The sequence below is a fragment of the Pseudomonas sp. QE6 genome (genome assembly GCF_041379005.1).
Classification (GTDB): Bacteria; Pseudomonadota; Gammaproteobacteria; order Pseudomonadales; family Pseudomonadaceae; genus Pseudomonas.
The window spans coordinates 3054772-3112442 of sequence record NZ_CP166873.1 but is presented as its reverse complement, the minus strand read 5'-3'; the positions used below and the strand labels follow the sequence as shown (position 1 = coordinate 3112442).

General features: G+C 60.9%; 47 protein-coding genes and 1 pseudogene (2 of these 48 only partly in view). 21 read left to right on the top strand and 27 right to left on the bottom strand.

The genetic code is table 11. The features are described from left to right. Nucleotides 1-359: the end of an adenylate/guanylate cyclase domain-containing protein gene (locus ACAW63_RS14455; RefSeq protein WP_371226247.1), read on the top strand. Its footprint begins 1033 nt before the window's first position; the window shows 359 of its 1392 coding nt (coding positions 1034-1392); the start codon falls outside the window, past its left edge; its stop codon occupies nucleotides 357-359. A gap of 660 nt (nucleotides 360-1019) precedes the next feature. Here the strand turns inward: ACAW63_RS14455 and ACAW63_RS14450 are convergent. Then, nucleotides 1020-2321 carry a dicarboxylate/amino acid:cation symporter gene (locus tag ACAW63_RS14450; RefSeq protein WP_371226245.1) on the bottom strand — a complete coding sequence of 434 codons (1302 nt, stop codon included), beginning with the start codon at nucleotides 2319-2321 and terminating at the stop codon, nucleotides 1020-1022. Between the two features lie 370 nt (nucleotides 2322-2691). Here ACAW63_RS14450 and ACAW63_RS14445 point away from each other — a divergent pair, with 370 nt between their 5' ends. Beyond that, nucleotides 2692-3693 (top strand): AraC family transcriptional regulator, encoded by a 1002-nt coding sequence (locus ACAW63_RS14445; protein WP_371226243.1) that lies wholly within the window; start codon nucleotides 2692-2694, stop codon nucleotides 3691-3693. Between the two features lie 109 nt (nucleotides 3694-3802). On the opposite strand, the gene ACAW63_RS14440 is transcribed toward ACAW63_RS14445, so the two are convergent. The 3 genes from ACAW63_RS14440 to ACAW63_RS14430 are packed head-to-tail and all read right to left on the bottom strand — an operon-like array spanning nucleotide 3803 to nucleotide 6487. Further along, the gene (locus tag ACAW63_RS14440) at nucleotides 3803-5146 is read right to left on the bottom strand and encodes an ATP-binding protein (protein ID WP_371226241.1); all 1344 of its coding nucleotides are present in this window, start codon (nucleotides 5144-5146) and stop codon (nucleotides 3803-3805) included. Continuing rightward, nucleotides 5143-5820 carry a response regulator gene (locus ACAW63_RS14435; RefSeq protein WP_275607865.1) on the bottom strand — a complete coding sequence of 226 codons (678 nt, stop codon included), beginning with the start codon at nucleotides 5818-5820 and terminating at the stop codon, nucleotides 5143-5145. The genes ACAW63_RS14440 and ACAW63_RS14435 overlap by 4 nt, the downstream gene beginning before the upstream one ends. 55 nt (nucleotides 5821-5875) lie before the next feature. After that, on the bottom strand, nucleotides 5876-6487 hold the full coding sequence (locus ACAW63_RS14430; protein ID WP_371226239.1) for a hypothetical protein: 612 nt from the start codon (nucleotides 6485-6487) through the stop codon (nucleotides 5876-5878). 202 nt (nucleotides 6488-6689) lie between these two features. On the opposite strand from ACAW63_RS14430, the gene napE reads away from it, so the two are divergent. The 6 genes from napE to ACAW63_RS14400 are packed head-to-tail and all read left to right on the top strand — an operon-like array spanning nucleotide 6690 to nucleotide 11260. After that, on the top strand, nucleotides 6690-6857 hold the full coding sequence (gene napE / locus ACAW63_RS14425) for a periplasmic nitrate reductase, NapE protein (protein WP_371226237.1): 168 nt from the start codon (nucleotides 6690-6692) through the stop codon (nucleotides 6855-6857). 10 nt (nucleotides 6858-6867) lie between these two features. Further along, nucleotides 6868-7344, top strand: a complete 477-nt coding sequence (napF, locus tag ACAW63_RS14420) for a ferredoxin-type protein NapF (protein WP_371226235.1) — start codon at nucleotides 6868-6870, stop codon at nucleotides 7342-7344. Between the two features lie 7 nt (nucleotides 7345-7351). Then, on the top strand, nucleotides 7352-7654 hold the full coding sequence (locus ACAW63_RS14415; RefSeq protein WP_371234676.1) for a chaperone NapD: 303 nt from the start codon (nucleotides 7352-7354) through the stop codon (nucleotides 7652-7654). After that, nucleotides 7651-10155, top strand: a complete 2505-nt coding sequence (gene napA, locus ACAW63_RS14410) for a nitrate reductase catalytic subunit NapA (RefSeq protein ID WP_371226233.1) — start codon at nucleotides 7651-7653, stop codon at nucleotides 10153-10155. Before ACAW63_RS14415 ends, napA begins: the two co-directional genes overlap by 4 nt. 10 nt (nucleotides 10156-10165) lie before the next feature. Continuing rightward, nucleotides 10166-10651, top strand: a complete 486-nt coding sequence (locus ACAW63_RS14405) for a nitrate reductase cytochrome c-type subunit (protein WP_371226231.1) — start codon at nucleotides 10166-10168, stop codon at nucleotides 10649-10651. 9 nt (nucleotides 10652-10660) lie between these two features. Beyond that, nucleotides 10661-11260 carry a cytochrome c3 family protein gene (locus tag ACAW63_RS14400; protein WP_371226229.1) on the top strand — a complete coding sequence of 200 codons (600 nt, stop codon included), beginning with the start codon at nucleotides 10661-10663 and terminating at the stop codon, nucleotides 11258-11260. Nucleotides 11261-11623: 363 nt separating this feature from the next. Here ACAW63_RS14400 and ACAW63_RS14395 read toward each other — a convergent pair whose 3' ends face one another. Both ACAW63_RS14395 and ACAW63_RS14390 read right to left on the bottom strand, forming a co-directional pair. Next, nucleotides 11624-12817 carry a lytic murein transglycosylase gene (locus tag ACAW63_RS14395; RefSeq protein ID WP_371226227.1) on the bottom strand — a complete coding sequence of 398 codons (1194 nt, stop codon included), beginning with the start codon at nucleotides 12815-12817 and terminating at the stop codon, nucleotides 11624-11626. 11 nt (nucleotides 12818-12828) lie between these two features. Beyond that, a complete protein-coding gene (locus tag ACAW63_RS14390) occupies nucleotides 12829-13500 on the bottom strand; it encodes a polysaccharide lyase family 7 protein (RefSeq protein WP_371226225.1) in 672 nt (223 codons plus the stop codon). Nucleotides 13501-13670: 170 nt separating this feature from the next. On the opposite strand from ACAW63_RS14390, the gene ACAW63_RS14385 reads away from it, so the two are divergent. Together ACAW63_RS14385 and ACAW63_RS14380 are read left to right on the top strand one after the other, a co-directional pair. Further along, the gene (locus ACAW63_RS14385; RefSeq protein WP_371226223.1) at nucleotides 13671-14462 is read left to right on the top strand and encodes a dienelactone hydrolase family protein; all 792 of its coding nucleotides are present in this window, start codon (nucleotides 13671-13673) and stop codon (nucleotides 14460-14462) included. A gap of 260 nt (nucleotides 14463-14722) precedes the next feature. Next, a complete protein-coding gene (locus tag ACAW63_RS14380; protein WP_371226220.1) occupies nucleotides 14723-15436 on the top strand; it encodes a 4'-phosphopantetheinyl transferase superfamily protein in 714 nt (237 codons plus the stop codon). 243 nt (nucleotides 15437-15679) lie between these two features. Here ACAW63_RS14380 and modC read toward each other — a convergent pair whose 3' ends face one another. From modC to ACAW63_RS14350, 6 genes are all read right to left on the bottom strand, one after another. Continuing rightward, the gene (gene modC, locus ACAW63_RS14375; protein WP_371226218.1) at nucleotides 15680-16783 is read right to left on the bottom strand and encodes a molybdenum ABC transporter ATP-binding protein; all 1104 of its coding nucleotides are present in this window, start codon (nucleotides 16781-16783) and stop codon (nucleotides 15680-15682) included. A 7-nt stretch (nucleotides 16784-16790) separates the two neighbouring features. Continuing rightward, complete coding sequence (modB, locus tag ACAW63_RS14370) at nucleotides 16791-17471, bottom strand: molybdate ABC transporter permease subunit (protein ID WP_371226216.1); 681 nt, start codon at nucleotides 17469-17471, stop codon at nucleotides 16791-16793. Nucleotides 17472-17495: 24 nt separating this feature from the next. Beyond that, nucleotides 17496-18251 carry a molybdate ABC transporter substrate-binding protein gene (modA, locus tag ACAW63_RS14365; protein ID WP_371226214.1) on the bottom strand — a complete coding sequence of 252 codons (756 nt, stop codon included), beginning with the start codon at nucleotides 18249-18251 and terminating at the stop codon, nucleotides 17496-17498. Between the two features lie 275 nt (nucleotides 18252-18526). Further along, nucleotides 18527-20146, bottom strand: coding sequence for an ATP-binding protein (locus ACAW63_RS14360; RefSeq protein WP_371226212.1), 1620 nt, complete (start codon nucleotides 20144-20146; stop codon nucleotides 18527-18529). Further along, nucleotides 20143-20658: a GNAT family N-acetyltransferase gene (locus ACAW63_RS14355; protein WP_275607880.1), complete on the bottom strand. Its 516-nt coding sequence runs from the start codon at nucleotides 20656-20658 to the stop codon at nucleotides 20143-20145. The genes ACAW63_RS14360 and ACAW63_RS14355 overlap by 4 nt, the downstream gene beginning before the upstream one ends. Before the next feature lie 45 nt (nucleotides 20659-20703). Beyond that, on the bottom strand, nucleotides 20704-21408 hold the full coding sequence (locus ACAW63_RS14350; RefSeq protein ID WP_371226209.1) for a response regulator: 705 nt from the start codon (nucleotides 21406-21408) through the stop codon (nucleotides 20704-20706). A 769-nt stretch (nucleotides 21409-22177) separates the two neighbouring features. Here ACAW63_RS14350 and ACAW63_RS14345 point away from each other — a divergent pair. Together ACAW63_RS14345 and ACAW63_RS14340 are read left to right on the top strand one after the other, a co-directional pair. Then, complete coding sequence (locus ACAW63_RS14345) at nucleotides 22178-25069, top strand: ribonucleoside-diphosphate reductase subunit alpha (protein WP_371226207.1); 2892 nt, start codon at nucleotides 22178-22180, stop codon at nucleotides 25067-25069. A gap of 335 nt (nucleotides 25070-25404) precedes the next feature. Next, nucleotides 25405-26652, top strand: coding sequence for a ribonucleotide-diphosphate reductase subunit beta (locus ACAW63_RS14340; protein WP_371226205.1), 1248 nt, complete (start codon nucleotides 25405-25407; stop codon nucleotides 26650-26652). 193 nt (nucleotides 26653-26845) lie between these two features. Here ACAW63_RS14340 and ACAW63_RS14335 read toward each other — a convergent pair whose 3' ends face one another. After that, nucleotides 26846-28918, bottom strand: a complete 2073-nt coding sequence (locus ACAW63_RS14335; protein WP_371226203.1) for a PQQ-binding-like beta-propeller repeat protein — start codon at nucleotides 28916-28918, stop codon at nucleotides 26846-26848. An 801-nt stretch (nucleotides 28919-29719) separates the two neighbouring features. On the opposite strand from ACAW63_RS14335, the gene ACAW63_RS14330 reads away from it, so the two are divergent. The 3 genes from ACAW63_RS14330 (at nucleotide 29720) to ACAW63_RS14320 (ending at nucleotide 31971) form a co-directional block, all read left to right on the top strand. Continuing rightward, complete coding sequence (locus ACAW63_RS14330) at nucleotides 29720-30040, top strand: transposase (RefSeq protein WP_371226201.1); 321 nt, start codon at nucleotides 29720-29722, stop codon at nucleotides 30038-30040. Next, nucleotides 30037-30372 (top strand): IS66 family insertion sequence element accessory protein TnpB, encoded by a 336-nt coding sequence (gene tnpB / locus ACAW63_RS14325; RefSeq protein ID WP_371226199.1) that lies wholly within the window; start codon nucleotides 30037-30039, stop codon nucleotides 30370-30372. The genes ACAW63_RS14330 and tnpB overlap by 4 nt, the downstream gene beginning before the upstream one ends. A 63-nt stretch (nucleotides 30373-30435) precedes the next feature. Further along, the gene (locus tag ACAW63_RS14320) at nucleotides 30436-31971 is read left to right on the top strand and encodes an IS66 family transposase (protein ID WP_371226197.1); all 1536 of its coding nucleotides are present in this window, start codon (nucleotides 30436-30438) and stop codon (nucleotides 31969-31971) included. Between the two features lie 214 nt (nucleotides 31972-32185). On the opposite strand, the gene ACAW63_RS14315 is transcribed toward ACAW63_RS14320, so the two are convergent. Next, nucleotides 32186-33385: a PucR family transcriptional regulator gene (locus ACAW63_RS14315; protein WP_371234527.1), complete on the bottom strand. Its 1200-nt coding sequence runs from the start codon at nucleotides 33383-33385 to the stop codon at nucleotides 32186-32188. A gap of 315 nt (nucleotides 33386-33700) precedes the next feature. Here ACAW63_RS14315 and ACAW63_RS14310 point away from each other — a divergent pair, with 315 nt between their 5' ends. The 3 genes and pseudogenes from ACAW63_RS14310 to ACAW63_RS14300 form a co-directional block, all read left to right on the top strand. Then, the gene (locus ACAW63_RS14310; protein WP_371234526.1) at nucleotides 33701-34570 is read left to right on the top strand and encodes a phytanoyl-CoA dioxygenase family protein; all 870 of its coding nucleotides are present in this window, start codon (nucleotides 33701-33703) and stop codon (nucleotides 34568-34570) included. Nucleotides 34571-34716: 146 nt separating this feature from the next. Beyond that, nucleotides 34717-36891: a PQQ-dependent dehydrogenase, methanol/ethanol family gene (locus ACAW63_RS14305; RefSeq protein WP_371234524.1), complete on the top strand. Its 2175-nt coding sequence runs from the start codon at nucleotides 34717-34719 to the stop codon at nucleotides 36889-36891. 197 nt (nucleotides 36892-37088) lie between these two features. Beyond that, nucleotides 37089-37339: pseudogene (locus ACAW63_RS14300) on the top strand (IS5/IS1182 family transposase); the annotation flags it as partial. Nucleotides 37340-37909: 570 nt separating this feature from the next. Here the strand turns inward: ACAW63_RS14300 and ACAW63_RS14295 are convergent. From ACAW63_RS14295 to ACAW63_RS14255, 9 genes are all read right to left on the bottom strand, one after another. Then, nucleotides 37910-38758, bottom strand: coding sequence for an NAD(P)-dependent oxidoreductase (locus ACAW63_RS14295; protein WP_371234675.1), 849 nt, complete (start codon nucleotides 38756-38758; stop codon nucleotides 37910-37912). Nucleotides 38759-38938: 180 nt separating this feature from the next. Beyond that, entirely contained in the window at nucleotides 38939-39595 is a 657-nt protein-coding gene (locus ACAW63_RS14290) for a cytochrome c (protein WP_371234522.1), read from the bottom strand. Continuing rightward, nucleotides 39592-41067: a flavin monoamine oxidase family protein gene (locus tag ACAW63_RS14285; RefSeq protein WP_371234520.1), complete on the bottom strand. Its 1476-nt coding sequence runs from the start codon at nucleotides 41065-41067 to the stop codon at nucleotides 39592-39594. The genes ACAW63_RS14290 and ACAW63_RS14285 overlap by 4 nt, the downstream gene beginning before the upstream one ends. A gap of 414 nt (nucleotides 41068-41481) precedes the next feature. Then, a complete protein-coding gene (locus ACAW63_RS14280) occupies nucleotides 41482-42477 on the bottom strand; it encodes an AraC family transcriptional regulator (RefSeq protein WP_371234518.1) in 996 nt (331 codons plus the stop codon). 186 nt (nucleotides 42478-42663) lie between these two features. Continuing rightward, nucleotides 42664-43059, bottom strand: a complete 396-nt coding sequence (locus ACAW63_RS14275; RefSeq protein WP_371234517.1) for a hypothetical protein — start codon at nucleotides 43057-43059, stop codon at nucleotides 42664-42666. Nucleotides 43060-43343: 284 nt separating this feature from the next. Then, nucleotides 43344-44309: a WD40/YVTN/BNR-like repeat-containing protein gene (locus ACAW63_RS14270; RefSeq protein WP_371234515.1), complete on the bottom strand. Its 966-nt coding sequence runs from the start codon at nucleotides 44307-44309 to the stop codon at nucleotides 43344-43346. Between the two features lie 10 nt (nucleotides 44310-44319). Beyond that, a complete protein-coding gene (locus tag ACAW63_RS14265; protein WP_371234514.1) occupies nucleotides 44320-46692 on the bottom strand; it encodes an RND family transporter in 2373 nt (790 codons plus the stop codon). Nucleotides 46693-46745: 53 nt separating this feature from the next. Then, the gene (locus ACAW63_RS14260; RefSeq protein ID WP_371234512.1) at nucleotides 46746-48362 is read right to left on the bottom strand and encodes a DUF1302 domain-containing protein; all 1617 of its coding nucleotides are present in this window, start codon (nucleotides 48360-48362) and stop codon (nucleotides 46746-46748) included. Between the two features lie 79 nt (nucleotides 48363-48441). After that, the gene (locus ACAW63_RS14255) at nucleotides 48442-49860 is read right to left on the bottom strand and encodes a DUF1329 domain-containing protein (RefSeq protein ID WP_371234510.1); all 1419 of its coding nucleotides are present in this window, start codon (nucleotides 49858-49860) and stop codon (nucleotides 48442-48444) included. Nucleotides 49861-50310: 450 nt separating this feature from the next. Here ACAW63_RS14255 and ACAW63_RS14250 point away from each other — a divergent pair, with 450 nt between their 5' ends. From ACAW63_RS14250 to ACAW63_RS14240, 3 genes are all read left to right on the top strand, one after another. Further along, a complete protein-coding gene (locus ACAW63_RS14250) occupies nucleotides 50311-50892 on the top strand; it encodes a TetR/AcrR family transcriptional regulator (RefSeq protein ID WP_371234509.1) in 582 nt (193 codons plus the stop codon). A gap of 830 nt (nucleotides 50893-51722) precedes the next feature. Beyond that, nucleotides 51723-52826 carry an AraC family transcriptional regulator gene (locus ACAW63_RS14245; protein ID WP_371234507.1) on the top strand — a complete coding sequence of 368 codons (1104 nt, stop codon included), beginning with the start codon at nucleotides 51723-51725 and terminating at the stop codon, nucleotides 52824-52826. Between the two features lie 49 nt (nucleotides 52827-52875). Then, nucleotides 52876-53943 (top strand): AraC family transcriptional regulator, encoded by a 1068-nt coding sequence (locus ACAW63_RS14240; protein WP_371234505.1) that lies wholly within the window; start codon nucleotides 52876-52878, stop codon nucleotides 53941-53943. A gap of 185 nt (nucleotides 53944-54128) precedes the next feature. Here the strand turns inward: ACAW63_RS14240 and ACAW63_RS14235 are convergent, their stop codons facing one another. The 4 genes from ACAW63_RS14235 to ACAW63_RS14220 all read right to left on the bottom strand — a co-directional run. After that, on the bottom strand, nucleotides 54129-54791 hold the full coding sequence (locus ACAW63_RS14235; protein WP_371234503.1) for a hypothetical protein: 663 nt from the start codon (nucleotides 54789-54791) through the stop codon (nucleotides 54129-54131). A gap of 35 nt (nucleotides 54792-54826) precedes the next feature. Continuing rightward, on the bottom strand, nucleotides 54827-55483 hold the full coding sequence (locus ACAW63_RS14230; RefSeq protein ID WP_371234502.1) for a cytochrome c: 657 nt from the start codon (nucleotides 55481-55483) through the stop codon (nucleotides 54827-54829). Between the two features lie 9 nt (nucleotides 55484-55492). Then, nucleotides 55493-56971, bottom strand: a complete 1479-nt coding sequence (locus ACAW63_RS14225) for a flavin monoamine oxidase family protein (RefSeq protein WP_371234500.1) — start codon at nucleotides 56969-56971, stop codon at nucleotides 55493-55495. A gap of 164 nt (nucleotides 56972-57135) precedes the next feature. After that, nucleotides 57136-57671 carry the 3' portion of an NAD(P)/FAD-dependent oxidoreductase gene (locus tag ACAW63_RS14220; protein WP_371234498.1) on the bottom strand. It continues 829 nt past the right edge of the window, so the window shows 536 of its 1365 coding nt (coding positions 830-1365); the start codon falls outside the window, past its right edge; the stop codon is at nucleotides 57136-57138.

Below are 57671 nucleotides of genomic sequence, written 5' to 3'. Positions count from 1 at the left end.
ATACGCGCATGGACTACACCATCATCGGCCGCGAAGTGAACCTCGCCAGCCGCCTGGAAAACGCCGCCGAAGCGGGCGAAATCCTCATCAGCCACGAGACCTACTCGCTGGTGAAGGACATCCTGATGTGCCGCGACAAGGGCCAGATCACGGTGAAGGGTTTCAGCAAGCCGGTGCAGATCTACCAGGTGGTCGACTTCCGCCGCGACCTGGGCTCCAACCCCAGCTTCATCGAGCACGAAGTGCCGGGCTTCTCCATGTATCTGGACACCAATAATGTGCAGAACTACGACAAGGAGCGGGTCATCGAAGCGCTGCAGCAGGCCGCCGAGAAGCTCAAGGACAAGATCATTCTTTGATCCATAGGCCCGCGCCCGTAGGAGCGGACTCCGTCCGCGATGCTCTTTCTTTTCGTAGGGCGCATAACGCCTAAGGCGTTATCCGCCGTTTCTAGGTTTAGGTGTTTCTGCGCCGCTTCGGTTTGTGCTGGGACTTTTTGTTTCGCCCTCCCGGGCGAGTCACTTTGCCAAACGACGCAAAGTAACCAAAGGTCTTGCCCCTGCATCCGGCCCCGGCTTCGCCGGGGTTCCCTCCCTGCATCATTGCTCCAGGGGCCCGCCGCGAAGGGCCATCCCTGGCCCATCGCGGCTCTCGCGACATCCATGTCGCTCAACCCCTTCCACAACGATTCCGCTCGGCCTCCTGAAGGGGCGCTCCGGTGCGCGCGGAGATTTCTCTGGAAGTCCTGAAGAGCTGGAACTGCCACCGTAGGAGCGGACCTTGTCCGCGAAATCCATCGCGGCGTAATACGTCCCCACCGGAAAACACCTCAGCATGACGCCAGAACCGGTAGCGAACCGCCCAACACCGATGCGACCGGGAAATCCGTTCGCGCGCAAGCTCGCCCCTACGACGATCACCCGAACCACCCGCCCATAAAAAAGCCCGCTCAAGAGAGCGGGCTGGAAAGGCTCCGGTGCTTCACGTTCACCGGGCCGAATTGCTCGTCGGCACACGCATCAGGAAGGCTGCAGCTCCGTGGAGTTGCCGGGGCCGGCGGCCAGTTCTGCGGACAGGGTCTTCTCATCCAGCTGCTTGCACCACTTGGCGACCACGATAGTCGCCACACCGTTGCCCACCAGGTTGGTCAGGGCGCGGGCTTCGGACATGAAGCGGTCGATACCCAGGATCAGCGCAAGACCCGCGACCGGCAGGTGGCCCACGGCGGACAGGGTCGCGGCCAGCACGATGAAACCCGAACCGGTGACGCCGGCGGCGCCCTTGGAGGCGATCAGCAGCACCACCAGCAGGGTGATCTGGTGACTGATGTCCATCGGCGTGTCGGTAGCCTGGGCGATGAACACCGCCGCCATGGTCAGGTAGATCGAGGTGCCGTCCAGGTTGAACGAGTAGCCGGTGGGAATCACCAGGCCGACGACGCTCTTGTCGGCGCCCAGCTTCTCCATCTTGGCGATCATGCGCGGCAGCGCCGACTCGGAGGACGAGGTGCCCAGCACGATCAGCAGCTCCTCACGGATGTAGGAGATGAAGCGCAGGATGCTGAAGCCATGGTAGCGGGCAATGCCGCCGAGCACGATCAGCACGAAGAGGATGCAGGTGATGTAGAAGCACAGCATCAGTTGGCCGAGCTGCACCAGCGAACCCAGGCCATAGGCGCCGATGGTGAAGGCCATGGCGCCGAAGGCCCCGATCGGGGCGACCTTCATGATCACGTTGATGATGTTGAACATCACGTGGGTGATGCGATCGATGAACTGGAACACCGGCTGGCCGTAATCGCCCAGGCGGTGCAGCGCGTAGCCGAACAGCACCGAGAAGAACAGCACCTGCAGGATGTCGCCATTGGCGAAGGCGCCGACCACGGTGTTCGGGATCACGTTCATGAAGAACTCGATGGTGCTCTGCTTCTCGCCGGACGCCACGTAGGCCGTCAGGGTGGCGTTCTTGCTCATTTCGGCGGTGAGGCTGGCGACGTCGGCGTGCATGCCGGCCCCCGGCTGCACGACGTTGACGACAAACAGGCCGATGAGCAGCGCGATGGTGGAAACGATTTCGAAGTACAGCAGCGCCATGCCGCCCGTCTTGCCCACCGCCTTCATGCTCTGCATGCCGGCGATGCCGGTGACCACGGTACAGAAGATGATCGGCGCGATGGCCATCTTGATCAGCTTGACGAAGCCATCGCCCAGCGGCTTCATCAACTTGGCGGTGTCGGGGTAGAAGTGACCCAGTGCGATACCGATGGCGATGGCGATCAGCACCTGCACGTACAGGCTCTTGTAGAAGGGTTGCTTGGTCATGGCAGCTTTGTCCTCACGGGCGTGCATCCACAGAGGGACGCAAGACCGAACGCGTTATCTCCCTGCATTGGGAGAATTTGTTTTCAGGGCTTGCCCACAGGCAGGCCTTGAACGCTTATGGCAAGTGCTGTGCCAGACCTTTATAAATCAATTTAATCCTTTAATTTCAATAACTTGCACGCAAAGGCAAGGCACATTATCAACCAGAAATGGCGGAAACCCGCCTTCTGGCTGGCGGATTTCCCGCCCTCTGGCGGGTATCCGCCAGGACCTTCGTACCGTAGATTGTAGACCCCGGTCCCGCCGCCCCAACGCAGCCGGGCACACCGCGCGCACGAATGACGCCCGGACGGAACAACAAGGACTTCCCATGCGAGAACGCACCATCGCCAGCCATTTCGTCCGTGCCGCCGTGCAAGGCGCACAGCGCCAGGGGCTGGATACAGCGGCGCTGCTGCGCGATGCCGGCATCGCCCCGGCGGTGCTCGACGAGCCCCGCGCACGCGTCGACCCCGACCAGTTCACACGGCTGCTGCAGCGCCTGTGGGAGGCGCTGGACGACGAGTACATGGGCTTTGGCAGCAGCCCCAGCAAACGCGGCACCTTCGCCATGATGTGCAATGCCATCATCCATTGCCGCACGCTGGAAAAGGCGCTGAGCCGAGGCTCGCTGTTCTATGGCCTGTTTCCCGAGGCCCCGGCGATTCGCCTGGTGCGCGAGGGCGACCGGGCGCGCCTGACCCTGGACGAAAGCCACCTGCGCGACCCCGATCACTTCCTCGCCGAGAGCCTGCTGCTGATCTGGCATCGCCTGGCCAGCTGGCTGATCGGCCAGCGCATCCGCCTGGAAGAAGCCACCTTCAGCTACCCCGCGCCGGAGCACCAGGCCGAGTACGACCTGCTGTTCCCCTGCCCGCGGCGCTTCGCCGCCGACAGCACCAGCCTGCTGCTGCCGGCGCGCTACCTGGACATGCCGCTGCTGCAGGACGAGCGCACCCTCAAGCACTTCCTCAAGGACTCTCCCGCCGACCTGCTCGCCCGCCCCGACGGCGGCGACAGCCTGACCAGCCAGATCCGCCGCCTGCTCGGCCGCGACTGCCGCAACTGGCCGGACCTGGAACAGGTCGCCGCGCAACTGCACATGAGCCCGCAGACCCTGCGCCGACACCTGCGCGAGGAAGGGCCGAATTTCCAGGAGTTGAAGGACCAGTTGCGCCGCGACCTGGCGATCTACTACCTGGGGCGCGACGAGCTCTCGATCCAGGACATCGCCGACCAGCTCGGTTTCTCCGAGCCCTCGGCCTTCCACCGGGCGTTCAAGAAGTGGACGGGGCTGACGCCGGGGGCTTACCGGGCGCAGCGGGGAGAGTGACGCCAGAGAGAGTGCGTTCCGAGCCAGACCATGGAGCCGGGAATGTGCAAGGTGAATCGGCGTACAACCGCAAACGCTTGTACGCCCTACGCCAAACCGACCGACGCCACTACCCCGGCAACCGAATCCTGAAACACGCCCCGCCCAGCCCGGAATCCTCCAGCGCCAGCTCACCGTCATAGCTGTCGATGATGTCCTTCACCACCGCCGTGCCGATGCCCTGGCCGGGGTGCTGGGCGTCCAGGCGCTCGCCGCGCTTCAAGATGCGCTCGCGCTGGCTGGCTGGAACCCCGGGGCCGTCGTCCTCGACGACCAGTTCGACGAAGCGCCCCTGCCTGCTGGCGCTGACCTTCACCTTCGTCAGGCACAGGCGGTAGGCGTTCTCCAGCAGGTTGCCGAGCATTTCCAGCAGCGCCCCCCGCTCCAGCGGCAAGGCGAACCCCGGCGGGATATCGCGTTCGAGCAATACGCGTTTGTCGCGGTAGACCTTGTCCAGCGCGCCGCTGAGCGTATCGAGCAACGGCTCGAGGGCCGCCCGGTGGCGGATCAGGCCGCTCTTGCGCAGGCTGGCGCGCTGCAGCTGGTAGCCGATCTGCTGGCTCATGCGTTCGATCTGGGTCTGCAGCACCTGCACCTGCTCGCGGTTCTGCGGCTGCGCGGCGAGGTTCTCGCTGACGCCCTGCAGCACCGCCAGCGGCGTCTTCAGGCTGTGGGCGAGATCCCCCAGGGAATTGCGGTAGCGCTCGCGCTGGGCGCGTTCGCTGTCGAGCAGGCGGTTCAGCGAGCCGGTCAGGCGCAGCATCTCGTCCGGATGCTCGTCGCTCAGGCGCTCGCGCTCCCCCGCCTCGATCTGATCGAGCTCGGCGCGCAGCCCGCGCATGGAGCGAAAACCCCAGCTCAGGCCGAGCCAGAGCATCCCCAGCAGCACCAGCAGCGCCCCGCCCAGCCACACGTAGAGCTGCTCGCGAAAGCCCCGCACCAGTTCGCGGAAGTCGCTCTCCGGCTGCATGGTAACGATGCTGTAGGCCGCCCGCTTGCCGCCGAGCAGGTCGATTTCCACGTCGTAGACGAAGAATTCCTGGCCGGCGCGATCGCGGATGCGGGTGAACTCGTCGACCAGACCGTCATACTTGGGCGAGTAGTCGATGCTCTCGTCCTGCGCCGAGGTGGAGCGCCAGACCAGCTGGCCGCGCTGGTCGTAGATGTAGCCCAGCAGCTTGGACTCGGGCAGGTTGAAGTCCTCCACCGGCAGGTGGTCCGGCATGCTCAATTGCCCGCCCTCGATGCGCGCAGCCGACACCAGCGTCGCCACATCGGCCGCCAGACGCTGCTGGATGGCATCCTCCAGGGCGATGCTGAACGCCCGCTGCAACGCCGGCAACAGGGCCGCCATGAACAGGATGGCCAGGGTCGCCGCACCGATCATCAGACGCAGGCGCAGCGAACGGATCATTTGCACAACTCGTTGAAGATGTAGCCCTGGCCGCGCACCGTATCGATGGGCTTGAAGCCGGAGGCCGCTTCCAGCTTGCGCCGCACACGGCCGACCAGCACTTCGATCACGTTCGGATCGCGCTCGTCGTCATCCGGGTAGAGCTGCTCGATCAGCCGCTCCTTGGCCACCACCTGCTGGTGATGGCGCATGAGGTATTCGAGGATGCGGTACTCGAAGGCGGTCAGCTGCAGCGATTCGCCACTCACCAGCGCCTGCTTGCGATGGGTGTCGAGCACCAGCGGGCCGGCCTCGATGGTCGACTGGGAGAAACCGCTGGAACGGCGCAGCAGCGCATTCAGGCGCGCCTCCAGCTCCTCGAACTGGAAGGGTTTGACCACGTAGTCGTCGGCGCCGGCGGCCAGGCCTTCGACCTTGTCCTGCCAGTTGCCGCGCGCGGTGAGGATGAGGATCGGGAAGGTCTTGCCCTGGCTGCGGAACTCGCGGATCAGGTCCAGGCCGCTCATCCCCGGCAGGCCCAGGTCGATCATCGCCAGGTCATGGTGGTATTCGTTGGCGCGGTACAGCGCCTCCTCGGCATCGGCGACGGCATCGACCACATGGCCCTGTTCGCCGAGCCGGGTATACAGGTGATGGCGCAGCAGCGCCTCGTCTTCCACCACCAGCAGTTTCATGCACGTGCTCCCTGAATCAGGCAACCGGGCCAGCAGGGCCCGGTTGCAGTATCGGTCAGAACTTGTAGTTGGCCCCCAGGTAAACCTGCGAGCTGCTGTGCAGGTCCAGCGATCCGACCTTGCCGCCACCATGCGGACTCATCTCGGTACTGGCGTTGGTACGCAGGTAACGATAGCCACCTTCGACGGAGGCGTTCCTGCCGATTTCCTGGAGGATACCGGCCTGGGCGCCGACGGCGTAACCGACGTCGCTGTCGCGGCTGTAGCCCTTGGAGTCCTGCTCCAGCTTGACCAGGCCGAGGGTGCCGCCGCCGAACAGCTTGGTGCCGCTGTCATTGATCGGCAGGAAGGCGTCGTAGCTGCCGAGCAGGTTCTGCTGGCGCAGCTTCAGGCCATTGTCGGTGTCGGACACGTTTTCATAGGTGATGTAGTAGCGCCCCTGCTCCATCTGCTGGCCGGCGCGCACGCCCCAGGTGCCGCTGTTATTGATCACGCTGTCGAACTTCGGATTGCCGAGGTTGCGGTTCAGCGCATCGGATTTCTGGATGTTGTTGCTGGTTTCCCCCCAGGTCATGCCGACGAAGGTGTCGGCTGCACTGGCCGCGGTAGCGGCGACGCTGGCACCGAGAATTGCGGTGGCGAGGGCGATTGTCTTCATGGCTTTCATGGGGATTCTCCCGTCAGGACTTCAGTAGTTAGTTGACGGGGAGCAGGTTAAGGGCGGACCACTGAACGCAACCTGTCCGCCTGCTGAACCAGGGCTGAACGAAAAAGCGCTGTAGGAAAAAAGAACAGCGCCTATGCGACTTTGCCCACACACAAAGCAGGGTCTAGTCTGATTCCCAATTGTTGGCGGGAGGCTGACCCCCATGACCGAAAAGACCGGCGCCGATGCGGAGAAAGGCAAGGAAACCCGGCTGTTCCTGTTCCTCGTGATCTGCCTGTTCCCTTTGCTGTCGGTGGCCATCGTCGGTGGCTACGGCTTCATCGTGTGGATGTTCCAACTGGTGGCGGGGCCGCCCGGCCCACCGTCCTAGGAACGCCGTCGTGCTCGCCCGCCGCGCCCTGCTGCGACGCCTGGGCGGTGCGTCCGAAGTTCGTCGCCCGCCATGGACCGCCAGCGATTTCCTCGAAGGCTGCACCCGCTGCAACGCCTGCATCGACGCCTGCCCGGAGCAGGTGCTGCGCGTGGGCGACGGCGGCTATCCGCAGCTGGATTTCAGCCACGCCGGCTGCAGCCTGTGCGGCGACTGCGCGCGCGCCTGCGAAGCCCCGGTATTCGACCTGGGCCGCGAAGCCCTGCCCTGGCGCGCGCGGATCGACGAGCACTGCCTGGCCCGGGCCGGCATCCATTGCCGCAGTTGCGACGATGCCTGCGAACCGCGCGCCATCCGCTTCCGCCCACAGCTGGGCGGCCCGGCACTGCCCACCCTCGACACCGAACTCTGCACCGGCTGCGGCGCCTGTCTCGCGCCCTGCCCCGGCAACGCCATTCACCTGAACCCTGAGGCCCTACATGCCTGAAAACACGCTGCCCGAGAGCATCCAGATCGCCAGCCTGATCGTGCACACGCGCCCGGAACTGCTGGACGCGGTGAAGACCAACCTGCAGTGCCTGCCGCACCTGGAAGTGCACCAGCAGAGCCCCCAGGGAAAGCTGGTGGTGGTGCTCGAAGCCGAGCACGAGCAGAGCATCCTCGACAACCTCGATGCCATCCAGAACCTGCCCGGCGTGCTCAACGCGGTGCTGATCTACCACGAGATCGTCGAGTCCCCCGAACACCCGCAGATCGAACCCAAACCCGTTCCCGCCCAGGCCGGAGGTGCCCGATGAACCTGACCCGCCGCCAGTTCGCCAAGGCCAACGCCGCCGCCATCGCCGCGGCCGCCGCCGGCCTGCCGATCCTGAGTTCCGCCAGCAACCTGGTCACCGAGGCGGACATGACCCGCCTGGACTGGAACAAGGCGCCCTGCCGCTTCTGCGGCACCGGCTGCAGCGTGATGGTCGCCACCCGCGACGGCAAGGTGGTCGCCACCCACGGCGACATCAAGGCCGAGGTCAATCGCGGGATCAACTGCGTGAAGGGCTATTTCCTGTCCAAGATCATGTACGGCAGCGACCGCCTGACCCGCCCCCTGCTGCGCATGAAGGACGGCAAGTTCGACAAGCAGGGCGAGTTCCAGCCGATCAGCTGGGATGCCGCCTTCGACATCATGGCCGAGAAGTTCAAGGCCGCGATCAAGGCCAAGGGCCCGGGCTCGGTGGGCATGTTCGGCTCCGGGCAATGGACGGTGTGGGAAGGCTACGCCGCCAACAAGCTGTTCAAGGCCGGCCTGCGCAGCAACAACATCGACCCCAACGCGCGGCACTGCATGGCTTCGGCGGTGATGGGCTTCATGCGCAGCTTCGGCATGGACGAGCCGATGGGCTGCTACGACGACATCGAGGCCACCGACACCTTCGTGCTCTGGGGCTCGAACATGGCCGAGATGCACCCGGTGCTCTGGTCGCGGGTCACCGATCGCCGGCTGAGCGCGCCGCAGGTGAAGGTCGCGGTGCTGTCCACCTTCGAGCATCGCAGCTTCGACCTGGCCGACATCCCCATGGTGTTCAAGCCGCAGACCGACCTCTACATCCTCAACTACATCGCCAACCACATCATCGAAAGCGGCGCGGTGAACCGCGACTTCGTCGACAAGCACACCCGCTTCGCCCATGGCGCCGAGGACATCGGCTATGGCCTGCGGCCCACCGACCCGCTGGAGAAGAAGGCGAAGAACGCGGACAAGGCCAACACCTGGAGCGACATCGGCTTCGAGGAATTCGCCGCCTTCGTCAAACCCTACACCCTGGAGCGCACCGCCCAGGAAACCGGCGTGCCGGCCGAACGCCTCAAGGCCCTGGCCGAGCTGTATGCCGACCCGAAGCGCAAGGTGATGTCCTTCTGGACCATGGGCTTCAACCAGCACACCCGCGGGGTCTGGGCGAACAACCTGATCTACAACATCCACCTGCTCACCGGGAAGATCAGCGAGCCGGGCAACAGCCCCTTCTCCCTCACCGGCCAGCCCTCGGCCTGCGGCACCGCGCGCGAAGTGGGCACCTTCGCCCACCGCCTGCCCGCCGACCTGGTGGTGACCAATTCGAAGCACCGCGAAACCGCCGAGAAGATCTGGAAAGTGCCCGCCGGCACCATCCAGGAAAAGATCGGCTTCCACGCCGTGCAGCAGAGCCGGATGCTCAAGGACGGCGTGCTCAACGTGTACTGGACCCAGGTCAGCAACAACATGCAGGCCGGGCCCAACGTCATGCAGGAAGTCCTGCCGGGCTGGCGCAACCCGGAAAACTTCGTGATCGTCTCCGACGTCTACCCCACCGTCTCGGCCCAGGCCGCCGACCTGATCCTGCCCAGCGCCATGTGGGTGGAAAAGGAAGGCGCCTACGGCAACGCCGAGCGCCGCACGCAGTTCTGGCACCAGCTGGTGAAGGCGCCGGGCGAGGCGAAGTCCGACCTCTGGCAACTGGTGGAATTCTCCAGGCGCTTCACCACCGACGAGGTCTGGCCCGCCGAGCTGCTGGCCAAGGCACCGCAGCTCAAGGGCAAGACGCTCTATGAGGTGCTCTTCAAGAACGGCCAGGTGGACGCCTTCGGCGCCGACCAGGTCGCCAAGGGCTTCGAGAACGACGAGGCCAAGGCCTTCGGCTTCTACATCCAGAAAGGCCTGTTCGAGGAATACGCCAGCTTCGGCCGTGGCCACGGTCACGACCTCGCGCCCTTCGACGACTACCACGAAGCCCGCGGCCTGCGCTGGCCGGTGGTGGACGGCAAGGAAACCCGCTGGCGCTACCGCGAAGGCTACGACCCCTACGTGGCCAAGGGCAGCGGCCTGCAGTTCTACGGCTATCCGGACAAGAAGGCGATCATCTTCGCCCTGCCCTACGAGCCGCCGGCGGAGGCGCCGGACAAGGAGTACCCATTCTGGCTCGCCACCGGCCGCGTGCTCGAACACTGGCACACCGGCAGCATGACCCAGCGCGTACCGGAGCTGTACAAGGCGGTGCCCGACGCCGTGGTGTACATGCACCCCGACGACGCCCGCGAGCTGAAGATGCGGCGCGGCAGCGAGGTGAAGGTGATCAGCCGACGCGGCGAAATCCGCGCGCGCATCGAAACGCGCGGGCGCAACAAGCCGCCGCAGGGGCTGGTGTTCGTGCCCTTCTTCGATGCCAACAAGCTGATCAACAAGGTCACGCTGGACGCCACCGACCCGATCTCCAAGCAGACCGACTACAAGAAATGCGCAGTGCGCATCGAACTGGTCAGCCTGGCCTGAGGAGCGCGCGATGAACAAGACGATCTCTACCCTGGTGCTGATGCTGGTCACCCTGACCGCGCTGGCCGCCGACCTGAACTATCCGCTGGATGCCCCGGCCCCTGACGGCCGCCGCCCCGGCGGCACCATCAGCCAGGACCGTCCCGCGCCGCCGCTGGCCAACGACGAGAACAAGGACATCCGCCGCGAGCGCAACTACCCCGAGCAACCACCGACCATCCCGCACACCATCGTCGGCTACCGCATCGACAGCAACAGCAACAAGTGCCTGTCCTGCCACAGCCGCTCCAACAGCGCGCGGGTGCAGGCGCCGATGATCAGCATCACCCACTACATGGACCGCGACGGCCAGCCGCTGGCCGCCGTCGCGCCACGGCGCTACTTCTGCGTGCAGTGCCATGTCCCGCAGAAGGACGTGAAACCGCTGGTGGGCAACACCTTCGAAGACGTCGACACGATCCTCCAGCGCGACGCCGCTGCAAACGGCAACCCCTGAGGAGGCGCCATGAAAGCATTGTTCGCCTGGCTCAGGGGTTACTGGACCGTCCTGCGCCGGCCCAGCGTGCACTACAGCCTGGGCTTCCTGACCCTGGCCGGGTTCATCGCCGGAATCATCTTCTGGGGCGGCTTCAACACCGCGCTGGAGGCGACCAACACCGAGGCCTTCTGCACCTCCTGCCACGAGATGCGCGACAACGTCTTCGTCGAGCTCAAGGACACCATCCACTACAGCAACCGCTCCGGCGTGCGCGCCACCTGCCCGGACTGTCACGTGCCGCACAAGTGGACCGACAAGATCGCGCGCAAGATGCAGGCCTCCAAGGAGGTCTGGGGCAAGATCTTCGGCACCATCAACACGCGGGAGAAATTCCTCGACCACCGCCGCGAGCTGGCCGAACACGAATGGGCGCGGCTCAAGGCCAACGACTCGCTGGAGTGCCGCAACTGCCACAACTTCGAGTCCATGGACTTCACCCGCCAGAGCCAGCGCGCGCGGCAGATGCACTCCACGGCACTGGCCTCCGGCGGCGCCACCTGCATCGACTGCCACAAGGGCATCGCCCACCACCTGCCGGACATGAGCGGGGTGAAGGGGTGGGAGTGAGGCGGGCAGGCGCGAGCGCGATTCCTGCCAGGCACGGGACGGCTTTCGTAGGAGCGGACTCCGTCCGCGATGAATCTCACGCGAGGCTAAATCGCGGACGAAGTCCGCTCCTACGAGATACATCTGCGCTTGGGGCGGCCCTCACCCTAACCCTCTCCCAGGGGGAGAGGGGACCGTTCGGTGCAGGATGAAACCACGGCATCAGCCGGCACGATCTGCCCCCTCTCCCTCCGGGAGACGACTGCATGGATGCAGGAGGTAGAGCGACGCAGGCTGTCCAGAAGAACACCGCTGCCCCTACAAAAACAGAGGCCCCGGCATATGCCGGGGCCTCTGTTGTCGGGGACGTAGAGACGACGCCTGTTACCGGCCCTGCAACGCCTTGAGAATCCTCTGCCCCGCCCGCCCATCGGCCGGGCTGATGCCGCGCTTGCGCTGCTCCTCCTGGATCGCCCGGCGCGTCACGTCGCCGATCATGCCGTCGGCCTTGCCGATGTCATAACCGCGCTGCTGCAGCAATTCCTGCAGCTCCTTGCGCTGCACCCGGCTCAGGCCTGGATCGTCGGTCGGCCAGGCGGTGCGCAGCCCCGGTTCGCCACGCAGGCGGTCGGACAGCAGGGAAATGGCCAGCGCATAGCTCTCCGCCGCGTTGTAGGAGTAGATCGCGTCGTAGTTGCGCAGCACCAGGAAAGCCGGCCCGTTGGCGCCCGCCGGCAGCAGGATGGCGGCCTTGGAATCCAGGCTCGGGATCGGCTTGCCGTCGATGCGCCGCACGCCGCGCGCGGTCCAGTCGGAGAGCGCCCGGCGCTTGGTGCGCCCGGCCAGCGCCGGGTCGAAGCCGGCCGGCAGTTTCACCTCGTAGCCCCAGGGCTGGCCTTCGCGCCAGCCCGCCTTGCGCAGGTAGTTGGCGGTGGAGGCCAGGGCGTCGGCGGTGCTGCCTACCAGGTCGCGATGACCGTCGCCGTCGAAGTCTTCGGCAATGCGCGCATAGGTGGACGGCATGAACTGCGTCTGGCCGAAGGCGCCGGCCCAGGAGCCGGTGATGCCGCGGTCGCGGATGTCGCCCGCCTGCAGCAGCTTGAGGGTGGCGATGAACTCGCCCTGGAAGAACGACTGCCGCCGCCCGTAGCAGGACAAGGTGGACAGCGACACCAGCAGCGGCCGCTTGCCGGTGATGCGCCCGTAATCGCTCTCCACGCCCCACACCGCGACCACGGCGGCCGGGTCGATCTGGTAGCGCGCGGCGACCTTGCGCAGCAGCTCGGCGTGCTCGGTCATCATCGCCTTGCCGTCGGCCACGCGCTGCTCGTCCACCAGTCCCGCCAGGTAATCCCAGATCGGCGTGGTGAACTCCGGCTGCGCATCGAGCAGCGGCAGCACGCTCATGTCCGCCTGCAGGCCCTGGGTGAAGCGCGCGTAGCTGGCGGCGCTGACGCCACTGGCCCGGGCCTTGTCCTGCAGGCGATCCAGGCAGGCGCCGAAGTCGTCGCCGGGAGCCGCCTGCGCCAGCGCGGCTGGCAGCAGCAGGGAAAGGGCCAGGGAAGTGCGCAACGCCATGGAAAACATCCTCATTGGTGGTAAATGGTCAGGTTGCTGAAGGTGGCCCGGCCACCTTCGCTCGCGGGTCCGCGATTGTCCTGCAGATAGAGCCCGGCCTTGAAGTACAGCCCCTGGAAGGCCCACTGCGGGTCCAGTTGCTGGGTCACCTGGCCGTCCTTGACCTGGACGGTCAGCAGGCCGCTGCGCGATACGCCCAGCCGGTAGCTGAACGCCTCGCCCAGGGGGATGCCTTCGTACACGGTATAGGTACGGGTGGAGACATCATCGGGATGCTCGCGCACCAGCGCCTGCACGCGGCCCAGATTCAGGCGCTGCTGATAGACCAGCTTCACCAGCGGCAGCGCTTCGGCACTGCCGCTGCCGTTGCTGTGGATCTGCCCGATCACCATGCGCCGGGACGACGGCACCATGTCGACTCGCAGGGTAGCCACCAGCAGGTTGTCGGCCTTCGGATAGCGCCAGAAGGACAGCGCACCGTTGCGCGCCGTCTCGCGCAGTTCGGTGCGCGGGTACTCGGTACCGTTGGTGTGCGCGCCGTTGACCGGCACCCAGAACTCCACGCCGTTGACGTTGCGCTGGAAGTACGGGCTCTGGTAATCGCGATTCAGCATTGCAGTGGAAATGGTCGCGGCCGGGCCGCGCTGGGGAATGGTCAGGTTCCAGGTACTGAGGTCCAGCATCGGCCAATCGCTTTCCGGGGTCGGGGGAATGGCGCCAAGGGTAGTCGAGGCCGTCTTACATTTCATCCATCGCCGCGAGCTTGAGCGGGTCGTCGCCAACTCGGCGGGCACTCGCCGCAGAAGCGTCTATCTTCTCAAGGTTGCCTTCGGCCACCGCCACGGAGAGTCCCATGCGCCTGTTCACCGCCCTGTTGCTGTTCGCCTTCGCCGCCAGTGCCGGCGCCGCGATCAAGACCCGGGAAATTCCCTACCAGTCCGCCGACGGCACCAAGATGATCGGCTACTTCGCCTACGACGACGCCAAATCCGGCATCCGCCCCGGCGTACTGGTGGTGCACGAATGGTGGGGGCTCAACGACTACGCCAAGCGCCGCGCCCGCGACCTCGCCGCGCTGGGCTACAGCGCGCTGGCCATCGACATGTACGGCGGCGGCAAGCACACCGAGCACCCCAACGACGCCAAGACCTTCATGGCCGAAGCCCTGAAGAACCCCGACGCCGCCAAGGCGCGTTTCCAGGCCGGCCTCGACCTGCTGAAGAAGCAACCGCAGACCGACCCGAGCAAGATCGCCGCGATCGGCTACTGCTTCGGCGGCGCGGTGGTGCTGAACATGGCCCGTGCCGGCCTGCCGCTGGCCGGCGTGGCGAGCTTCCACGGCGTGCTGGCCACCGACACACCGGCGCAACCGGGCGCGGTGAAGGCGAAGATACTGGTCGAGCACGGCGGCGCCGACACCCTGGTGACGGCCGAGAGCGTAACCGCCTTCAAGAGCGAGATGGACAACGCCAAGGCCGACTACAAGCTGGTGGTGCAGCCGGGCGCCAAGCACAGCTTCACCAATCCGGACGCCGACAAGCACAAGGGCCACGGCCTCGACGTGGGCTACGACAAGACCGCCGACCAGAAGTCCTGGGCGGACCTGCAGGCGTTCTTCAAGGACATCTTCGAGGAGAAGTCCTGAGCCTTCTCCGTCAACAAAAACGCAGCGCAAAAAAAAAAACGGGAGCCCCTGGGGACTCCCGCACTCAATCAAGTGTAAAGGCCGGAGCCCGCCTTGGCGGCGCCCCGACAACAACCTCACCTGCGTCCCCATTGGGAAACGCGGCCGGCAGTTTGGCAAAGCCGCGCCGGCGAATCCGTACGCCTTTGGTGAAGGTTTGCAAAGGAATGTAATCGCCGCGTGACTGGTGAGCCACGTTCCGGCGCGGCAGAATGTTCGCCATGACCACCCTGCCCGCCTTCTGCACCCCGCTCTCCGCCGACTGGCCGCTGCCCACTCCGCTGGCCGGCTGCCAGCTGCGCAGCACCCACTTCGATCGCAACCGCCTGCTACCCGATGACTTCCAGGCCAGCCAGGTGCCGGCCCCGGCGAACATCCAGCGCGCTGTCGCCAAGCGTCAGGCCGAATACCTCGCCGGCCGTCTCTGCGCCCGCGCGGCGTTGCAGGCCAGCGGTGGCGACGCCGTGGTGCCCGACACCGATGACGAGCGCGCACCGATCTGGCCATCGGGCTTCTGTGGATCGATCACCCATGGCGATGGCTGGGCCGCCGCCGTGGTCGCCCACAGCCATGCCTGGCGCGGCCTGGGGCTGGACGTGGAGAGCCGCCTCGACAGCACCCGCGCCCAGCGCCTGGCCGGCGAAATCCTCACCCCGGACGAACTGTCCCGGCTCGCCCCCGAGCAGGCCGCCCTGCAGGTCACCCTCACCTTCTCGCTCAAGGAAAGCCTGTTCAAGGCACTCTTCCCGCTGGTCCGCCAGCGCTTCTACTTCGAGCACGCCGAGCTGCTGAGCTGGTCCGCCGGCGGCCACGCACGGCTGCGCCTGCTCACCGACCTGTCGGCGGAGTGGCACCACGGCAAGGAAATCGACGGGCAATTCAGCCTGTTCGGCGATCGTCTGCTCAGCCTGGTGGCGATTCCCGCGGACATCTGACGGCCATGCCACAGCATCGGCGCCGGCTCCCGGCGCGACCAGGATGCTCGTCACGGGCGCAAGGCGTAATCTGAAAGAAAAAAGGGCGGCCCGTGTTGGTCGTCCTTTTTCTTTGTCCGTGCCCCATGGGCACGGGGCCTATCCTGTAGGAGCGAGCTTGCTCGCGAAGCTCTTCCTATCAACCTGACACTGGGTCGAGGCCCCGTTCGCGAGCAAGCTCGCTCCTACGAAAAGCACGCAGCCTCAGGCCAGCAACGCCACCGACTTGATCTGCGCCCACACCACCTGCCCGGCGTGCAGGCCGAGCTGGTCAAAGGAATAGAGGGTGATCCGCGCCAGCAGCGGCGTGCCGGCCACGTCCAGCTTCACCAGCAGGTGCGCGGGATTGTCCGTGGGCACCATCTCCACCACCGTCGCCGGCAGCACGTTGAGGATGCTGCTGTGCGCCGCCGGCTCCAGGCTCAGGCTGACGTCCCGCGCCTGCACCTTGATGCGCAGCGCCCGGCCCTTTTCCATCGGCGCATGGGCCAGGCGAATGCGCTGCTCGCACTGCGGCAGCGCCAGGGTAAGCAGGCCGTACTCGGCGTTGTGCTCCAGCACTTGCCCATCGATGACCACGCCGGCGTCTTCCAGGTGCGAAATCGGCAGGTCGGTGCGCGCCAGGGTCTGGACGACCGGCCCGCTGGCGATCGCCTTGCCCTGGTCGAGCAGCACCAGGTGGTCGGCCAGCCGCGCGACTTCGTCCGGCGAGTGGCTGACATAGAGGATCGGTATATCCAGCTCGTCATGCAGGTGCTCCAGGTACGGCAGGATTTCCGCCTTGCGCTTGAGGTCCAGCGCCGCCAGCGGCTCGTCCATCAGCAGCAGGCGCGGGCTGGTCAGCAGCGCGCGGGCTATGCCGACGCGCTGCCGCTCGCCGCCGGAGAGGTTCGCCGGCATGCGTTCCAGCAGGTGGCCGATGCCCAGCAGCTCGGTGGCCTGCTCCAGCGCCACGCGATGCTGGTCGCGCGGTACGCGCTTCATGCCGTAGGTGAGATTGCGCCGTACCGACAGGTGCTCGAACAGGTTGGCGTCCTGGAACACATAACCCAGCGCACGCCGGTGCGGCGGCAGGAACACGCCCATGGCGCTGTCCTGCCAGACCTCCCCGTTTACCACCAGGCGACCGAGCGGCGCACGTTCGAGCCCCGCCACACAGCGCAGGCAGGTGCTCTTGCCGGAGCCGGAATGGCCGAACAGCGCGGTGACGCCGCGCCCCGGCAGTTGCAGGTCCACCTCCAGGCTGAAGCCTGGGTAGGCGATCTGGAACCGCGCTTCGATGGCTCGCCCGTCGATGGCTTCGTTCATGCCCACCTCAGGCCCAGGCCGAACGGCTGCGACGGCTCGCGTAGAGCGCCAGCAGGACGAGGAAGGAGAACACCACCATGCCACCGGACAGCCAGTGCGCCTGGGCGTACTCCATGGCCTCGACGTGATCGAAGATCTGTACCGACACCACGCGGGTCTTGCCCGGAATGTTGCCGCCAATCATCAGCACCACGCCGAATTCGCCGACCGTATGGGCGAAGCCGAGGATGCTGGCGGTGATGAAGCCCGGCCGCGCCAACGGCAGGACCACGGAGAAGAAGGTATCCAGGGGGCCCGCCCGCAGCGTCGCGGCGGCCTCCAGCGGTTTGTCGCCGATCGCCTCGAAGGCGTTCTGCAACGGCTGCACCACGAAGGGTAGCGAGTAGAACACCGAGCCCACCACGAGGCCTGCGAAGGTGAAGGGCAAACGCCCCAGACCCAGGCTCTCGGTCGCCTGCCCGATGAAACCGTTTGGCCCCAGGGCGATCAGCAGGTAGAAGCCGATCACCGTCGGCGGCAGCACCAGCGGCAGCGCCACCACCGCCCCCAGCGGGCCTTTCAGCCAGGAGCGGGTGCGCGCCAGCCACCAGGCGATGGGCGTGCCGATCAGCAGGAGAATCGCCGTACTCAGGGCCGCCAGCTCGACGGTGAGCCAGATGGCCTGGAAATCCTCCTGTGTCAGGGGCATCGCTCTTCCTTGCCTGTTCGAGAATCAGATTTCGTAGCCGTAGGACTTGATCACCGCGGCGGCTTTCGGCCCCTTCAGGTACTCGACCAGCGCCCTGGCGGCGGCACTGTCCTTGCCCTTGTTGAGGATCACCGCGTCCTGGCGGATCGGGTCATGCAGCTCGGCTGGCACGATCCACGCGGAACCACTCGTCACCTTGCCATCCTTGTAAACCTGCGACAACGCCACGAAGCCCAGTTCGGCATTGCCAGTGGAAACGAACTGGAACGCCTGGGCGATGTTCTGGCCTTCGACGACCTTGCCGGCGACCTTGTCCTTCAAGCCCATCTTGTCCAGCACCTGGGTGGCGGCCAGGCCGTAGGGCGCGGCTTTCGGGTTGGCGATGGACAGGTGCCTGAATTCATCCTTCCTCAGCACCTCGCCCTTGGCGTCGACGTAGCCGTCCTTCGGCGACCACAGCGCCAGGGTGCCGATGGCGTAGGTGAAGCGCGAGCCGGGGACGATCGCCTTCTCCGCCTCCAGCTTCTTCGGCGTGCTGTCGTCGGCGGCGAGGAACACCTCGAACGGCGCGCCGTTCTTGATCTGGGTGTAGAACTGGCCGGTGGCGCCGTAAGCGGCGACCAGCTTGTGGCCGGTGTCCTTCTCGAAGTCCCTGGCGATCGCCTGGATCGGCGCGGTGAAGTTGGCGGCGACGGCAACCTGCACTTCATCTGCCAGCGCCGAGTGCAGGGCGAAGCAGGAAGCGACCAGCAGGGAGAAACGAGCGAAGCGGTGGTTCATCGTGAGGCTCCAGTGGATTGTTGTTATCAGGCTTCGAGGTCGAGACGGACGAACGCACCGGCTGCGCTGGCATGCTCGCTATAACTAAAATTACATAACGATAGCCGCGAAGCTGCAATACCCCTCATGGGGAACTCAAGCGAAAGGAAGAAAGCGGCTTAAAGCGAAACGCCCCGACCAGGTCGGCGACATCGGCAGCATTCTGCATTTTTTGACCTAAAGGTCAAATATCGCGAATATGCTGGCGGAAACTTACCCAGACCTGGACGCCCGCCTCATTCGATCTTGGGCGCCTGCCGGCGCGGCCAGACCAGAGAGAAGCAGGCGCCGCCCAGGCTCTCGCTGCGCGCGATCGACGCCCGCCCGCCATGCCAATGGACGATCCGCCGCACGATCGACAGCCCCAGCCCATGCCCGCCCGTGCCCCGCGCACGGCTGTCATCGGCCCGGAAGAACGGCTGGAACAGGCGCGGCCACTGCGATTCCGGCACCCCCGGACCATCGTCTTCGACATCCACCTGGCAGCGGTCCACGCTGACCCGGAAGCTGACCCGCACGCGGCCCTCGGCATAACGCAGGGCATTGGTCAGCAGGTTCTGCAGCGCGCGGTGCAGGTAGCGCGGCTCGGCCTCCACCCAGCTGCCCTGGTCGAACGGCACCAGCGGTCCCTGCACGATGCTGACGGCGATCTCCCGCCGCAGCGGCGCGATTTCCGAAACCACCTGCTCCACCAAGGCCGCCAGCTCCAGACGCTGGTAGGTCAGCGCCGGCGAGCCCTGCTCCAGGCGCGCATAGGTGAGCATCTCGTCCACCAGTTGGTCGAGGTCCTGGATGTCGCCGTCCATGCCCTCCATGTACTTGCGCCGCGCCGCATCGGTCTCCGCCGACTCGATCATCTCCAGGCCGAAACGCAGGCGCGCCACCGGCGTGCGCAACTCATGGGACACCGCGCGCACCAGCTCGCGCTGCATCGCCAGGAGCAACTGCAACTGCTCCGCCATATGGTTGAACGCCCCCGCCAGGCGCCCCACCGAGTCGGCGCCGCGCGCCTCCACGCGGGTATCCAGGCTGCCACGGGCAATGCGCGTGGCAGCCGACTCCAGACTGCGCAGGCGCTGTTCCAGGCCGCTGATCAACAGGTACAGGGTCAGGCCGATCAGGCTCAGGGCGACGATCACGATGATCGACAGCAACTGCGGCGGATAGGGGTTCATCTGGTAGATCGGCCCCAGCTCCAGCACCCAGGGCGTATCGAGGATGCCGGCCAGCACGCGGATGGAATCGCCGTCCTTGCCCAGCGCCATCACCGTGTCGCCCTCCTCCACGCGGCGGCTCTGGTCGTCGTCGAGGTCCACTTCCTTGATGCTGAGCAGGTGCACCTCGTAGCCGAAGCGCTTGTCGCGAACGATGCGCGCCAGATGGTAAGGCTGCTCGCTGGCCGGATAACGCTTGAGCTCATCCATCAGCAGGTAGATAGTCGCCCGCGCCAGCTGCTCGCTGACCTGCTCCACCTCGCCGGCAAGGATCAGTCCCTCCGCCGCGCTGACCTGGGTGAGCACCTCCACCCTGTGCGTATCGTCAACGGCCTGCACCAGCACCTGGTCGTTCATCAGCCGCGCCCGGCTGCGCCCTTCCATACCCAGGCCATCCAGGCTGACCAGCTTCAGCGGAATGCCCAGCAGGCGGCTCCACTGGGTCAGCGCGCGCTTGCGATCCACCTCTGCCATCGGCAACAGCTCATCGGCCATCAGGCGGAAAGTGCCGCGCGCCAGGTCCTCGCGATAACGCTCGCCGCGCACCTCGTTGACCAGGTGCAGGGTCAGCACGCCGAGGGCGGCCACCAGCACCAGGGTCAGCAGCATGCCGCCGTAGATGCGCAGGAAGATGGATTTCATGGCTGCGGCACAGCCGCCGGATCGAGCAAGCCGAAGTTATCCAGGCTGACGAACGCGCCATCCTTCACCTCGCACTCGCGCCGCCGTCCCTCATGGACGAAACCGTGCCGGAGCAGCAGGCGGCTGCTGGCGGTGTTCTCCGTCTCCACCTCGGCCTCGATGCGATGCACCTTCATCTCGACGAAGGCGTGCCGCAGGATCAGCGGCAGGCACTCGCTCATCACACCATGCCCCCAGTACTCCGGCATCAGCCAGTAACCCAGCTCCAGGCGACGATGTCCCTGCAGCCAGTTATTGAAGCCGCAACCACCGATGACCTCGGCACGCGTATCGGGCCGGCAGATCGCCCACCAGATGCCGCTGCCTTCTTCATGGATGCGCTCGAACCACTCCATCTGCTCGCGGGTGGCTTCGAGCGTCGCGTAGGAAACACCGTAGTAACGGATCACCTGCGGGTGCGACAGCGCGCGAAATACCGCCGGCTGATCCGCATCGGAAAACGCACGCAGCAAGAAGCGCTCGCCGTGCAGCTCAGGAAACCCCTGGCCGGCCAAGGCTCACAGCTCCCCGACAAACAGATAACCCTTGCTGCGCACCGTCTTGATCAGCCGCGGATGCATCGGGTCGTCGCCGATCTTCGGGCGGATGCGCGAGATGCGCACATCGATGGAACGGTCCTGGCCGTCGTACTCGATGCCGCGCAGCAGGTTGAAGATTTCCTCGCGGGAAAGAATGCGCCCGGCGTTCGACGCCAGCAGCCAGAGCAGGTCGAACTCGGCGCTGGTCAGCTCGATGGTCTGCTCGTCCAGCCAGGCCTCGCGCATGGCGTTGTCGATCACCAGCTTGCCGAAGGTCAGGCGCTTGCCCCCGGAAGCCGGAGCGGCCTCGGCCGGCTCGCTGCGCCGCAGCAAGGCGCGGATGCGTGCCAGCAGCAGGCGCGGGCGCACCGGCTTGCACACATAGTCGTCGGCGCCCATCTCCAGGCCCTGCACCTGGTCCATGTCATCGGTGCGCGCGGTGAGCATCAGGATCGGGCCATCGTAGTCCGGGCGCAGGCGCTTGCAGATCGACAGGCCATCCTCGCCGGGCAGCATCAGGTCGAGCACCACCAGGTCCGGGCGCTCGGCCAGCACCCGCGCCACCGCCGCCGCGCCGTTGGACTCGATGGCGACCGCCAGGCCGTTGCTCTCCAGGTAATCCTGGGTCAGCTCGGCCAGTCGCTGGTCGTCTTCGACGATGAGAATGCGCGCTTCTTGTTCCACCTTGCCTCCTGATGCAGGGCGGGCCCTCCTGATTGACTGAAGCAGAAAGCCCGCGAAAGCGGCCGGCATTGTAGCCAGATTGCCCGCCCCGCCGCACGCCGGCGGCATGGACAGAGATTGCCCGGAAAGGTCAAGGGCTGCTGCGGCAAAAACACTACATATTGTGGTAGTGTTCTCCTCCTCGCGACGCCACCCCAGTGCGTGAAAAATCTGTCACCAACCACGACGAACGGTGAAAGGCGCTCAGCATGCGGGCTGGCGCGAGTTACCCCGCTTCACCCACATTTCACCCACATTTTATCCACAGCTTTTCCCACGCCTCTCGCCTTGCAAACCCCCCACTAGCGCATTATCTTGTATCCCCGTTGTGGCTTACCCCTACATCTTGGGTTTGTCACAGTGAACCGGACACAAGAAGAAAGTCGAAGTCGCGAGCCTGTTCCACGGCTCCTCCGGTTCAACCACAACGTATTCCAGCCGTACTGATGGACCGAGCGGGCCGACCCGCAAGGAGCGATTCATGTCGATGGAAACGCGGTACTGGTGTTGCAACGATAGCGTCAACACCACTAGGTATTGTGGTCCCGGCCCGTAAAGCCGGCACCCGATTTGGGCCAGGGAGGCGCTTCGGGTCTCTATCCCCCTGCTCCAAAGAATTTTTCAGCTCGCGGTCCTGCCGTGGGCCACTGCTCTTTTCGCTCTTTATTTTCGGGCCGGCACCGACAGTGCCAGTAACACACCAATTACGAGAACGTGGAGAACACCACCCATGCAAATCGACACCACTCGCGAGAACCCGCAGGCCGCAGCGCCGCAGGCCGCCGAATCCGCCCAGGATCTGGCCGCCACCGCGCCGGGCCAGCTGCGCGTGATCAAGCGCAACGGCACCGTAGTCCCCTACACCGATGACAAGATCACCGTAGCCATCACCAAGGCGTTCCTCGCCGTGGAAGGCGGCACCGCTGCCGCCTCGTCGCGCATCCATGAGACCGTGCGCCGCCTGACCGAACAGGTCACCGCGACCTTCAAGCGCCGCATGCCCTCCGGTGGCACCATCCACATCGAAGAAATCCAGGACCAGGTCGAACTGTCCCTGATGCGTGCCGGCGAGCAGAAAGTCGCCCGCGACTACGTGATCTACCGCGAAGCCCGTGCCAACGAGCGCAAGAACGCCGGCACCGCCAGCGACATCGCCCAGCCGCACCCGAGCATCCGCATCACCAAGGCCGACGGCAGCACCCAGCCGCTGGACATGGGCCGCCTGCAGACCATCATCCGCGAAGCCTGCGAAGGCCTGGCCGAAGTCGATGGCGACCTGATCGAACGCGAAACCCTGAAGAACCTGTACGACGGCGTGGCCGAGAAGGACGTCAACACCGCCCTGGTGATGACCGCCCGTACCCTGGTCGAGCGCGAGCCGAACTACTCCTACGTCACCGCCCGCCTGCTGATGGACACCCTGCGCGCCGAAGCCCTGGGCTTCCTGGGCGTGGCCGAGAGCGCCACTCACCACGAGATGGCCGACCTCTACACCAAGGCCCTGGCCGCCTACGTCGAGAAAGGCGCCGAGTTCGAGCTGATCGACAGCAAGCTCAAGGAATTCGACCTGGCCAAGCTGGGCGCCGCGCTGAACCACGAGCGCGACCAGCAGTTCACCTACCTGGGCCTGCAGACCCTGTACGACCGCTACTTCATCCACAAGGACGGCATCCGTTTCGAACTGCCACAGGTCTTCTTCATGCGCGTGGCCATGGGCCTGGCCATCGAAGAGAAGGACCGTGAAGCTCGCGCCATCGAGTTCTACAACCTGCTCTCCTCGTTCGACTACATGTCGTCCACCCCGACCCTGTTCAACGCCGGCACCCTGCGTCCGCAGCTCTCCAGCTGCTACCTGACCACCGTTCCGGACGACCTGTCGGGCATCTACAACGCCATCCACGACAACGCCATGCTGTCGAAATTCGCCGGCGGCCTGGGCAACGACTGGACTCCGGTGCGCGCGCTGGGCTCCTACATCAAGGGCACCAACGGCAAATCCCAGGGCGTGGTTCCGTTCCTGAAAGTGGTGAACGACACCGCCGTCGCCGTGAACCAGGGTGGCAAGCGCAAGGGCGCCGTCTGCGCCTACCTGGAAACCTGGCACCTGGACATCGAGGAATTCCTCGAGCTGCGCAAGAACACCGGTGACGACCGTCGCCGTACCCACGACATGAACACCGCGAACTGGATTCCGGACCTGTTCATGAAGCGCGTCTTCGACGACGGCAAGTGGACCCTGTTCTCCCCGTCCGAAGTACCGGACCTGCACGATCTGACCGGCAAGGCCTTCGAAGAGCGCTACGAGTATTACGAAGCCCTGACCGAGTACAACAAGATCAAGGTGTTCAAGGTCGTCCAGGCAAAGGACCTGTGGCGCAAGATGCTCTCCATGCTCTTCGAGACCGGCCACCCGTGGCTGACCTTCAAGGACCCGTGCAACCTGCGCAGCCCGCAGCAGCACGTGGGCGTGGTCCACAGCTCGAACCTGTGCACCGAGATCACCCTGAACACCAATGCCGACGAAATCGCCGTCTGCAACCTGGGCTCGATCAACCTGGTCAACCACATCGTCGACGGCAAGCTGGACACCGCCAAGCTCGAGAAGACCGTGAAGACCGCCGTGCGCATGCTCGATAACGTTATCGACATCAACTACTACTCGGTCCCGCAGGCTCGCAACTCGAACCTCAAGCACCGTCCGGTCGGCCTGGGCATCATGGGCTTCCAGGACGCGCTGTACCTGCAGCACATCCCGTACGGCTCCGACGCTGCCATCGAGTTCGCCGACAAGTCCATGGAAGCGGTGAGCTACTTCGCCATCCAGGCCTCCTGTGACCTGGCCGACGAGCGTGGCGCCTACGAGACCTTCGACGGCTCCCTGTGGTCCAAGGGCATCCTGCCGCTGGACTCCCAGCAGATCCTCATCGAAGCCCGTGGCCAGAAGTACATCGATGTCGACCTGAGCGAATCCCTCGACTGGGCTCCGGTCCGTGCTCGCGTACAGAAAGGCATCCGTAACTCGAACATCATGGCCATCGCGCCGACCGCGACCATCGCCAACATCACCGGCGTATCGCAGTCCATCGAGCCGACCTACCAGAACCTGTACGTGAAATCGAACCTCTCCGGCGAGTTCACCGTGATCAACCCCTACCTGGTTCGCGACCTGAAAGTGCGCGGCCTGTGGGACCCGGTCATGGTCAACGACCTGAAGTACTACGACGGCTCCGTGCAGCAGATCGAGCGCATCCCGCAAGACCTGAAGGACCTGTACGCCACCGCCTTCGAAGTCGAGACCAAGTGGATCGTCGACGCCGCCAGCCGCCGCCAGAAGTGGATCGATCAGGCCCAGTCCCTGAACCTCTACATCGCCGGCGCCTCGGGCAAGAAGCTGGACGTGACCTACCGCATGGCCTGGTACCGTGGTCTGAAGACCACCTACTACCTCCGTGCCCTGGCCGCCACCAGCACCGAGAAGTCCACCATCAACACCGGCAAGCTCAACGCCGTGTCGGCCGGTGGCGACGAAGGCCTGCAAGCCGCTCCGGCCGCCGCGCCGCAGCCGGCCCCTGTACCCAAGGCCTGCAGCATCGACAACCCGGACTGCGAAGCCTGCCAGTAATGGAGTAAGCGGTCCTCGGAACGGTCCGCGCGTCGTTGCCCGGCAGGTCGGCGCCCATCACGTACAGTCGTACGCTCAGGGGCTCCGACCTACCAGGCGCCTAGCGCGGCCTCGCTCCGAGGCACCGCCGAAACCACGGAGTTTCAAAGTCCCCTCTCCCCCAGGGAGAGGGTTAGGGTGAGGGGCTCTTCAAGGCTCCTCCGCCCTACCGAACAACAGCCTCCTCCGCCGCGCACCGCGCAGGACGGAAGAAGCACAAGCTCTTAGCGTGCACTCACACACGCCACCAGACATCAGGCCGCCACAGAACGGCCATCCAGAACAGGAGAGGACCCATGCTGAGCTGGGACGAATTCGACAAAGAAGACGCCACCGAAACCAAGGCCGCCCCGGCAGTCGCCCAGGCCGCCGCGCAAAGCGCTGACCGACTCGACTCCGAAGCCGCCGGCTCGGTCGAAGAAGCACGCGCCGTTTCCGCCGCCGACTCCGACGCCGTTGCCCGTGCCAAGCAGGCCCTCGACGCCCTGGACATCCAGGAAGGCCTGGACGATCTGGAAGGCTCCGCCGCCCGCGTACAGGTCGGCGACAAGCAGATGATCAACGCCCGCGCCGACCTCAACCAGCTCGTACCCTTCAAGTACGACTGGGCCTGGCAGAAGTATCTGGATGGTTGCGCCAACCACTGGATGCCCCAGGAAGTGAACATGAACGCCGACATTGCCCTGTGGAAGAGCAAGGACGGCCTGTCCGAAGACGAGCGCCGCATCGTCATGCGCAACCTCGGCTTCTTCTCCACCGCCGACTCCCTGGTCGCCAACAACCTGGTGCTGGCCGTCTACCGCCTGATCACCAACCCCGAGTGCCGCCAATACATCCTGCGCCAGGCCTTCGAGGAAGCGATCCACACCCACGCCTACCAGTACTGCATCGAGTCGCTGGGCATGGACGAGGGCGAAATCTTCAACATGTACCACGAGATCCCGAGCGTCGCGAAGAAAGCGTCCTGGGGCCTGAAGTACACCCGCTCGATCTCCGATCCCAAGTTCCAGACCGGCACCCCGGAGACCGACCGCCAGTTCCTGCGCAACCTGATCGCCTACTACTGCGTCCTGGAAGGCATCTTCTTCTACTGCGGCTTCACCCAGATCCTCTCCATGGGCCGCCGCAACAAGATGACCGGCACCGCCGAGCAGTTCCAGTACATCCTGCGCGACGAATCCATGCACCTGAACTTCGGCATCGACGTGATCAACCAGATCAAGATCGAAAACCCGCACCTGTGGGATGCCCAGATGAAGGACGAGGCCACCCAGATGATCCTCCAGGGCACCCAGCTGGAGATCGAATACGCTCGCGACACCATGCCGCGCGGCGTACTGGGCATGAACGCGGCGATGATGGAGGACTACCTCAAGTTCATCGCCAACCGCCGCCTGACCCAGATCGGCCTCAAAGAGGAATACCCGGGCACCAGCAACCCGTTCCCGTGGATGAGCGAAATCATGGACCTCAAGAAGGAAAAGAACTTCTTCGAGACCCGCGTGATCGAGTACCAGACCGGCGGCGCGCTGAGCTGGGACTGACGGAAGTAGTCGTCATTTTTCACTAAGAAGTAAAACTTTTTCACTTCAAAGTGAAACAAACGCACCAAATGAGTGCGGAGTGTAACAAGCAAGAACCTTGGAGCCGCTAAGGATGGCGGCGAAGAGGAGCAGTCGAAAGGGCCGGGGGCAATGCCCACCGGCCCTTTTTCTTTAATCGGCCAGAAGCAATGGCCTATTGAGAGGTACTCCAGCGAGTACCTTCAACCGGCCCCTTGCCCTCATGGGCATCCCAAGCCTGATTAATCAGGTAGGCAAAAATCGCCTTGAGCTGATCATCGGTAAAGTCCGCAAAGGCGGGCATTCCACCACCGCCTTTAGACAGTGCGCCCTGCCGCACGACAGACTCAAAGAAGTCGTAGCTCGGTGGCGGCGCGTAAATGAGGTTGGGCACGCGGCCACCAGCCGCGTTGCCATGCAGACCATGGCACTCTATACAGCCACTTGCCTCAAACAACGCCTTGCCAAAGGCTGCTGCGTCTTCAGGCTGTCGGGGAGTGAGGGGCGCAGGCACTTTTTGCACCGGTGCAAATGGTGGGTACTCTTTTGTGCCGCCAACCTTGAAAGCCAATAGACGTGGCGAGGTCCTCGCCTTCAGAGCAGAAGCGGCGTCCGCGTTCAGAGAGCCCGTCGCAGCCGCCGTCCCCGTCCCCGTCGCAAGCAGAACGTACTGCTCGCCATCAACCATGACTGTCGAGGGGGCTGCCCGCACCGCCCCACCGATATCATGACTCCACAACGTTTTGCCCGTCGCATCGTCCAATACCTGAAGACGCCCGTCACCGGTGCCCTGGAATACCAGGCCACCAGCCGTATGCAGCAAGCCGCCGTTGGTAGGCATCGGCAAGCGCGACCGCCACTTCACGGCGCTCTTGCGCACGTCCCAGGCGACTGTCTCACCATAAGTTTCGTACTTACCATCGGCGGAGCGCTGGATAGGCTCAAACGACTGGCCACCGAGGGCAGAGTCAGGATCATCCTTGACGAGAGTCGGCTGGGACATTGCTGGTATGAATACCGTTTCATCGTCCGGATTGAACGCTAATGCCTCCCAGCCATGCGCGCCAAGGCCATTTGGGAGTTGCATATAACTCTTGCTGGAGTTCAACCAATACTGCCCTTCCCGTCTCACGATAGGGCGACCATTGGCATCCAACCCAGAGGCCCATTCCATTGGCATATAAGCCCCCCCGGAAATGAACTTACCGGTCTGCGCATCCAGGGCATATGCGAATCCACTCTTCGGCACACTCAGCACCGCCCTCTTCGACTCGCCACCCACCGTAATGTTGGCGACCATGATGCCGACGCTAGAATCATAGTTCCAACCATCCTGAGGTGTTTGCTTGAAGTGCCACTTGTATTCGCCAGTACTGGCATCCAATGCCACGATGGAATTTGTAAAAAGCTCATCGCCCGCATTCTCGCCGCGCCGAGACGGGTCGAACGGCGCGGGGCCTCCTACCCCGATATAGAGCAGATTGAGCTGCGGATCATAGGTCATGGCATCCCAGGCGCTTCCGCACCCATGAGACTTCGAATACCAATCCTTGCCCCAGGTTTTAGCAGCGTTCTCATACAGCGCTGATTGAGGCTTCGAGGGATCGTCAGGAACCGTGTAGAAGCGCCAACGATGATCCCCAGTCTTCGCGTCAAATGCATCTACATATCCGCGAGTCGTTCCTGTATCGAGACAGGCATTACCTGTAAAGACCAAACCATTACCCACTCGCGGTGCAGCAGTGATAGCGTACATATCTGCTGAATCGCACGATTTGGCTTCCCAGACCTTCTTACCAGTGTGTTGGTCAACGGCGATTAAACGACAGTCTCCGGAAGCGATAATCACATTGCTTCCGCTTAATGCCACTCCCCGATTAAACCGGCGCCCCCAATATCCTGCGAAAGATGACCCCTGCTGCGCGTTATCATCTTTAAAATTCCAAATCAGCTTGCCGGTTTTTACATCATTGGCAATTATCTGGCCGTTGGGCGCTCCTTGAAAAACGATGCCATCCTTGACCAGAGGATTACCAACCAAGCCGTCGCTAACGGGTAACTCCACCCACCACGCCAGCCCCAAGGAACCAATATTATCCTTGTTAATCACCTTCAATTCCGAGGAGTGCTGCATCTCACTGGAGTTACCGAGAAACTCCCAGTTCGTATTTTGCTTTTGAGTTGACTGACCCTCAACTCCACAGCCAGCAACAGCAATTGCCAGCGAAGCTAAAATTATTACCCTCATATTTTTCCTCTACTTTATCAACGCCAGAGCCGAGAAAAATTTATGCGACTTCCATCAAACGCATAAATAGCTCACTGGACAAATCGAAGACGACTACACATGCGAAAAATCAACTTAAGCAGCAATTTTTCATCCGCCAGCCGCGTTGAAAAACCAATAGCCCCAGACACTTCTGGCGCATGATTGTCGGCTGGCCAAGTCGTTCGACCAAGACCAATGTTGGTCATTTGACCAGCAACGTAGACGCCACGCCAGAAAAATATTTTTTTACTTATAAATCAATAGCATAGAAAAATAATAGGCGCCTAACCATGCAATGGCTGGCGTGCAAGATGCCCCGAGTGCTCCAGCGGTCCTGCCCGCACCGTGCACCAGAAAGCAGCAAGGCGAACAACGGCAGGGCACTGCCGCGAGCTCAAGGAGCCTTCGCGGTGGTTGATCCTCAAGAAGTGCAGCCACCTCATCTGAGAGCCTTGATGCCTCTTCATTTGCTCTCTGCAGGTAACCGACTGATAAGACGAGAGTACTTCCCCCGGGAGAGACGAAGCTCCCGGCCGATTGGCCAAATCTTATAACCCCGCCATTTTTCACCATGGGATCATGGATGTTTCGGGATCAATCGCCTCGCAATCCCATGAGCAGAAATTCATGCTTAAGAGCGGCTCAGTACCGAAAGATGCATGGCGCCACGAAATTCAATCGTAAGCGTCCGGCGAACTCACCTTCCGAACTCCAGCTTTAAGGGCGATGGTGTCCGCGTATTTTTAAGCGGACGCGATCACCCTTATCGCCAGGATTTCCATGCGCCAACGAAGCTCTTACCCCAAACCTTTCAAAGCCCAAGTCGTTCAGGAATGTCTGCAACCTGGCGCAACCGTGTCCAGCGTCGCCATCAGCCATGGCATCAACGCCAATGTCATCCGCAAATGGCTGCCGCTCTATCGAGACCAGTCCGCAACGCCTTCGCTGCCGGCATTTGTCCCGCTGAAGGCTGCACCTAAACGGCCCGCCGAAACGTCAGTGATCATCGAGTTGCCCATGGCCGGACAAGTGATCACAGTGAAATGGCCAACCTCGGATCCCGAGGGCTGCGCGCAATTCATTCGAGCTGTCGCTCAATGATCCGCATCGATGCCATCTGGCTGGCCACCGAGCCGATGGACATGCGCGCCGGCACCGAGACAGCATTAGCCCGGGTGATTGCGGTGTTCGGTGCGGCGAAGCCGCACTGCGCTTATCTGTTCGCCAATCGCCGGGCTAACCGGATGAAAGTGCTGGTGCACGATGGCCTCGGCGTCTGGCTTGCAGCGCGTCGACTGAACCAAGGCAAGTTCCACTGGCCCGGCATTCGTCATGGCAGCGAGGTCGAACTCGACAGCGAGCAACTCCAGGCGTTGGTACTGGGCCTGCCGTGGCAGCGCGTCGGCGCCGGCGGTGTGATTAGCATGCTGTAAACGCCGGCCATTTGGCCGGTCTACTTGTCGTCGTCCCGAGCCTGCTCTGGCACAATCGGTGGCATGACTTTCTCGCCCAACCTCGACCAGATGACCCCGGAACAGCTTCGTGCCTTGGCGGCACAGGCGTTGCAGTTGCAATCCCAGGTCGAGGCGATGAGCAGAAAGATCCAGAACGATCAAACCGTCATTGAGCAGCTCACTTACGAAATTGCCCTACTTAAACGGCACAAGTTTGCCAAGCGCAGCGAGCAAATCAGCCCAGCGCAAAGCAGCTTGCTGGATGACCTGCTCGACACAGACCTTGAAGCTATCGAGGCCGAGCTAAAACAGCTCCTCCCAGCTGCGCCACAGGCCGAAGCACGACAATCCCCGAAGCGTGCGCCTTTGCCGCCGCAGTTTCCACGCACGGTGATTCGTCACGAACCTGAAAACACCCAGTGCGCCTGTGGCTGCCAACTTCAACGCATCGGCGAAGACATCAGCGAAAAGCTGGACTACACGCCGGGCGTGTTTACCGTCGAGCAGCATGTGCGGGGCAAATGGGCCTGCCGCCAGTGCGAAACCCTGATCCAGGCGCCAGTGCCGGCGCAGGTTATCGACAAAGGTATCCCGACCGCAGGCTTGCTGGCCCACGTGATGGTGGCCAAGTTTGCTGATCACTTGCCGCTGTACCGGCAGGAGAAAATCTTTGGCCGCTCCGGGCTGGAAATTGCTCGCTCAACCTTGGCTCAGTGGGTCGGACAAACCGGCGTGCGGCTCCAGCCGCTGGTCGATGCACTGCATGAAGCAGTGCTGAGCCAAGGCGTGATTCACGCCGATGAAACACCCGTGCAAATGCTTGCGCCGGGCGAGAAGAAAACCCACCGCGCCTACGTCTGGGCCTACAGCACTACGCCGTTTTCGGCGCTCAAGACGGTGGTTTACGACTTCAGCCCAAGTCGTGCTGGCGAACATGCGCGCAACTTCCTGGGCGACTGGAACGGCAAGCTGGTCTGCGACGACTTCGCTGGCTACAAAGCCGGGTTTGAGCAAGGCATCACTGAAATCGGCTGTATGGCCCACGCCCGTCGCAAGTTCTTTGATCTGCACGTGGCGAACAAAAGTCAGCTGGCTGAACAGGCCCTGCACTCGATCAGTGGCTTGTACGAGGTTGAACGCCAGGCGCGGGACATGAGCGATGAAGACCGCTGGCGAATACGCCAGGAAATGGCGGTGCCGATCATCAAAACACTGCATGACTGGATGTTGGTCCAGCGCGGCTTGGTGCCCAACGGATCAGCCACAGCTAAAGCCTTCGATTACAGCCTGAAACGCTGGGTAGCGCTGACGCGCTACCTGGACGATGGGGCTGTGCCCATCGACAACAACCAAGTTGAAAACCAGATACGGCCATGGGCGCTCGGGCGCTCGAACTGGTTATTTGCTGGATCCCTGCGCAGCGGTAAACGGGCTGCGGCCATCATGAGTTTGATCCAGTCGGCACGCATGAATGGGCATGATCCGTATGCCTATCTCAAGGATGTGCTGACGCGGCTGCCGACACAGCGGGCCAGTGAGATTGGGCAATTGCTACCGCATCAGTGGGTGCCGGCCTGACTTACGCAAGGTGAGTTGGGCGGACGCTTACATTCAATCACGAAAAAAGATGCTCATCGTTAGCCGCACATATCCTCTGCTGCCGCGAGGGCGGGAAAACTATGCGTTCATAGCAAGATGGCGAGAGCGTAATTATAAGACTTGTTAATAACAGATACCGCTGAGGCGTTACTGGCACGCCAAGAGTCGGCAATGACAAGGTCTTTGGAGACCGCTATTGTTCGCCACCATTGAGCGGGGTACTCCAGATCAGCAGCTCAAGTGCTGCGGCAATCTGAATACGGTGCTCAGCAAGCGGGACCGGCAGCAGGTCCTGAGCGCGCTCCAGCCGGCGCAACAACGTATTGCGGTGCGTGCCGAGCGCTTCAGCGGTCTGGGTGATATTGCAGCCATTGGCCAGGAATGCGAGCAGCGAGCGCTGAAGGACTACGGATTCCGTCGCCAACCGTCCCAGCGTGCTCGAGATGAACTCCCGGGCCGCACGGGCGTCCTGTGTCATTAGCGAGACCATCCTGACCTGATCAATGCTGACAACGGGCGGGGCTCCAGCCAATCGCCCCATCAGTCTCTGCGTGGTCAGGGCCTCCAGGTGTGACCGTCGGAAGCCGTTCAGGCCCGATCCTGCTGAGCCTATTGCCGCACGCACCTTTGGAAACTGGTGAATGACGCCTTGCAGCATGTTCAGGTCCAGAGGTTTTGCTGCGCAGCTCCAGACCCATAAGGTTGCAGGGCCAGCCAATACGATAAGAGGCGCTGCTGCTCCAGTGAGGCGGGCCAACGCGCGGGCCATGTTCTCCAATGGGCGGATTTCTGCATCAGGGGCTTCGCTCCAGACGAGGCAGGCATAGTGCTTCTGGGAGATGGCGTAGCCCAATCGTCTGCTGAACAGCTCAGCATCCGCCTCTCTGCCATCGAGCAATCGACTGACCAGGCTGCGTTTGTCTATGAGGTCGTGATGAGGATCGGCATTCTTTTCTTCCAGAATGATCTGGGTAACCAGCCGCATGTTGCTGTCGATGAATTCCGAGATCGAGCGCGACGAGACCGCCAACAACTCCTCAAGCTCCCCTGGGTCCCGGGTCAGGCTGAACGCCATCTTCATCCAGAGTTCCCAGGCTGCATTTTGTGCGGCTCTTGCAGCGTTCAGTAATAGCTCGGACATGCCCTTGCGCACGAGCTCCCTGGCCGTATCCACCATGTCAGTAGAAACATAGGGCTCCACCGGCTCCCCGGGACGCTGCTGGTTTGCGTTCGCCCAATGCAGCAACTCTGCGCGATTGGCTCGCCGGCACGCCGCCAGAATGACCGGGTCCTCCAGCAGCTTCGCACCGTCCGGTGAAGAAAAAAGCGATTGATCCAGGCTATCGATCCACTCCGACGGCAGGCCCTGAGCTATTTCGGCGCCTTTGCGCATGAGCTCACGAACGGCTTCGGATGGACGTGGCCAGAGGGACGGAGTGCTGCTCATAGAAGGTGCAAATCAGTCAAAAATCCAATGGAAGGTGTGCATTTTGTACCTTGCCGGAGGTCAGTGGCAAAAATAGCATGAAATCACTGCTTGAGCGCAAAAATAATCACAAGGAGGCGCCATCTATTCCCATGCTTATTTTGAATTCAGTGCAGTAACGATCGTAATGACGAGGCTGTTAACCAGGCCAACTGATTAGTCGTGCTGACGAACCAATCTGGACACAGCCGTTCCTCTGGATACTTATTTGGAGTTACTTCAATGTCCAACCATCGAGATTCCATCCCAAGCCTACCAGCTGTAACTCGATCGACCTCCGCCGAGGAGATTGTTCTGCTTTGCGATCAAATGGGAGCTGTCATCATTCGAGGCTTCATGACCCCCGAGCAAGTACTGCGGATCAACGACGAACTCGAAGTGCCGCTTGCCGCGTTGGATGCAGGCTCCAAGCACGAACACGAACTTATTGCCGAGTTTCATGGCCACCAGACAAAAAGACTCACCAACCTTGTTACATATAGCAAGACCTTTCGTGAGGAAATCCTGGATGACGACCTCTTTCACGAAATGGGGCGGGTGCTTTACGAGCCAGAGTGTGGTGACTGGTGGCTGACAACCGCTCAGCTGATAGAAATCGGGCCAGGTAATAAAGCACAAATGCTGCATCGTGATATGGCTCAATATCAGCCCTTTGTTGCCATGAACAAGGATGCACCGCGCGCCATTACTAATCTTATGTTGGCCCTGACAGATTTCACTGAGGAAAATGGTGCTACTCGGGTAATTCCTGGCAGTCAGAACTGGGATGATTTCGAAGATGTGGGATCGCCAGAAATGACAATTCCTATTGAGTTGAAAGCAGGTGATGCCGTGCTGTTCGGAGGGAAGGTCGTTCATGGTGGGGGGGCCAACATAACAACCAATCAGTACCGTCGCGGCCTAACGATTCCAATGCAGGCTTCGATTCTCACACCTGAAGAAGCCTATCCGCTGATTGTTCCTCTTGATGTGGTCAGGACCCTCTCTCCTCGCGTTCAGAAAATCATCGGCTTCCGCTCTCAATACCCCAATGGCAGTCCGGGCCTCTGGCAACATAACTATGCAGATCTGGCGGACTATCTCAAGCTCTGATGGGAGGAATCAGTTTGTGAGGAAAGGCACTCCCCTCCTCTGATTACAGTTCGCCTACTGGGACGAAAACGGAAATCTGTGCGCCCATAGAAAGATGGCGAGAGCGCAATTATAAAAACCATTAACAACAGCCTGGACGATAGACCATGATGTTCCATCAGAAAGCCCCATGCCATCGGAGCCTCGTCGGTAGCGTGACGACAGCGGCTTCGCTGCTTTTCATATCCGTTTTTTCGGCAAACTCAATTGCAAGCTCTCCGACCACAGCGGCAAGTGGCGCTTCCAATGAGTGGAAATATGGCGGCGGGCAGCCGGGCAAGCCCTATTACAGCCAACTGAAAGAAATCAACAAGAGCAACATCGATAAACTTGGACTGGCATGGGCGACGAGCGTCGACACCCCGCTCGGACTTGTCTCCGAGCCGATCATTGTCAATGACGTTGCCTATATAAGCGCAGCACTTTCCGTTGTCTACGCAATAGACGTGAGAAGCGGAAAGCAATTGTGGAAATTCACACCAAAACTCAAGCTGGACGCCAGCCCTGGATCATCCTGGAGCGCTCGAACCAATCGAGGTGTCGCTTTCTCGGAAGGTAAAGTCTTCGTAGGAACCGGCGACTGTCGGCTTATTGCTATTGACGCGGAGAAAGGTACTCAGCTATGGGACTCCCAGGTATGTGATACCGCTACCTCCGGCGGTCTCGGCGGAGGTGTTACTGGCGCGCCGAGTTTCGGCAATGGCAAGGTCTTCATTGGGCACTCCGGCTCGGAAATGGGAGCCCGGGGCTCAGTAGTAGCCTTTGACAGCAACACCGGTAAAGTTGTGTGGCGCTTTTGGACGACGCCGGGAGCTCCTGGTACAGCCTACGAAGATGACGCTGTGCGAATGGCAGCCAAGACCTGGAAAGGTGGATATTCGGAGGTCGGAGGTGCGGCAGCATGGGATGCCATTACCTTTGACGCCGAAACCAACCAGCTGATATTTGGCACCGCAAGCTCACTGCCTTATAGCCATGCCCTCAAGAACGATGGCGATCGGTTATTCACCAACTCGATAGTTGCCGTTGACGCAGACACCGGAAAATATAAGTGGCACTACCAGACAACTCCGGAAGACAGCTTCGATTACGACGCCGCGATGCACATCCTGGTGACCGACGTGGTCATGAATGGCAAAGCGCGCCGGGTCGTCATGCAAGCGCCCAAGAATGGCTTCTTCTATGTACTGGATGCCAAAACCGGAAAGCTGCTCTCTGCCGATCCGTTCGTTCCCGTAAACTGGGCCACCCATGTTGACCTTAAGACCGGCCGGCCGGTCATTGATCCTGCCGGAGAGTATTACCGTCATCCTGACAAAAAAACTCTTGTCTATCCGGCTATTACCGGCGGGCACAATTGGCAGTCGATGTCATTCAACCCGCAGTCTGGCCTGGTCTATTTTGGCGCGAGCGAGAAAGGCACATATTGGACAGTAGGTCCTAACGGTGACGGCCTGCCCGATCTTACCAACCTGGGGCCGGATGAAAAGCCGATACTCAATAACGGCAAGTTGATAGCCTGGGATCCTTTGAAAAAAGCACCGGCCTGGAAGGTCGATCTCAAGTTCCCCTACAATGGCGGTACCCTATCCACGGCCGGCAACCTGGTATTCTTTGGGGAAACCACAGGACGTTTTGGTGCTTATGATTCCACGTCCGGGAAGTCCCTGTGGCATTTTGAATCAGGCGTCCCAATTGCCGGCAACCCTGCGACCGCAATGGTTGATGGCGAGCAATACGTGCTCATCAATGCGGGCGAAGGAACCGCTATGAGCTATGCCACCAACCCGGAAATGACTCGCGACGGCGACTCCAGCGTTGGCAAGACGATGCTGATGGCCTTCAAATTGGGTGGTAACGGAAAGCTACCGGAAAGCGTACCTCTTAACGCTCGGATTCCTTTGCCGCCCAAGCAACCCACTAATGTAGAGAATGCGCTGGCCGGCAAATCGCTATGGAAACTATCCAGTTGCTACTCCTGCCACGGCGCCCATGTTGCTACTCGCGGTAGAAGGATCCTGGACGGTGGCATTCCGGATCTGCGCTTCGCTCCAAGCGAAGTTCACGACATGTGGCTGGGTGTATTGTTTGGCGGGCGTGCAGACAAGGGGATGCCTAACTTCGCCGGAATGATCAATATGGAGCAGGCAAACCAGATTCATGACTGGGTACTTTACCGCACCTGGAAAGACTATTGCGCTCAGCAGGATGCACTGGGAGAGAAATCAGCTGAGTTTTGCACGGAAATCAAAAGCGGAAAATACGAAGCATTGGAGCACTAAACGGATCAACGATCCGATTAGCAATTTATAAAACTGAAAATTGGTAGCACTCAAAGTAGAAACCAAGAATGTCTCTTGGTTTCTACTCCCCTCCCGAAAATATCCCGCAGAAATATCGCCCCCTTGATCGAAGGACGCGGTAGCACTCCAGGTTCTGTACGAAAAGTCCGAACGGGTAGCATCGGCGCCATGACAGACTGGAGGCCTGCACGGCAAAGCGCCATGAACTCCAGATGCAGCCTGGGAACTCATCGCCGATCTGGTGCTGGAGCGCTTCGGCCCATGGTCGACGGTGCATCAGCACTTTCGTGATTGGACGGAGGACAGCACATTCGATCAAGTGCTTGAGCGTTTGTACATTCGCCCGGATCAGAAAGGTCGAATCAATCTGGATACCTGGATGATCGACTCCACGGCGGTCCGAACAACCCGAGCCTCGTCTGGCGCCGATGACCGATCTGCGACGCGCCATCGCCCGAGACGCGTTACTCCTGCTGTTTCAGCCAAAACTACACATGGAATCGAAGCGTGCCAGCGGAGAGGCACAGGTGCGCTGGGACCATCCCTGTCGGGGCCAGCCAGCTCATCACCTTCTCGGAAAGCGCGGTCCCTATATCTGAAGCAGATACCAGTAGACCAGCCCAGCCCTTCGTCAGCGGCCTGGATAGCTACAAGGAGTCGGCAGCCATTGTGAAGTCGATCGGCCCATAGCCTGGGCACCGAGGTAGTCACCGAAGGGGGAATTGCATGAGGTCATGGACAGGCTGTCCAGCGGGGGGCGAGGAAGCTCAAGGCGACTGCATCAGCAAACCGATCTCCGGATGCGACTTCCCGCCCCGACAGAAGGCCTTTGCGTGAACGCAAGCGCGACAAAGGCCTCACGAGAATTACACGACCATCACGTTTCGCAGCTTTCAGCGCACCTCAAAACTCTTCCGGGAAAGTTAAGGCACGGTGCTGACCCGGCGATTATCGACCTCGATCACCGTCCTGCGCCTTGAGATGCGCCGAGTTCTGGTCAGCGCCGATCGGCAGCTTCGGGCGCGAATGACTTGGTGGCGGCCGCGATGTCCTGATCGCCATACCCCATGGACTGCGCGCGCTCTACCACCTGGCACACTGCGTCGAAGACCGGGGTTCGGGCACCGCCCGCATGCATGGATTCGGCAATGACTGCGAAGGCACTCGCATGCACATCGAGTCGTGCCTGATCACCCGCGAAATCCTGCTCCTCGAACCGGCGCACCGCATCCTCAAGTGCATCGGCAACGAAGAAACGCGAAGTGTCGCGTAAAAGCCGAGCCATCTTTGGCTGGGATACACCAAAATGCTGGCTCGCACCTATGGCCTCGTAAAAGGCAACCATCGCGGCAAATGAATACGCGTGGAGCATGGTCGCAAACGCGAGCGCTTCTTCCCAGGGAAGGAACAGCGCATGTCCGGCGAGCACTTCGAGTAGTTCACGATGCCGCTCGAAGGCTTCACGCTCGCCGGTATAGATGCAATAGCTTTCGGGATGACCGACATTGCGCGGATAGGCCACGACCATCCCTTTGACGTAATGGCCACCCGCTGGCGTGACGAGTTCCTCAAGCGCCAGGTCATCCTCTTCCGAGCCCGTAGTGAAATTGACGATCGTGCAGTTGGCGAGTGCATGGGTCACGCCATCCGCACCAAGAGTCTGGCGTAACGCGGCGCCGTCCAGAAGCACGCAAATCGCGACGGGGCTGGCCGCCAAGGCGGCTTCTGCAGATTCGCAGAGGTGAGCTCCGGCGGCGACGAGCGTCTCCGCCTTGCCGGGAGATCGATTCCAGATTGCCACGCGCTTCCCCTGTTTGAGGAACGCTCGCGCCATTATCGTTCCCATGGCCCCAAGACCCAGTATGGACACATCGAAGCCGGAACTACGGTCATCATTACTGTGCAAGATGCAACCCTCTTTGCTTCGCCGCAATTCCGCGGCTGTGGAGTTTGGCCTATGGGCCTCGACGAACCTGGATAAAGGCCATCTCGAAATGAGTGACCTCTTGAGCTAAATGCTCTCGCTTTACTTCTTGTCAATTGCAAGGCTGGCGAGGTAGCTGGCAATCGCTTTCCGGTCCTCGGGCGAGGCGGCACTGGCAATGCTCTTCATCACGCCTGTAGGCTCGCTACGCTTTCCGTCTGCAAAATTGTTCAACTGCGACAGCAGATAATCGAATCCCTGACCAGCAAGGCGCGGAAAACCATCGTGGCCCATCAACTGAGCCCCATGGCATCCGACGCAGGCTCCGTTTTCGACAAGTTTCTTACCCTTTTCACGCGCGGAAGGATCCGGAGTGTAAGTGGTGTTATTTTCAGGATGTTGCTTGGCAAAATAATCGGCTAGCAGTTTTATATCGGCATCGCTCAATGTATTTGCCATTGGACTCATGTACGGATTACTCCGGCTTCCACTGGAAAAATTCTTGAGCTGGGTGGTTATATACAGTGCTGACTGCCCTGCCAGACTGGGATAATTTTGGTTCTGTGATTTCCCTTGAGCGCCATGACAGCTGGCACAAACATCAGTCAAGCGGGGCCAGGGACCGCCATCGACCTCGGCTGCATGATTAGAGGTCTCGACATAATTCTGCAGGCGATAGAGGTCGAGTAGATCAGGTCCCCATATCGCCAGCAGAGCAGCGACGATGATAGCGACGCCAAGTAGGATTGCCTTCTTCATGCCGGACTCCCAACATGGCGCAAAGCGTTGAGAACCTGCAGTGCACTTTGATGCCCCGAGCGTACGGCACCATCCATATACCCTGCCCAGATATCAGCCGTTTCAGTTCCTGACCAGATCAAATTGCCACAGGGTGGACGGAGGGCTTCACCGTGCTCACTCCAGAAACCAGGCGGGATTGCCGAGACACAGGTAATCGTCCAGGGATCTGCTTTTCCCCAGTCGTGATCGTAATAAGCGACCGGTGACAATGCCTCCTCACCGAACGCTTGAGCATATACCTTGGCCTGAGCCCGCTTAGCTTGATCGAGGTCCGATGGCAACCATGCGCTGCGAACGAACGCGTTAATGACGCCGATTTCCCCATTCGGTGGCGAATTGTCGTAGGCCCAGATTACTGACCCGCCTATTTGTGCAAGGGTACCGTTCAGCCCCTTCTCTCGCCAGAACGGTCGCGAATAAACCATTGCCGTTTTTCTCATCGGAGAATAACCGGGCCAGGCTCGTTGTAGAGCCGCTCGTGCTGCAGGAAGCTGGGGAGCGAAATTGATCTGCTGGCAAAGGGCGGGATGTATAGCCATGATCACTTTTCGTGCTCGTAGCTCACCCGTATCCGTTCGTAGGGTCACGATCTCCTTATCCCAGTTCTCAATCTGGCGTACCGGGCTGGAAAGTCTGACTTTGTCTCCCAACTGCTCCGCCATTTTGATACTCAGAATTTGAGACCCTCCTATAAAACGGGTCTCCTGAGCGCTATGCACGATTGAGTCGAGTTGTGAGTATGTGCTGTTGGCAGAGTTGATCATGGAAAGGAAGTGCAGCAGCCCCATCTTGGCGGGCATGATACCTCCCGATATCAACACTCCTCCCTCGAACCCTACTTTCTGCTCAAGCTTCAGGTCTTGATGAGACAGCCAGTCGCCCACGGACAATTTGTCCAACTCGGCAGCCCGGGGAGATTTCCAGGGTGCCCCCGACGGGACATCTCGAGAGAGTTCGCTTAGCTTTGCCCCGATAGATTCATCAGTACCGAGCGTACCCTTCAGATCCACAGCCATGCGGCCGTCACCGCCGAGGTAAACCGACTTGCCCTGGTAATACGTTGGAAATGTGCCTATTTCCAACTCACGGGCAAGATCCGCAACGGCTGTCTGCCCCGGCCCAATCCATTGCCCTCCCGCTTCTGAAATCTGCCCGTTCCCCAGATCATGATTGAGGGTGCGCCCTCCAACACGATTGCGCGCCTCTACAACCAGAAAAGACTCACAGCCTGCCTGGACTAGACTACGGGCGGCAGTCAGGCCTGCCAAACCCGCGCCTACGATAACGACATCGAGGACATTTTCATCCGAACTGGCATTTGCCCACTCAGACCTCATTCCAAGCCCACCAAGAGCTATTGAGGCCCCGGCGAACTGAAGCAATCGCCTGCGCGGAAGATCAACAGAACCTCCAGAGATAAACTTTTTCATAGTTCTCTCCCTTGAGCTGCCAAGCTCGGAATTGAGGCTGATTCAGTTCTCCGCATCCTCAATCGCTGGAAACGGATAATGCCAATATTTAGTTCACTCATATCCCGCCAACTTTTGTCTATTAGCTATTATCGGGTTGGATCTTGTACAAGCCAAAGCTTGAAATGCATTACATGCCAACACACTCTCAGCACAGACTGACTAATGGACCGTGCATATCAAGAAATTCGGCGAGATTCTTTGGGCAGTCTCAGATCGCAATCTGACCCATTAGCTCAAACGAATAGATTATTGACAGGCAATGCCACAAACATTCCAGCGAGAGAATGGGCTTATAGAAAAAATACTAAATGCCGAGAGTGCGCGCTTGCCAGCTCATGACAAATAACTGACATGTGATGCCAATTTTTGGCATCAGGAGCGGGCGCGTTGGCGGTACTTTAGAGGGGAGAGTTGTGTCCAGCGGCGAAAAGCACGACTGAAAGAACTGGCTTCTGAATATCCGAGCAGCAAGGCAATGTTGGTAAAGCTGTAGTCAGATCTGCCGACATACTCTTCAGCCAAAGAGCGACGTACATCTTCAACCACCTGAGAAAACTCCAAACCCTGCTCAGAGAGTCGACGCTGCAAGGTACGCACGCCCATGTTCATACTACTGGATACGAACTCGATATTTACGCCACCGCTGCCCAGGCCGCTGGCGATGTATGCGCCCATCCGACTGAGGAGTTCCGACTCGGTACGAGCTGACTGCTGCCGCTGCAAGAATGGTTCAAGCACCTGAAATAGCCGGGAATCGGCAGTCAGGACCGGCATATCCAGAAGACCATGAGAGAACACCATCCGATTATCGGGCTGATTAAAAACAACCGGACAGCCAAACACTTCCTGATAAACCGAAACATCACTCAACCTATCGTGCTCAAACTCCACCTGAATCGGCTTCAAGGTGGAACACTTAGACAGTTCACGCAAAATGGCGAGTGCAGCACTTGCTGTATACTCAGCATCTTGACGACGCTCAGTTATGAGCGGATCGACCACCTGGTAGATCAGCGTAACGGACCTGTCATCAACGCTGACTTCGGTTCGCGTACCCTGGGCAAGCACTGCATAGAAATGGCTTAAGCAGCGAAGCGCCAGCTGCATCGATGGCGCGCTGCGCGCGGCGTATCCATAGGCCCCCCAGTCGCTGCTTTGAGCTTGCGCACCGAGGTGAAGGCCTATGCCGGGCGAAACCTCACGCCCCACCACTTCCCACAAAGCCATGTACTGGGTCAGTGGAATTTCCACATCAGGCGACGTTAGAACCTTGTCGCCAAGCCCCACTGCGGCCAGGTGCGGGGCGAAAAGCGCAGCGTTTCGCACGAACAGGCTTTCGCAGAAAACTGTGTGGCAACGGTCAGTCATGGTCGATGATCGCAACAAAAATATCGCCGGAGCGCGGGTTTCGGCCCAGCTACTCCTGAAAATCCTAAATACATTGTAAAGCTCTGCCAAGAATCGCGAGGTGCAAGTACGGGCAAGAGCATTAGACCCAGGAGTTTGAACCTGGGTTTGGATAGAAACTACTGGTAATGGCGCCCGATTCGAGGGTTAGTTGCGGCCACTCCCCGAGAGAGCTGAAGCACGAATGGCTTCGTCACAACTGGCGGTATCTTCTGTCCAGCGGCGCTGCATGTACGTCACTGCCTTACCTTTGTACTCACCTTGGGCACAGGTGTAGGCATAGCTCTGGACGTCCACCATGGACTGGCGACAGGAATTATATGAGGTAAGGGTCTGGCTTTTTTGATCTGGCCAGCCATCCAACTTTTTCACGGCATCCTCGGCTGCCTCGTAGAGGAGGCCCATGGCACTCGCATCATCACAGATCTCGGCGACCTTGGCATGCAAGGCATAGGCTTCCTTGACCAGCGATTGGGCCTTGCTCGCTGCCTCTGCATCGGTGTAGACGACTTCCTGCGCACAGGCGATAACCGGCCATGCCATGGCCAACACCAGACGTACAGCATTTATCACTCAGCATCCTCCTGCATGAAAGTAAGCCCTGCGCTGGGGAAAGCAGATACTGCTCCACAGGAAGGAGCCAGGAACGAGGTAGAGCCGTGATGCGCAGAGTAAATGGAGCAAATCGGTACGATGTAAGCAACATTGCCCAAGTCAAAAAAAGAGGGGCCGTATATCCGTTAACCACGGGGCCCCTCAAACGCTCACAATCACAATCATCTGCACGGGCTGGAGCACAGCCAATGACTCGTCACATCAGCAACCGATTACCTGGCTTGTGTGGGCACTACACCGCGTCGTGAAAACAGTACGGGCGCGTCATGGCCATCGAGCAGTGCGGCTGTCAGCGAGACGCCGTCAGCCGAGTGCTGCTCCTGGAAACTCTGCCCCCCATTGCTACTGCGCACCATCAGTCCATCGAGGCCAACCGCCAGCACCTGGGGGCCGGACACGGCAACGGATGTAACCGAGCTCTTGCTCTCCAGCGGCAAACGACGAAAGTCCTTACCCTCCGCGGAACCGTGCAATAACGTGCCACGCTGACCGCCCACCAGCAGGCTTCCATCGGCCAGCACCGCGCCAGACCAAAGGGTGCCTTCGTAGCCGGTCTCCAGGTAACTCCAGTTTTTTCCCTGGTCATCGGAGCGCAGTAACTGGCCACGCTCCGCAGTGGCGTAAAGATCGCCATGGCTGCCGGCAAAAAGCCCCATCAAATTGAGGTCGGCACGGCTGGCCCCAGGAGGGGCTTTCAGCGTCTGCTCGGTCCAGGTCTTGCCACCATCGTCAGTGGTCAGCACCAACGACCATAGGCCAACCGCGACGCCCTGACGGGCATTGAAGAAATGCACCGCGAACAAAGGCCGATCCTGTTCGCTGGACAGGCGCTGGATCTGCCAGGTATCACCGCCATCGTTAGTGACCAGGATCGCCCCCCAGTGACCGACGGCCCATCCCTGCTTGGCATCGACGAAGCTCACGCCGGTGAGCGGACTGGACAGCGGCACCGAGTGCGCCTGGCGATAGCTCGTCCCTTGATCATCCGACAGCAGCACCACGCCATGGTCCCCAACGGCAACTATTCGTTTCCCTGCCCACGCGGCATCCAGCATGGTTGCCTGGGTGGCGCTGCTCGACGACGCGGCCTGCACCGCGCTCAGCGGAGCAGCCTGTGGGGAGGCCAGCGGCAGCAGCGCTACAAGAGCGGCACTCAAGACTGAGTTCAGGTATCGCATGCATCTCTCCTCAATGCGCCAGCGCGCCGATCATGCGCACTTGGCGCTTGCGCGGGAACACCCGCTCCAGCCAGACGGCGAAGGCCGGCAACACCGTCATCGCCATGACCATGTTGACGATGAACATGAACGCCAGGAGCTTGCCCATATCGGCCTGGAACTTGAGTTCCGAGAACGCCCAGGTCGCCACGCCAACCGCCAGGGTGATGGCGGTGAAGATGGTCGCCACGCCGACTTCCAGCAACGCGTGCTCGACGGCCTTGACGATCGACTGGCCGTTGGCCAGATGCAGTTGCAGGCGGTTGTAGATGTAGAAGGCGTAATCCACGCCGATCCCCACCGCCAGCACCATCACCGGCAAGGTCGCGATGGTCAGCCCGATCTGCAGTTCCTTCATGAACCAGTAACCAATGAAGGTGCCGATGGTCAGCGGCAGGCAGCACACCAGCACCGCGCGCAGGTCGCGATACACGGCGAACACCAGCAGCGCGATGGCCGCGTAGACGTACAGCAGCATCGGCGTCTCGCTCTTCTCCACCTCCTCGTTGATCGCCGCCAGCAGGCCGGCGTTGCCGGAGGCCAGGCGCACCGTGATACCCGGCATCGGGTACTGCGCACGGAAGGCCTTGGCCGCCTTGAGCACCCGGTTAATGGTCGTCGCCTTGTGGTCCGCCAGGTACAGGTGCACAGCGGTCATGCTGCAATCGGAGCGCATGATGCCCGAGGTGCGCGCGACCTCGGTGGCCAGTGCGGAGTAGTTCAATGGATCGATGGGGACCGCGCTCATCTTCGGGTTGCCTTCGTTATAGCCCTCGTTGAACTGGCGCATGTTGGTGGAGAAGGACGCCACTGACAGCACCCCTGGAACACCCTGCATAGCCCAGACGAAGCGGTCCTGATACTGCCCCAGGGCTACGTCTTCGCAAGCGTTTGCCGCGCCATCGCCGGCACCGTCCGGCTTGTCCTCGAACACCACGGAGAGCCAGTCCAGGCCGATGTCGTAGCTGTTGGCGATGGACACCGCGTCGCGGTTGAAGCGTGAGTCCTCGCGCAGCTCCGGCGCGCCGGCCTGGAGGGTTCCCACGACACGGTCACGGCTCTGCCAGACCGCGGTGGCGAACACCACCAGCGCCAGGCACAGCACCAGGCGGGCATTGCGCCATTCAGCCAGGCGCGCCACCCCGTGCAGCCAGCGGGTACGACGCTCGCGGGAAAGCTCCTCGGCCTGGGCGTAAGTCCCGTCCACGCGCAGCATCGACGCCACCAGCGGCAGCATCACCAGGTTGGTGATGATCTTGTAGCCCACCCCGAGGGAAGCGGTGATCGCCAGTTCACGCACCATGGGAATGGGGATCAGCAGCAGCGTCACGAAGGAAACGAAGGCCGTGACCAGCGCCAGCGTCCCCGGAATCAGCAGGCCGCTGAAGCTGGAGCGCGCCGCCTCCTCCACGGTCTTGCCGCAGGCAATCTCCCGCACGATGAAGTTGATCTGCTGCACACCATGGGAGACCCCGATGGCGAACACCAGGAACGGCACCAACACCGCCAGCGGGTCCAGGCCATAGCCCAGCAGGCGCAGGCTGCCGAACTGCCAGACCAGCGAGGTCAGCGAGCAGCCCAGGGCCAGCAAGGTGAAGCGCACGGAATGGCAGTACCAGTACACCGCCGCCGCGGTCAGCAGCAGCGCCAGCAGGCAGAACTCCAGGACCGAGGACGCGCCCTTGGCGATGTCGCCGATCTGCTTGGCGAAGCCGATGATCTGGATCTCGTAGTCGCCATTCTCGAACTTCTGGCGGATCTGCTCCTCCAGGACCTGGTTGTAGGCCACATAGTCCAGGTGGGCGCCGGAAGCATCGAGCTCATTGAGCTCGGCGGTGATCATGGCACTGCTCTGGTCGCGCGACACCAGAGTACCAATGAAGCCTCCCTGGGCGGTGGAGTTGGCGATCATGCCGACGGTTTTGTCATCGAGCCGCTCCGGAGTCACTGTGCCGGGGATCAGCGGGTCGGCGCGAAAGCCCTCCTCGGTGATCTCGTTGACGAAAGCGTTCGGCGTCCACAGCGAGCGCACGCTGCTGCGCGAGACGTTCGGCAGGAAGGTCACCGCCTGGGTCACGTCGTACAGACGCTGCAGGCCGGCCTTGCTCCAGATGCTGCCGTGCAGCGCCTTGACCACCACGGTCAGGCGATTGGCACCCAGCAGGTCATTGCGATAGGCCTGGAACGTCTCGACATACTCATGACCGATCGGCAGCTGCTTTTCGAAGCCCGCGTCCATGCGCAACTGCACGGCGAACCAGGCCATGCCCAGCGTAAAGACAGCCAGCAGCGCCAGGACTGCCCAGCGCTGCTTGAATAGCCAACCCTCCAGGCGTGGCAACACGCCACGCCTCCTCGCTTCACTTATATCCACAACAGGAGTGTTCACAGCATGCCTCACATAGAGTGCGAAACCGACAGGCCAACGTAATCCCGATCACGCAGCATCTGGTCGTAAGGTGTGTCGCCATCGTTGAACTTCGCGTAGTTCAGGTTGACCTGCCAGTTCCCCGGCGCGCGCACGAAGTTCAGATACAGGTTCATCGAGCTGGCGCCCTTGGTATAGGTCGAGTAAATCGACGGCGTCCGGCCACTGCCCAGAGAGGTCTGGTAGTAGATACCCGGCGTCATCGTCCAGCCCGGAATCACCGTGCCGTCGTAGGTCAGGCTGAAGTCGAGATGGAGCCCCGAGGAGGTCTTGTCGCCATGGGCCGTGGGCGGGAAATGCGACATGTCCTGGACCCAGGTGTTGCCCCCTGCGGAGATCAGTTCACCGTCGTAGCTGTCATGCAGTCCGGGGTACTTCACCACCACCAGCTCGGACAGGAAGGTCGCGGTGCTGGCCTTGGTGAAGTCCAGGAAGTCCGGGGAGTTGGCGTTGGTCATGCTATAGAGGCCCGTCAGGTGCCACTGGAATTTCTTGGTGTCCTTCCAGCACTCCCCTCCCCGTCCCGAGCAAGGAGCCGGACCATAGGCGAAACCGGGCACGGGATTGAGTGGAACCGCCTCCTTGGGTCGATAGGACAGCTCGGTGCCTACGGCCCAATCGCCGACCGGCATGTTGGCACTAATGCCGTAGAGCATACGGTCTTCCGGATAGACCCATTTGGGTGCGAACGTGGTCTGGTTGTAGGTCAGCTCCGGCAGCTTGTCGTGATAGCGCAGCACGTAGAGACCGTAGTTGACGTCGCTGTCCTCCGGCTGCCAGCGCACCGAGAGCCCCCACTGACCGCTGTCACGGGCATCCTTGTCGGTGTAGCCGTACTCTTTCATGCCCTCGCCGAGCACGTTGTAGGTCGACCAGTAGCTACCCACCGGCGGCATTTCGCTCTTGTTCCAGCCGAACTGGTAGTAGAACTCGACGTTCACGCCGTGGCCCAGCCCCGAGGCGACGCTGAGCATCGGGGCTGGCAGTACGGCCTCCTTGAGCTGCACCCCCGGGCTCGAAAGCGCCTGGAAGTCATAGGCGTTGGTGGCATTGATGCCACCCACCGCGAACAGGCTCTCGCCCCAGTTGATCACCTGGTTACCCAGGCGCGCCCGGACCTGATGATCAGCAACGTCGAAGGTCTTGCTCACCCACAGATCAAGAAGGCGCGCCTTGAACTCCAACTCATCACGCGCATCATCGGTCAGCCCGTCCTTGCCGATATCCGAGCCCATCCCCTGCCAGTACTGCGTTTCGGCAGCCAACGCCCCAGTGGTATCGCTGGCGGCGAAGTCACGCTTCCAGTTACCACGCGCCATGAAGGTGAAATCCTCGGGGAGCTTCAACACCAGTTCGTGGACACCCTTGATGTAGTTGGTGAACAGATCGCCCTTGCCGTAGTTCATGTTGCCCTGATCGCCGATACCAGATGTCGCCGGATCCAGGCATCCCGCGGGGGGGTTATGGCCGCCGGCGCCAGCATTGATCAGGTCGCATCCCGGGGACTGGGTGCGGATACCCATACCGACTGCGAGGGTGGAATCGAAAGAGCCGTGGATGTTCTCCGTATCGAAGGTGAACCCCATAGCCAGCGGTGTTGCGCACGCAAGGACAAGACCCGATGTTTGCGAAATTATTCTTCTCATGTCGGCCCCTAATTCGCGCTTAGCGTTCGCTGATGGAGCGAAGGTTGTCGGAGGTATAGAAGTCGTGCTTCAGCCGCGGATTGCCCGGCTCGGTCAGCCAGTGGTGATCGTTCTGCCCTGAACCGACGGTGAACATGTCGTACAGGTAGCGACCATCGGCGAGGTTGAACTGCACCATTGCGCTCATGTCGCAGGTGCCCGTTTCATAGACCGGGATCGAAAAGGCCTCGCGAACCTTCCAGACCTGCCCTTGCTTGTCGTAGTCGTTGGCCACCAGCAGGTTCCAGCTGTCCTCATCGATATAGAACAGCCGCTTCGGCGCCTGGTGACGCATGCCCTGGCGCACCGAGGCCTCGACCACCCAGACACGGTGCAGCTCATAGCGCCGGGACTCGGGAGCGACGAAGTCCTTCTGGGCTACGTCCTCGATCTTCGCGGATGTATCGAGCGCACCGAAGGCGTTGTACGGCACCAGCAGCTCCTGCTTGCCCACCAGCTTCCAGTCGAAACGGTCGAGCGGACCGAAGAACATGTTCGACTCGTCGATGGTGAACTGGTTGTCCATGCCAATCTGGGGCGCGTCGTAGGAGTAGGCAGGCATGCGGCGCACGCGGCGCTGGCCGGGGAAGTAGTAGAAGGTGGTCGACTGCTCGCCGGCATTGGTCGCCACCACCCCGGCCTGGCCAGCCAGGGCGGCCGGCTCCTGGAAGAGGAAATAGGACTCGAGCTCAACGGGCCCGACCGACGAGAACAGGGCACTGCCCTTCTCGGCCCAGCCAGTGCGCGCAAACATGTCGAGCTTGGTGTGCAGCCATTCGCCGCCCTGGCGTGGCGAAATCCCGGTCCGATACCCCTTCATTTCAAGCCCCAGCCCGCGGTAACGCATCTTCATGTTCCACATCACCTCCGCACCGGTGGTGGGCATGGGGAACGGAATGCCGGGGACGTGGGCTTCCTGCAGGGCCAGGCCCGAAGCATCCAGAGCTGCGAAACCGACGTTCTTGCGGGTGTTCTCGACCACGAAATCCGGCGCACCGCAGCTGCGACGGGTCGGGTACACGTCCATGCGATAGCCCGGGATCTTCTTGAACAGCTCCAGCTGGCCAGGAGACAGCTTGCTCGCGTACTGCGAGACGTTCTTGGCATCGATGCTGTAGAGCGGCTTATCGCCCTTGAACTTCCAGTGCTGACCACGCACCTGGCCGTAGCTCCAACCCACGTCCTGCTGGCCGGGCGGGGTCCAGGCCGGGATCACCCCATCGGCACTTGCGGCGACCTCCCCTCCCAACGGCGTCAGCTTGCCACCCAGCAGCGCAGGATCCTTTTCCGCAGCCTGAACCGAACAAATCACAGTCGATGCGGCAATGGCCACGAGCAGATGCCTGACGCCACGGCAGGTGGAGATGCCGACTTCTGGTCGCTCAATCATTTCATTCATTGGAGGATCCTCACGGGGCTTCGAGCGGCGGCGAGTTCATCCCGGAGGGAGGAATCGGCAATACCGCACATTCTTAATCAGACGACATGATCACGCGACCAAGTCCATTGACTAAAAGCAATCCATATGCCAATCCTGGAAAAATCACCAATTCCCTTATTTATCATAATGTTACGTTTTATCAGCCACTAATCAGCGATACGCACACGCCCAGCGCCGCACCATGTGTGTCAACAGGCCGCACAACTTTGGGAATTAACGAAACACATGTTACGAATTGATTCCCGACTCACGGGCGCAGGCGCAAATGCTCGACGTGTGTAGCGGTTACGCCATCGTCTGGGCATCAGAGGTCGCGCCATGGCTGGAAGAACGAAGATCCTGTAGCATCCGCCGCCATCGGCGCCGGGACGGCTATAAAACGGTATTGCCACAGAAAAGAGGTTAGTTATGGCTAGAGTGGGCGCTGAACTGCGCAGACAGGACTTTGTAGAAGCAACCATCAAAGTGATTGCCGAGCATGGTGTGGCCGATGCAACGACCCGGCGTATCGCTGCCGCCGCAGATAGCCCCCTGGCGTCGCTGCACTACGTATTTCATACGAAAGACGACCTTTTCTATGCGGTCTATGAGTCACTTTTCAGCCAACTGCAGCAGGCCATGGAACATGTCCCTGCCGGCCCTACCCCCGCTGAAAGCGCCGCAGAGATGCTTCGCCAATTAATCACATGGCTCGCCTCTCACCCCGACCTGGCCCGCGCGCAATCCGAGCTGTTCTTCTGGACCCTGCGCAACAATCCGGAACTGGCGAGAAAGATCTACACAATGGCCATGGAGGCCACAGAACAGGCCATGGAACGGGCTGTCGGCCCGCAATTTGACAAGACCCGCTTGAATACTGTCAGCCGCTTACTCGTTCAGTTGGCCGATGGCCTGCTCCTTGCTTGGCCCGCCCATGGAGATCTGGAACAGCTGAAAGTGGAAACCGAGACGGCCTGCCTGGCGCTGAAGTTGCTGGTAGAAAACCTCTAAACCCCAGTCCCGATCTTTACACGTCTGCCCGAGCGGAGCAGGTTCGAACCCTGTGAGCACGCTGCTGTCAGTCATCAAGCATTGGAGCAGATCAAGGCTACCGCCTAGCACCAATTTGCCGATGGCGGCGATCCGGGGACCCATGGATCTTCGCCAGAGGTACCAGCGAGCTGGGCACGTCCGGCCAGGTGAAAGAAGCCTCGGCACCAAACGCCCCCGAGTTCTGAATAGGCCATTTTCGCCGTGGGGAATGATGCCTTTCATCTTGCTGCCGCAATCACACGATCGCCAGCCCCCATCAGGGCAGCGCAACGGCTGTCAGAGCGCATTGGCTGGTAGATGGCCCAGCCCCGCCAGATTCAGATCTGGACCTGGATGAAGCCGGCCTCAGAGTTGATACGTGACAGGTCTACACCCAGCATTGTGTTGCGCGGGCCCCAGGCAATTGGGAGATCAGTATTCAGTAATGCCTGAAGATCTCGCCAATGCTGGCTACCGGGTGTCCGATACGCGGGTCGTCCACTCGACTCGGATTCGCGGGCTTCAGGACGTAAACGGCGCTGAAGACCATGGCAAGAGTCAGACAGGCAAACGTGAAGTGACGCATTGCGAACCTCCAGCATTGGTGCTTTTTATTATTGATGGCCCCAGTCTGGTCGTTGATGCACGCAGAAGCTTGACATATCACGCCACAAAATAATCAATTCACGCCCGGTGGACCCGTGCCTCAAAGGGTGCCGAGCCATGATGTAGTATTGTCAAATAACCACTACACAAAGGGGCCTTACTCCCGCCTCTTTTGCTATGGCCGGAGCACTGCACCGCGCCGAATGAATCTTCCAGGCATCGAAATGGCTTCTCTTGTTCGCGGTATCGCTCTTTCAGGATTTGATGAGTTCGCGATCAGCCAAGGGCTCGAACCGCAAACCATCCTGGCTGAAATCGGACTCCCCAACGACCCCGTGGATGGCTTGATCTCAGGTGCGCAATTCGTTGCTTTGCTGGAGCTGTGCGCGAGGCAATCGCACAATCAGCTGTTCGGGCTGCAACTCGGCCTCCACCAGGGTCCACAGGCGCTGGGCAGCTTGCTGTACGTGGTCAAGAGCACCAGTACATTGGGCCAGGTCCTCGAGGCATTGACTCAGTGCTTCCATTTTCATAGCACCGGAGCGGACCTCCATCTCGAACGACAGGGTGGGACCGCGCGACTTCTCTACGATGTAACCGACGGCGATGTCATGTTGGTAAGGCAGACCGTAGAGTTGGCCATGGGAGTCTGTGCTCGGCTCATCCAGGACCTGCTGGGGCATCCGTGGAAACCGCTCGCATTGCAACTGCGGCATCCGCCAGGAGAAAAAACCGGCGCTTACAGACACCTTCTGGGTGTCACGCCGCACTTTGGCGGCCCGGTCAATGCGTGGGTCTTCGATGAATCGCTGCTGGAGTCCCCGCTGAGCGCCATCGATGAAGGGTTCCATGAGCTCGCCAAAGGCCATATCGGCGAACTGGCTCAGATCACCTTGCAGGAACTCCCCTCCTACGTAAAAAAGCTGCTGCGCAGGCAACTGCCCAATAGCCAGGCCACTCTCGATCAGGTCGCCGACCAGATGAAGATCAGTCCTCGCAGCCTGCAGCGATATCTGCAATCAGAGAGCACGAGCTTTCAGCATTTACTGGACGAGACACGGCAATCGATGGCTACCCGTTACCTGTGCGATTCATCCCTGAGCCTGACACAGCTTTCTGAATTGCTGGGCTATTCGGATCTCAGCGCCTTCTCCCGTGCCTTCACCCGCTGGAACGGCATGAGCCCGCAGAAGTGGAAGCAGCGTCATCGGCATGCCCGATGGATCGCCGCCCTCGGGTCCGACGAAACGGCGCACACCCTCGAAGCCACGCAGGCGGCATCACTCGACAAATCTAATGGCGAGTAGTGACTTATCGCAGGTCTCCGCCGAATCCCCGGATACAAGGCTATCCAGAATGCACAAAAACATGCCGTTCACTCCGTTGATTCGAGCCATCAGCCTCACAGGCTTCGAGGAGTTCACCTCCCGCCAGGGCCTCAATCCGGTTGAAATGCTTCGACGCGCGTCATTGCCACAGGAAATCCTGCGACGGCAGGAAGGACTCCTCTCCTACCGCAGATTCTGCGGACTGCTTGAGCTGTGCGCGCTGTACTCCGGCAATGCCTTGTTTGGCCTGCAGTACGGGCTCTATCAAGGAGTCGATGTCTTCGGTGACCTGTTTTATCTGATACGAAACGCTAAAACGGTAGGGGATGCCCTGACCGAGCTGCAAGCAAGCTATTCGCTGTACTTCAACGACGCCGAAATAGGGCTCGAAATCGAAGATGGGCGAGCAGTGCTTAGCTATAGCCCGATAGAACGCGACACCCCCGGACTACGCCAGGTCGAGGAATCGTCGTGTGGGATCGGATTGCAGTTGATGCGGACCCTTGTCGGCAAAAACTGGCAACCCAAGGCAATCCGAATTCGGCATTTACCGCTCCAGCCCGAGCCAAGCTATTTGCAGGCTCTCGGCCAACTGCCAACTTTTGGCGCTCCCCGCTCCGAAATGGAGTTCGACGCATCAGATCTTTCACTGCCCTTGAGTTCGGCAAACGAAACGCTTCACAGATTGATAGCCGAACACATGAGCAAGATCGAACGCCTGGCGGCCGATGAGTTACCCATCTACGTCAAGCAACTGCTGCGTCATCTGCTACCCGGCGGGCGTACGACTACGGAGAAAATCGCCGCGTGCCTGGCTATCCAGCCACGCACGCTGCAACACTGGCTGGCACAGGAAGGCACATCCTTCCAGCAGCTTCTGGATGAGACCCGCCAGGAAATGGCGGGTCAGTACCTCGAAAACCCTGCGATCAGCATCGCGCAGATGTCCGGGCTACTAGGTTATTCGAACCCCAGCGGATTGAATCGTGCGTTCAACCGATGGTTCGGAATAAGTCCATTGGAATGGCAAGAGAAACGCGGCATCAAAAGGCAACCTCGGCTGCTGCGCAACAATCGTCCCCGGATACAGAACTGACCCCCAGTCCCCTTCAGGTGGTATTCGACAAATCTGCAGACGGCTATCGAGCTAAACATCGGACGGGAACATCCAACCAAGCTCATAAAAAAACCGCCCCGTAGGGCGGTAAAAGAGTAGGCCTTCAGCCCACCATGGAGTAATCGTCCACTGCTATGCCATATCCACCATTGGTAGCGGGCCGACTAGCGAGCAAGCGCAAGCGATTGAGAAGAAGTTCCCGTCGCACGCGCCAGTGCAACATAGGCGTAATACAATTGAATCGCGCCATAAGACCAGGTGATGAAAGCCCAGGTCATGAAAATCATATGAGTATCGTCACCCGGGATCGGGAAGAAGTCATATGTGATTGCCACAGCCAGTGCTACAGCGCCCCCCCCTGCAGTAGCCAGTGCGTGCAAGGTCTCTCCGGCACGCGCCAGTTGCAAGACGAAGTAGAAAAGAAAAATCGTGTAGCCCGACCACATGATCACGTAGAAGTACGGGCGCACCTCATCAAGGAAGTGAGCCAGGAATACGACGAATGTGCCGGCAAATGCAGCCGCGAACAGCATGACCTCTTTGATGGCTGACGGCCTATAATTATGGGTGACCGCCATCAAGCCGAGAACGGCAATAATCGGCATACCGAAACTACGGGAAAATGAATCGAGATAAAGCGAAATACCTAGATTGAACTCAGATCCAGTCGCAATAAATATGCAGAAATTCGTGGCAGAGAAGCCAACGATCCACAACTCCAAACCTAGAAGATAGTTCTTTTGCTTAAAGAACTTTGCACCATAGATCCACCCGGAGAGTGCCAACACAATACACGAAACGAGCGCACATACATCTCTGACTTCCATAATGGCAGCCTCTATCAAATATTGAGCTTAAGACATCACTTCGCCAAAGGAGCGAGTGCCGCAAGATATTCGGCCAGCGCCTTGCGATCATCCTCGGACAACGTCGAGACAACGGCCGTCATCGAGCCCGACGGATCCTTACGCGCGCCCTGGGCAAAATCATTCAGCTGCCTCAGCAGATAGTCGTGCCCCTGCCCGGCCAAGCGAGGAAATTGATCGTGCCCCATCAGGCCTTCGCCGTGACAAGCGACGCATCCGCCAGCCTTCGCCAGCTTTTCTCCTTTTGCCTGGAGAGCGGCATCCGGCTTGAAGGTCACGTTTTTTACGGCGGATTGCCTGGCGAAGTACTCCGACAAGAATTTGATCTCGGTGTCGGAAAAGCTCATTGCCAACGGTGCCATCGTCGGACTGGCGCGCTCTCCACTGACAAACCGTTTGAGTTGTGCCGCCACGTAGGGCGCTGGTTGTCCTGCCAGATTCGGATAGTTCTGATTCAGCGAGTGCCCTTGACGACCATGACAGCCGACACAGACCTCGGTCAGACGCGGCCAGTGGCCCTCGTCGGCGTCCCTGGCCTCGGAAGAGGTGTTCATGAAACTCATCAGGCGATAGAGATCAAGGCCCTCCCGACCGTACGCAATCACGAGCCCGGCGATGACTACGACGACACCCAGCGCGATTATCTTCTTCATCATTCTCTCCTACGCCCGACGCAGGGCATTGAGCACCTGCAATGCGCTGTGGTGACCGGAGCGCACGGCGCCGTCCATGTAGCCCGCCCAGATATCCGCGGTTTCAGTACCGGACCAGAACAGGTTGCCGCATTGCGGGCGCAGCGCTTCGCCATGGGTGCTCCAGAAGCCGGGAGGGATGGCTGACACGCAGGTGATCGTCCAGGGATCGGCAAACTTCCAATCGCGGTCGTGATATTGCAAAGGCTGGCGGGCTTCGTCCCCAAAGGCTCGAACCAGGACATCCACCATGACGCGTTTGGCGGACTCGAGATCCGAAGGCACATTGGCGTTTGAAAGGAAGGCATTGATGATGCCGATCTCACCATTGGGCGGCGAATTGTCATAAGCCCAGGCAATGGGGCCCTCCGACATCATGACTTGTCCATTCAGTCCTTTTTCCCGCCAGAACGGACGGGAATACACCATGGCAGCCTTGCGTCCCGGAGAGTGCGCAGGCCATGCACGCTGCAGCGCAGCGCGCGCGGCAGGAAGGGCAGGCTCGAATTGCACCTGGTTACACAGTGCCGGGTGGATGGCCACGATGACCTTGCGTGCACGTACCAGCCCCTGATCCGTATGCAGGCTGACAACCTCTCCATCCCAATTGGAAATCTTTCGAACCGGGCACTGCAGACGCACTTTATCGCCGAGCAACTCGGCCATCTTGATACTGAGTATCTGCGAGCCACCCACAAGCCGCGTGCCTTGTGCGCTGTCCTTCATCGAATCGAGGGTTTCAAAATCGCAATTGGCTGAATTGATCATGGACAGATAATGCAGGAGGCCCATTTTCTGCACTGGAACACCGCCACTGATCGTCACGGTCATATCCCAGCCCAACCGGTTCTCCGGCTTGATGTTTTGCTGGGCCAGCCAGTCCCCGACCGAGAGCTTGTCCCACTCCGCAGCCTTGGAGGATTTCCAGGGGGCACCCGAAGGTACGTTGCGAGACATCTCGCTCAACTTGTCAGCCACGGGCAGGTCGGTACCCATGCCGCCATGGAAGTCGATCTCGAGTCGCCCATCCCCGGCCAGAATGACTGAGCTTCCTTCGTAGTACGAAGGGAAAGTGCCGATCTCAAGCTGTCGCGCCAGGTCTGCAACAGCGGTTTGACCGGGTCCAATCCATTGCCCACCAACTTCGGATATATAGCCGCCGTCGGTGTTGAAGTTGAGGGTCCGCCCTCCTACCCGATCCCTGGCCTCCAGGACCACGAAGGACTGGTTGCCCACCGAGAGCAGGTCCCGGGCAGCGGTCAATCCGGACAGGCCGGCTCCGATGATGGCGACATCCAGGACGTCCCCCGCATCACTGGTGGAAGTGTCCGCATTCGCCAACCCAATCTTCAGGCCCAAACTTCCCACCGCCACCGAGGCTCCGGCAAGTTTCAATAGTTGCCTGCGTTTTGAATCCAACTGGGTGTCGGATGTGGGATTTCGAGCCATTTTCATCACCTCAGGTAATTATTATTAATGTTCTAGCCAAGAAGAACTTCGGACCACGGTAATTGCGATCCCAACATGACAATCCAAAGAAAGAGTTCTCGAGAGTCTCTTTCAAATTGGCACTCATACCTTCAAGGTTTACTGCACCAGAGCGGCACTCTCACCTAGTTCGTAGCAACGGCTTTACGAACTTTGCGGTCCGTCCATTCGTCATACTTCCTGGTCGCCGCAAAAGTGGCTTTGAGGGCGCACCATTGGAATGGCTCCGGCAGCATGGAAGGCGTCTTGTGGTGCAATGCCGTCAGGAGTGGGTTCTCGACACCGTTGATTCTCTCGGCAAGTAACTGCCCCATGAACGAATGGGTGGCGAGACCGTGTCCCGAGCAGCCAGCCACATAATGGATGTTCTGTTGCGCCCCGGTTACGCCCACCACAGGCAGCGCGTCATATGCCACGCTGACGTATCCGCTCCAGCAGTGCTGGATACCCAGGTCCGGCAGGTTGGGGAAGCGCTCGCGCAACGTCTGCGCCAATGCGCCATAGGCGCCGTTGTCCGGCACGTTGGGAGTCTTCGAACCGTAGACATAGTTCAGCTTCTTGACGGTCAACACCATCGTGTTGTGCGCTGTCAGGCGGTGACTCTCCATGGTCAGGTGCGGGGTGATGATTCCCTCTCGGCCGTGCCAACCGAGCGACGCCA

Coding starts and splice junctions, on each gene's coding strand:
- ACAW63_RS14450 (WP_371226245.1), bottom strand. CDS start 2,321: ATGACCAAGCAACCCTTCTACAAGAGCCTGTACGTGCAGGTGCTGATC.
- ACAW63_RS14445 (WP_371226243.1), top strand. CDS start 2,692: ATGCGAGAACGCACCATCGCCAGCCATTTCGTCCGTGCCGCCGTGCAA.
- ACAW63_RS14440 (WP_371226241.1), bottom strand. CDS start 5,146: ATGATCCGTTCGCTGCGCCTGCGTCTGATGATCGGTGCGGCGACCCTG.
- ACAW63_RS14435 (WP_275607865.1), bottom strand. CDS start 5,820: ATGAAACTGCTGGTGGTGGAAGACGAGGCGCTGCTGCGCCATCACCTG.
- ACAW63_RS14430 (WP_371226239.1), bottom strand. CDS start 6,487: ATGAAAGCCATGAAGACAATCGCCCTCGCCACCGCAATTCTCGGTGCC.
- napE (WP_371226237.1), top strand. CDS start 6,690: ATGACCGAAAAGACCGGCGCCGATGCGGAGAAAGGCAAGGAAACCCGG.
- napA (WP_371226233.1), top strand. CDS start 7,651: ATGAACCTGACCCGCCGCCAGTTCGCCAAGGCCAACGCCGCCGCCATC.
- ACAW63_RS14405 (WP_371226231.1), top strand. CDS start 10,166: ATGAACAAGACGATCTCTACCCTGGTGCTGATGCTGGTCACCCTGACC.
- ACAW63_RS14400 (WP_371226229.1), top strand. CDS start 10,661: ATGAAAGCATTGTTCGCCTGGCTCAGGGGTTACTGGACCGTCCTGCGC.
- ACAW63_RS14395 (WP_371226227.1), bottom strand. CDS start 12,817: ATGGCGTTGCGCACTTCCCTGGCCCTTTCCCTGCTGCTGCCAGCCGCG.
- ACAW63_RS14390 (WP_371226225.1), bottom strand. CDS start 13,500: ATGCTGGACCTCAGTACCTGGAACCTGACCATTCCCCAGCGCGGCCCG.
- ACAW63_RS14385 (WP_371226223.1), top strand. CDS start 13,671: ATGCGCCTGTTCACCGCCCTGTTGCTGTTCGCCTTCGCCGCCAGTGCC.
- ACAW63_RS14380 (WP_371226220.1), top strand. CDS start 14,723: ATGACCACCCTGCCCGCCTTCTGCACCCCGCTCTCCGCCGACTGGCCG.
- modC (WP_371226218.1), bottom strand. CDS start 16,783: ATGAACGAAGCCATCGACGGGCGAGCCATCGAAGCGCGGTTCCAGATC.
- modB (WP_371226216.1), bottom strand. CDS start 17,471: ATGCCCCTGACACAGGAGGATTTCCAGGCCATCTGGCTCACCGTCGAG.
- modA (WP_371226214.1), bottom strand. CDS start 18,251: ATGAACCACCGCTTCGCTCGTTTCTCCCTGCTGGTCGCTTCCTGCTTC.
- ACAW63_RS14360 (WP_371226212.1), bottom strand. CDS start 20,146: ATGAAATCCATCTTCCTGCGCATCTACGGCGGCATGCTGCTGACCCTG.
- ACAW63_RS14345 (WP_371226207.1), top strand. CDS start 22,178: ATGCAAATCGACACCACTCGCGAGAACCCGCAGGCCGCAGCGCCGCAG.
- ACAW63_RS14340 (WP_371226205.1), top strand. CDS start 25,405: ATGCTGAGCTGGGACGAATTCGACAAAGAAGACGCCACCGAAACCAAG.
- ACAW63_RS14335 (WP_371226203.1), bottom strand. CDS start 28,918: ATGAGGGTAATAATTTTAGCTTCGCTGGCAATTGCTGTTGCTGGCTGT.
- ACAW63_RS14330 (WP_371226201.1), top strand. CDS start 29,720: ATGCGCCAACGAAGCTCTTACCCCAAACCTTTCAAAGCCCAAGTCGTT.
- tnpB (WP_371226199.1), top strand. CDS start 30,037: ATGATCCGCATCGATGCCATCTGGCTGGCCACCGAGCCGATGGACATG.
- ACAW63_RS14320 (WP_371226197.1), top strand. CDS start 30,436: ATGACTTTCTCGCCCAACCTCGACCAGATGACCCCGGAACAGCTTCGT.
- ACAW63_RS14315 (WP_371234527.1), bottom strand. CDS start 33,385: ATGCGCAAAGGCGCCGAAATAGCTCAGGGCCTGCCGTCGGAGTGGATC.
- ACAW63_RS14310 (WP_371234526.1), top strand. CDS start 33,701: ATGTCCAACCATCGAGATTCCATCCCAAGCCTACCAGCTGTAACTCGA.
- ACAW63_RS14305 (WP_371234524.1), top strand. CDS start 34,717: ATGATGTTCCATCAGAAAGCCCCATGCCATCGGAGCCTCGTCGGTAGC.
- ACAW63_RS14295 (WP_371234675.1), bottom strand. CDS start 38,758: ATGGGAACGATAATGGCGCGAGCGTTCCTCAAACAGGGGAAGCGCGTG.
- ACAW63_RS14290 (WP_371234522.1), bottom strand. CDS start 39,595: ATGAAGAAGGCAATCCTACTTGGCGTCGCTATCATCGTCGCTGCTCTG.
- ACAW63_RS14285 (WP_371234520.1), bottom strand. CDS start 41,067: ATGAAAAAGTTTATCTCTGGAGGTTCTGTTGATCTTCCGCGCAGGCGA.
- ACAW63_RS14280 (WP_371234518.1), bottom strand. CDS start 42,477: ATGACTGACCGTTGCCACACAGTTTTCTGCGAAAGCCTGTTCGTGCGA.
- ACAW63_RS14275 (WP_371234517.1), bottom strand. CDS start 43,059: ATGGCATGGCCGGTTATCGCCTGTGCGCAGGAAGTCGTCTACACCGAT.
- ACAW63_RS14270 (WP_371234515.1), bottom strand. CDS start 44,309: ATGCGATACCTGAACTCAGTCTTGAGTGCCGCTCTTGTAGCGCTGCTG.
- ACAW63_RS14260 (WP_371234512.1), bottom strand. CDS start 48,362: ATGGGGTTCACCTTCGATACGGAGAACATCCACGGCTCTTTCGATTCC.
- ACAW63_RS14255 (WP_371234510.1), bottom strand. CDS start 49,860: ATGAATGAAATGATTGAGCGACCAGAAGTCGGCATCTCCACCTGCCGT.
- ACAW63_RS14250 (WP_371234509.1), top strand. CDS start 50,311: ATGGCTAGAGTGGGCGCTGAACTGCGCAGACAGGACTTTGTAGAAGCA.
- ACAW63_RS14245 (WP_371234507.1), top strand. CDS start 51,723: ATGAATCTTCCAGGCATCGAAATGGCTTCTCTTGTTCGCGGTATCGCT.
- ACAW63_RS14240 (WP_371234505.1), top strand. CDS start 52,876: ATGCACAAAAACATGCCGTTCACTCCGTTGATTCGAGCCATCAGCCTC.
- ACAW63_RS14235 (WP_371234503.1), bottom strand. CDS start 54,791: ATGGAAGTCAGAGATGTATGTGCGCTCGTTTCGTGTATTGTGTTGGCA.
- ACAW63_RS14230 (WP_371234502.1), bottom strand. CDS start 55,483: ATGAAGAAGATAATCGCGCTGGGTGTCGTCGTAGTCATCGCCGGGCTC.
- ACAW63_RS14225 (WP_371234500.1), bottom strand. CDS start 56,971: ATGGCTCGAAATCCCACATCCGACACCCAGTTGGATTCAAAACGCAGG.